Origin of the sequence: Aquabacterium sp., from assembly GCF_036279675.1 — a bacterium.
Taxonomy (GTDB): domain Bacteria; phylum Pseudomonadota; class Gammaproteobacteria; order Burkholderiales; family Burkholderiaceae_C; genus Aquabacterium.
The window spans coordinates 1-41,919 of sequence record NZ_DASUIS010000046.1; the positions used below are offsets into that span (position 1 = coordinate 1).

Consider the following 41,919-nt stretch of genomic DNA (forward strand, 5'->3'; position numbering starts at 1 on the left):
CGCCAAGGCGCGACAATCCACTTGATCTCGTTCATGGCCGACATTCTGCCCGGGCTGGGCTTATCCTGTTCGGTATGTGTCCATTTGCTTTGCTCATGTCAAGGAGTCCAAGATGAAAGCGCTCAACATCCTCGAAACCATCGGCAAGACCCCGCACGTGCGCATGAACCGGCTTTTCGGCACCGGCCCGGAAGTCTGGATCAAGGCCGAACGCGCCAACCCGGGTGGTTCCATCAAGGACCGCATTGCCTTGGCCATGGTCGAAGACGCGGAACGCAGCGGCGCCCTCAAACCAGGCGGCACCATCATCGAGCCGACATCCGGCAACACGGGCGTAGGTCTGGCCATGGTGGCCGCCGTCAAGGGCTACCGCTTGATCCTGGTCATGCCCGACAGCATGTCCATCGAACGCCGCCGTCTGATGCTGGCCTATGGCGCCACCTTTGACCTGACGCCGCGCGAAAAGGGCATGAAGGGTGCCATCGCCCGCGCCCAGGAACTGGCAGCCGAAACCCCGCTGGCCTGGATTCCCCAGCAGTTCGAAAATCCGGCCAACATCACCATTCACGAGCAGACCACGGCCCAGGAGATCCTGGCCGATTTCCCCGAAGGCCTGGATGCGCTGATCACCGGTGTGGGTACCGGTGGCCACCTCAGCGGCTGCGCCAAGGTCCTCAAGGCGGCCTGGCCCAATCTGAAGGTGTTCGCCGTGGAGCCCAAGGCTTCCCCCGTGATCTCCGGCGGCCAACCCGCGCCCCACCCCATCCAGGGCATCGGCGCCGGCTTCATCCCTGCCAACCTGAAAACCGAATTGCTGGACGGCGTGATCCAGGTGGATGCGGAAGACGCCCGCGAATTCGGTCGTCGTGCCGCGCGTGAAGAAGGCCTGCTGGTAGGGATTTCCTCAGGCGCCACCCTGGCCGCCATCGCCCAGAAGCTGCCAGACTTGCCATATGGCGCCCGCGTGATGGGTTTCTGCTACGACACGGGCGAGCGCTACCTGTCGGTTGAAGGATTCCTGCCCGCCTGACCGCTTCCCCGCCCTGCTTCACCTGCCCCATGCCCAACAGACGTCGCCACTTCCTGGACTCGTCCTCGTCGCCCTGGCCCATGCTGATCGCCTTGATCGCCAGCGTGCCGGCTTTTTATGACTCGATGATGCCGACACCGGCCACCTGGGCAACCTGGATGTACGTGGTCAGCGGGGCGGTGGTGCTGGTGTCGGCGTGGCGCGTGCAGCGGCTGGTGGAGGGGCGGACACGGTCCGCGCACAGTGGCAAGACCCGGCCCTGGGGACACCACCCGCTGGAGCTCAAGCTGGACTGGTTCCTGGGCGTGGCCCTGCTGCTCAACGCGGTGCTGCCCCAGAGCAATGAATCGGAACCCTCCTTGATCTGGCGCCTGATCATCGCGGTGTTGATGCTCTATCGCCTGCTCAAGATCAGCCTGCCCCTGTTCACCGAAACCGGCCTGGCCAGGCTGCTGGCCATGGGTGCCACGGTGCTGGCCTTGTGCGGCATCGGCTTTTACTGGCTGGATCCGGAGGTCAACTCCCTGCACGACGGCCTGTGGCTGGCCTTCTCGACGGCTGCCACGGTGGGCTATGGCGACATCGTGCCCAGCAGCACGGCTTCTCGCATCTTCTCGGTGTTCGTGGTCTTGCTGGGCTATGGGCTGCTCTCGTTGGTCACGGCCAGCATCGCGGCGATGTTCGTGGGTTCGCAGGAGCGCAAGGTAGAGCGCGAGATCCTGCACGACATGCACATGCAGCTCAAGGAAGTGCGGCATGAAATCGCCGAGTTGCGCCTGACCATTGAAGCCGCGAAGCGCGAGCAACAGCAGGCCTCGGCCTCCGCATCGACCACGCCCGCCAGCCGCCCGAAGCAGCCCGACACCGAGCATCACTAGCCTCATGGGCCAGGCCCCGTCAGGGTTTCGCCCGTCCATCCGCGACACAGGCTGCGTTCTCGACGGCCTGCACGCCAGGCTCCGGCAGAATCGATTCATGCCTCTGCGCCGGATTCGCTGAACCCATGTCTGATCGCCCACCAGCCAAGAAAAAGAGAGCCGCCACCGTCACACGCCGCTACGGTGGCGTCGATGCCGCCGAGCGACGTCGGGAGCGCCTGCGCAAGTTGATCGAAGCGGGGCTGGAGGTGTTCGGCACGCGCGGCTACCACCTGTCAACCGTGCGGGACATCTGCACCCAGGCCGGCCTGACCGAACGCTACTTCTACGAATCGTTCAAGACCCTGGGCGAGTTGTTCGACGCGGTCTACGGCGAATTGCGTGCTCAGGTCCAGCAAAAGGTGATGGGGGCCATCATTGCCAGCGGGCTGGCCCAACCCGACCCGATGGCCATGGGCGAAGGCTCCTTGCGCGCCTGGTACGCCTTCCTGCATGAAGACCCTCGCCGAGCCCGCATCATGCTGATCGATGCAGTGAGTGTGAGCGAAAGTGGCATGCGAGGCGCAGAGGCCGCCATCAACGAATTCAAAGGCATGCTGCGCACCTTCGTGAGCATGCTCTACCCCGATCTGTGCAAGTACGGCATCGACCTGGACGTCATCGTCTCCGGGCTGGCCGGCGCCACGATCTACATCGCCAAGAACTGGACGCAGTCGGGCTTCAAGTATTCGCTCGACGACATCCTGGTGCACAACATGCTGATCTTCCGCAGCCTGGATGGCGTCTACCAGCAGATGCGTGAGCAGCATGCGGCCGCACAGGCATCAGGCCAGCGCATGGCCGCACCCCGCCCCCGCAAGGGGCGGCGCGCCAGTGACGCCTGAGATCAGGCCAGGCGCCAGTGCAGGGTCTCGCCACCGCGCAGTGGCTTGATCTCGGCCTCGCCGAAAGGCAGCACCTCGGGCACCACCCAGTCTTCGCGCTTCAAGGTGATCTGGTCGGTGTTGCGCGGCAGGCCATAGTAATCGGGGCCATGGAAGCTGGCAAAGGCCTCCAGCTTGTCGAGGGCACCCGCAGCCTCGAATGCCTCGGCATACAACTCGATGGCGCACGGCGCGGTGTAGCAGCCGGCGCAGCCTGATGCGTGCTCCTTCAGATGCGAGGCATGCGGCGCGCTGTCCGTCCCCAGGAAGAACTTGGGGCTGCCGCTGGTGGCGGCTTGCACCAGCGCCACACGGTGCTCTTCACGCTTGAGGATGGGTAGGCAGTAGTAGTGCGGACGCACGCCACCCATGAAGATGGCATTGCGGTTGTACAGCAGATGCTGTGGCGTGATGGTTGCGCCCACGAAGCGGTCGGCCTCGGTCACGTATTGCGCCGCTTCCTTGGTCGTGATGTGCTCGAACACCACTTTCAGTTCAGGGAAGTCACGGCGCAGCGGAATCAGCTTGTCGTCGATGAAGGCTTTCTCGCGATCGAACACGTCCACATCACCGTCGGTCACTTCACCGTGCACGCACAGCACCAGGCCTTCGCGCTGCATGGCCTCCAGCACCTTGTAGGTCTTGCGCAGATCGGTCACGCCCGCATCGCTGTTGGTGGTAGCGCCAGCAGGGTAGAGCTTGAAAGCCACCGCGCCCATGGCCTTGGCCTTGGCGGCCTCTTCTGCAGGCGTGTTGTCGGTGAGGTAAAGCACCATCAAGGGCTCGAACTTCAGGCCAGCCGGCACCGCTGCCAGGATGCGCTCACGGTAGCCCTGGGCCTGCTCGGCCGTGATCACAGGCGGGCGCAGATTGGGCATGACGATCGCCCGGGCAAATTGCCGCGCCGTGGCGGGTACCACCGCAGCCATGGCCGCGCCATCACGCACGTGCAGGTGCCAGTCATCAGGGCGGGTCAGAACCAGGGTTTGAGGCGTGGAGGCGGTCATGGCGATCGTGCAGTGAGAGAAGCCCGAAAGGGCGAAAACAGGAATTTTCTCATTTCCGACATGACCTTTGGCTTTTTCCCTAAGGGTGGGGGTGCGGCTCATGAAGTTAGGGCCCCTGTTCTAGGTCTGCCGCACAACTCAGGCCCCCACCCTTAGGGAAGCACGCGCTGCATGGTCTTGTGGCGCCCACGTCCCCTGCCTAGTCTTCGCTCCCATACCGAGCCAGTCCGGGTTCGGTGTTGTTGTGAGACCGCTTTTGGAGGCGACCATGAACTTGATGAACCCCAGGCTTCGGGCCTGTGCACAAGGTGGCTTAGCGCTGCTGGCACAGTTGGCGCTGAGCCAGACCTCGCTGGCGCAAACCGCACCGGGCGTGCGCGTTGACACCGTGTCGATGAGCGCAGACCAGACCGTGCTGCGCGTGACCGTACCCACCCCCATGCTGGCCAACGTGGAGACCAGCAGCGGCCTGTTCCAGCGCTTTGCGCAAAAGGGCGGTACCGGCGCCGTGAGCAGCGACAGCAGCGATGTCGGGCTGCCTGAAGTACCCGTCGCCGGCTTCTCGCTGGCCCTGCCCGTGGATGGCAAAGGGGGCACGGTCGACATCGTGCCCGAAGGTGGCCTCCAGCGCCTGCCCGCCCGCCTCTACCCCATCCAGCCCCCCATCTCGTCTCGCACAGGTGAAGACGGAGGCAGCAAGTTCCAGTTCAACGCCGACATCTGGGCCAAGGGCTACAAAACGCCCGGGCAGAAGCAAGGCGAAAGCAGCGTTTTCCATGGGGACGCCAATGTGCAGGGCTACCAGCTCAGCCCCTATGGCTATGACCCCGCCCAGCAGCTGATCACCTACTACCCAAGCTACCTGGTCACGATCAAGCACCCGGGCACCTGCTTCCGCTATGACCGACTCAAGCTCAAGGGCGTCACCGGCACCACGCAAAGTGCCGGCTTCGACGGCATTGATCAACGCATCGAAAAACTGGCCCTGCCGGCCGTGCAGTTCGCGCTTAACAAAGGCCTGGTGGCCGAGCTGACATGCGCGCCTCCCATCATCCTGAACCCGGCCTTCCTGGGGGCGCGTTACCTGATCGTCACGCACCCGAACTTCAAGGCTGCTGCCGACGCCCTCAAGGCGCACAAGGAAGCGCTGGGCATCTCGACCCGCGTGGTGACCACCGCCGAGATCACGGGGGCAGGTGCCAACGCCACCGAAACCCAGATCCGCAACTGGATCAGCAACTACTACAGCTCGCACCTGGTGCGCCCGAAGTGGGTGCTGTTCATGGGTGATGCCGAGTACGTGCCCACGCACTACGACGCCAACAAGAACATCTGGGACATGGCGCGCAACGCCGGTGACATGTGGTACGGCCAGTTCCAGCCGGGTGATGGCCCCACCACCATCCCGCCATTCGGCATCGGCCGCTTCCCCGTCGACACGCTGGCTCAAGCCAACACCATCGTCTCGAAGGTGATCGCGTTCGAGAACTCACCGCCGCTCAACTCGTTCTTTGGCCAGGACTTCTACAGCCGGTTGACCTTCGGATCTTTCTACCAGGTGCGGGACAACAGTGGCACCAGTCTGACGAGAGACCGCCGCTGGTTCGTGCAGACCTCGGAGATCGTGCGTGACCACGCCATCGGCCTGGGTTACGACGTGAGCCGCTTCTACACGGCAGATGCAGACGCCAACCCGCAGTTCTATACCAACGGCGACCCCATCCCCGCCGAGCTGACCAAGCCCACCTTTGCGTGGAACGGCTCCAAGGCCGGCATGGCTGCTGCCATCAACAAGGGCTCCGCGCTGGTCTATCACCGTGACCACGGCTGGTGGGATGGCTGGGGAGACCCATCGTTCCTGACCAGCGACCTGTCTCTCGTGTCGGTTACCAACAACCAGTTCCCGGTTGTCTTCAGCATCAACTGCGCCAGCGGTGTGTTTGACAACGAAACGGTGGACTTGCCCGGCAACATCTGGAGCACGGGTTACGGCATGTCTGCCAGCGGCACCTACTGGGCGGAAAGCTTCCTGCGCAAGGCCGACGGTGCCCTGGCCGTCATCGGCGATACACGTCAGAGCAGCACCACCGACAACAATCAGCTGACGCTGGGGTTGTTCGATGGTGTCTTCCCTGGTCTGATCAACAGCTTCGGCACCAGCAGCCCCGTGCAGCGCCTGGGCGACCTGTTGAACTACGCCAAGACCTATGTGCATGACGTGGCAAACGGCTCCCAAACCAACCGCCACCCGCTGGATGCCAACCAGGTCCGCCCCGGCATCGTCAACCTGCGGCAGGAGCTCAACATCTACAACCTGCTGGGCGACCCCACCGTCAAGTTGCGCGTCTCGCCGCCCTGGAAGTTCAGCATCCCGATCATCACGCTGGAATCGAACCTGGCCAGGATCAAGGTGCCCTTCCAGCCTGGTTGCCTGACCTGCCCGCCCAACATGCCCAAGCCTGAGTGGATCACCGCCATCGCCATTGACCCGCTCACAGGCGGCACGGTGGGACGAGGCCTGATCGACGACAACGGCAACGGTTCGATCGACCTGGGTGACTTCAAGGGCAACAACGTGTGGATCCGTGTGGGCTCGCCAGATGGCGCCACCACACAGGCTGCATCGACCGAAACGGACAGCGACGGCGATGGCATCCCTGACAGCCGCGACAACTGCATCTACGTGCCCAACAAGTCGCAGCTTGACACCGATGGCGACGGCTATGGCAACGCCTGCGATGCCGACCTGAACAACGACGGGTTCGTCAACTCGCTGGACCTGTCCGCGATGCGCAACCAGTTCGGCAAGCGCAGCGTGCCCGGCGACCTCAACGGTGACGGCATCGTCAACTCGCTGGACATCAGCCTGTTCGCCAAGTTGTTCGGCAAGGCGCCAGGCCCCTCTGCCTTCCACCTCGAAACCATCACCCGCAAGTAAACCCCTCATTCTCTACAGGAGTTCAACATCATGAAACTGCATCACACCCTGCTGGCGTCCATCGCCCTGCTCACCGCCTTGGCCACCCAGGCCCAGACCGTGTCCGTGAGCCCGATCCACACGGACGTCAACCTGGGAGACACCTTCTCCGTGGACATCCAGGCCACCGGCTTTCCCGACAAGATCTTTGGCGGCGGCTACAACCTGGCGTTCGATCCCAGCATCCTGCAAGTCGATGCCATCACCATCCCCGCAGCCTGGGAGTTCGCCAAATCGACCGGCCTGCTCGATCCTGCATCGGGCACGGTCAGCGACATCTACTTCAACACCTTCGTGGCCCCTGTCTCGGGTGACTTCCTGACCGCCAGCGTGACCTTCAAGGCCATTGGCGCAGGCACCTCGGCCATCACGCTGAGCGAGTCGCCATCCTTCCCGTTCGGCAACGAGTTTGGCGATCCGGTGGCCATCAACTATGTAAGCGGCAGTGCCACGGTGGCAGCGGTGCCTGAGCCATCGAGCCTGGCCTTGTTGATGACGGGCCTCGCGGGGATGACACTGGTCGCACGCCGCCGTCGACACTGATGGTGCCTTGAGGCTTGGCAGCATGCGACGCCAGAAGGCGACATCTGGCGCCGCATGGGAGGGCTTTCGCGACGCGAGAGCCCTTTTTGTCGCTTGGCGCTCGACCTGTCATCGTGCTTCCATTAGGGTGGCAACATGACTGCCATCACCCCATCATCTTTGCGCCAGACCACCTCATGCCTCGCCCTGATTGCGGGCCTGTACGCGCACGCAGCGTGGGCCGCGCCGGTCGCAGAGCCCAAACTCTGTGTGTTTGATCTGCAAGGCGCCAGTGGCGACATGTTCAATGCCACCAAGGACTATGCCCTGGCCATGCAGGCCAAGGGCACGCCCCTGGTGTTGAAATCGTATGTGGACGAGCGCGTGGCAGCCGACGACTTCCGCACCGGCCAGTGCGACGCCTTGCTCGCCACGGCTTTTCGCACGCGAGCCTTCAACCCGGTAACAGCCGCCACCGATTCCTTTGGTGCGGCACTGATCCTGCGTCAAGGCAAGGTCGACCATGCGGCCGGCCACGAGGTGATCCGCACCGCCAGCCAGATCTTCAACTCGCCAGGTGCGGCCAGCTATGTGGTGCAGGGCAAATATGAACTGGCCGGGCTCATCGATGTGGGCGCGGTGTATGCCGTGGTGCGAGACAAGCGCATGAACACGCCCGAGGCCATGGCCGGCAAGAAGATCCTCGCCTTTGACCACGACAAGGCTCAGGCCGCCTTGATCCAGAAAGCTGGCGCCCAACCCGTCAATGCCGACATCACCAACTTCGCCAACAAGTTCAACAACGGCATGGCCGACATGGCGGCCGCCCCGGCCATCGCCTTCAAACCGCTGGAGCTGCTCAAAGGCATGGGGCCCAACGGGGCCGTCAGCCACTTCCCCTACATGATCGTGAGCTACCAGCTCATCATCGACCGCACGCGCTTTGCGCCAGGTTTCGCCGAGGCGTCCCGCCAGTACTGGCTGAGCCATTTCGACGAGGTGCTGGCACGCGTCAACAAGGCCGAAGCCGAGCTGCCCGCCTCCGTGTGGATGGAGCTGTCAGCCGAGAACACGCCCAAATACGCCGAGTTCCTCAGGCAGACACGTGTCGAGCTGATCGAGCAGGGCATCTACAACAAGCAGGGCCTCAAGCTGCTCAAGCGCATCCGCTGCAAGATCAACCCGGCTGACTCGGAATGCACCATGCCGACAGAGGTCAACTGAGACCGCATCGGCCCGCCACACCACCCTTTCGGTCTATATCGCTACCCCCAGCAGGAGATACCCGCGCTTGGCGTGCAGAGACAAGCCAGCCGCGCTCAAAGTAAAGAATCATTTGTTGTCCTTCAGAACAATGCGGTCACACGTTCAGCCCGCCTGGGCATGAGCGACGCCTCGACTGACCTCGATTGATCACTGAAAGGAAGACAAGATGATGGACATGAAACACACGCTCGGCGCCATCAGCCTGAGCCTGTTCGCACTGACAGCCCATGCCGTGCAGAACGGCCCCGCTCCCACCCTGGATGCCCTGAAGGCCGATGGCCCTTACGCCGTGACGTCTCAAACGATCAAGGGCAATGGCTTTGGTGCCGGCACCGTCTACTCGCCCAACACACCGGGCAAGTACGCCGTGGTGGCTGTGTGCCCGGGCTTCGTCTCGGCTGAAAGCTCGATGACGGCCATCAGCAAGCGCCTGGCCACGCATGGCTTCGTGGTGGTGACCATTGCCACCAACACCCTGTTCGACTTCCCGTCCAGCCGCGCCACGCAGTTGCTGGCCGCACTCAAGACCACGACGGCGCTGACCACAGGCCCTGTGGCCGGCAAGATGGACACCTCGCGCCAAGGCGTGTCGGGTTGGTCCATGGGCGGCGGCGGCACGCTGGAAGCCGCGGGCTCGACCCCTGGCCTCGTGTCGGCCGTGGCCTACGCCCCGTGGGACACCTCCACCACCAAGATGAAGGTCAACAAGGTGCCTGCGGCCATCATTGGCGGCTCATCCGATGTGGTTGCCCCCGTCGCCAGCCACTCGCAGAAGTTCTACGACGCCATTCCGGCCACCACACCCAAGATGCTGCCGGTGATCAATGGCGCGGATCACTTCTTCCCCACCAAGGCCAGTGAACCCGCCAGCTACAGCAACATCGCCTGGACCAAGCGCTTTGCCGATGGCGACACCCGCTACAGCCCGTTCCTCAATGGTCAGGATGCGGCCCTGTCGAGCTTCACGTCGAACGGCCCGTTCTGATCCATTTGACGGACGCGAGTTGGGGGGACCGCCTGAACGGGCGGCGCCCCGGAGACCGGCGCTCGGCCGCTCCGGTCTCTTTTTTTCATGGCGCAGGACCAAGGAGATGCGCAAGGTGACTCGGAAGAAATGGTGGATCCTGTCCGCCTTGACGGCGACGTTGATGGCCACAGGCCTGTGGGGCCTGCGCCCGACCACGTCAGACCCCACCGCATCCAGTGCCCAGGAGGGCTTCGCATCGTGGTTCAAGCCTCACAGCGCCACGCCAGGCCCCCCAGCAGACATGACCGACACCAAGGCCACTGCCCATGCGCAGACGGCCAGCAGCAAGCCTGCCTCACCACTGGACACCATGATCCTGCCGACCTTCAGGGCCACCAGCCATGGCGACCTGGCCATGGACCAGCAAACCCGCCTGGATGTAGAACGCATCTACGCCTTGTTCCCTCGGGACGAGGCCCGAGCCAAACTGGAGAGCCAGTCTGCCGACCTGCCTGCGCAGGCACAACGCGAACTCAAGGACCTGTTCCAGAAGTACGCCCAGTACGCCCAGGCCGTGGCGCAGACCTTCCCGCCCGAACAGAACAGTGGCTCACTGGAAGAAGCCGCAAGGCAGTTCAACGAACTCAAGGCCTTGAGGCGCCAGTACTTCGGCGATGAGCAGGCACAATCCTTGTTCGGGGAAGAAGAGAAGACCGCGCAGGAACTGCTGGCGTTGATGCGCAAGCAGACCGACCCCAAACTCTCGCTGGAAGAAAAAGCCGAGCAGGCGCAGGCCGAATGGAAAAGGCGTCAGGGATCAGGCCAGCCCTGAGGACTCATCCGGCGACACGGCTTGACGCCGGAAGGCGCCAGGCGAGACGCCCGTCCAGCGCTTGAAGGCCCGGTTGAAGCTGGCGTGATCGGCGAAACCCAGCATCACAGCCAGTTCGGACAAGGGCACCGTGGTAGCGCGCAGGTGGTGCTCGGCCTGGGTGCGGCGAACCTCATCGACCATCAACCTGAAGTTGGCACCCGCCTCTTCGAGCCGACGCTGCAAGGTCCGCGAAGGCATCTTCAAGGCAGCAGAGATGTCCTCCAGGCTGAGCTCGCCCGAATCCAGCCGACCACGGATCAGCGTCTGCACCTTGTCCACCAGCCGGTCATCCTGCCGCGACAGTTGCTCCAGCTGTTTGAGCGCCTGGCTCTGCAACAGGCTGTGGCTGGCGGTGTCACGCGACACGATGGGCAGGTCCACGCAAGACGCATCGCCCCACATGGTGTCCTGCGCCTGATCGAAGCGCACCGCGCCACCGAAGATGCGCCGATAGGGTTCGATATCCTGCGGCGCAGGCCCCTCGAAGCCAACATCCAGCTTCAGCTCGGGCTGGCCGGTGAGCCAACGCAAACGCAAGGCCCACACGGACAGCGAGAGGCGCGCCAGGCGCCTGGAGTGCTCGTCGGAGGTGGCCTGCAAGCGCAGATAGAAGCGCGCACCCTCCAGCCCACGCTCCACCCTGTACACATCATTGAGCAGGTGATGGAACCGTTGCAACAGGACCGCCATCTCGACCACCGTGCCGCTGGTCATCAAGGTAAAACCCAGCAGGCCCGCGTGCCAGGGCTTGAACTGCTCGGCCAGTTGCGGCACCAGATCAGGCATGCCCAACAAGCGCTCGACCTGATCCAGCAAGGCATGCCACTCCGTCAAGGTGCAGCGGGCCAGCGGGTCACTTTCATCCAGATGTCGCAGGCAATCCGGCGTCAGGTTCTTCAACAGATCAGGTCTGGCCTGCTGCAACTGCCCCAACAGCATGCGCGCATAGGTCACGTGCAGCGTGCGTGGCGCATGAAGTGGCGATGAGGTTCGGATCTGCATGAGCCTCATTCTCGATCGCGATTCATTTGACGCCAATCGGTAGGATCACGGGTTTCATCCGCGAACCTGCGCCGTGCCAGAATCATCTGCAAACAGCTTGAAGGAGGCCTCATGCCCGTCATTGACAACTTCCCCAGCCACAACCAGAGCCTGATCCGCAAGGTGGCGGCAGTCGGCTTCGTGTTGTTCGGCCTGTACCTGCTGAGCCCGGTTGTCGTGGTGACGGCGGGCGACCGCGGCGTGATGACCACTTTCGGCCGCGCCGATGATCAGGTCTATCCACCAGGCATCCACTTCCGCATACCGCTGGCGCAATCCATGCACATGATGGACGTGCGACTGCAAAAGGGCGAAGGTGAAGGTGATGCAGCCTCCAAGGACCTGCAGTCCGTGCATACGCGCATCGCCATCAACTACCACCTGGATCCCAAGGAAGTGGTCAACGTCTATCGCAACATCGGCCCCAGCACTGACATCGCGGCCGACCGCATCATCATTCCCGCAGCCCAGGAAGCCGTGAAGGCCGTGACGGCGCGCTTCACCGCGGAAGAGCTGGTATCGCGTCGCACGGAAGTGCGCGACGCCATCGGTGCCTTGCTGCGCGAAAAGATGCAACGCCATGGCCTGATGCTCGACGAGTTCGCCATCGTCAACTTCGCCTTCTCCAAATCTTTCGCGGAAGCCATTGAAGCCAAGGTGAAAGCCGAACAGGAAAAGCTCAAGGCCGAACGCGACCTGCAACGCATCGAGGTGGAAGCCAAGCAGAAGGTGGCCAGCGCGCGCGCCGAAGCCGATGCCCTGGCCCTGCAACGCCAGCAGATCACCACCGACCTGCTGGCGCTGCGCCGCATCGAGAACGAGCGTGAAGCCATCCGCAAGTGGGACGGCAAGCTGCCCAACGTGACGGGCGGCACGGTGCCCTTCATCCAGGTGGATGGCAAGCCCTGACGACTTCCCCTAGAATGCGCCGCATGGACACCCGCCTGAACGCCTCCAACCACCTTCGCGCCAGCGAAGGTGCAGGCGTGTCCAGCAAAGCCAAAAAACAGCCGCTCGTCTGACCGGAGCAGCTGCTTCCGTCAGATGAGCGACGGAAACAGCCTGTAAACGGTCAGGGCCCAAAGCGCCCACACCCCACCAGACATCTCCTTCGCCATCCGGACGGTTCTTCAAACCGGTCGTTTGTTTCGCGTGGGAATTTCATTCATGTCTGACCTTTCAGGGATCTGGGTGGCCATCGTCACCCCCTTTCACAACGATGCCACGCACAGCGTGGATCACGCGGCGCTGCGCCGTCTGGTTCAGCACCTGCGGCAGGCCGAAGTCACGGGCCTGGTTGCGCTTGGCAGCACGGGTGAAGCTGCCGCACTGGACGACGCCGAGCAGGACGCGGTGCTCGATACCGTGCTGGACGCCGCACAAGGCTTGCCCGTGATCGGCGGGTTGGCGGGCAACCATGTAGGCCATTTGCATGCACGGCTGGCCCATCTGAACACCCTGCCCTTGCATGCCGTGCTCAGTCCTGCACCGTATTACGTGCGCCCATCACAAGCGGCACTGGTTCACCACTTCCAGGATCTGGCGGAGCGATCCCATGCGCCCCTGGTGCTGTATGACATCCCCTATCGCACTGGTGTGGCCATGGACCTGCACACCATCCTGACCTTGGCCGAGCACCCACACATCACCGGCATCAAGGACTGTGGTGGTTCGCTGGACAAGACGCAGCAACTGATCGCCGATGGCCGCCTGCAAGTACTGGCTGGCGAGGATGCCCAGATCTTTCACAACCTCTGCCTGGGTGGCGCAGGTGCCATCACCGCTGCGGCACAAACCTGTCCCGAGGGGTTCATGAAGATGTACGGGGCACTGCGTGAAGGGCAACTCAAGGAGGCTCGCCAATGGCAGCACCTGTTGAGCCCCTTGATCCGGGCCTTGTACGCAGAGCCCAATCCGTCGGTGGTCAAGGCCGTCCTCGCGAACCAGGGCCTGGTGACGACCATCTCCCGTGCGCCGCATCTGGCTGCTTCTGAAGAGGCCCGTCGGGCTGCCACACAGGTGCTCGACCGCGTCCTGCGCGAAGCGAGGCACATCGGCCCGGAAAGTAACAGATAGAAACGGGTGCACGGTGTCCCGTTCGAGTGGGGTGTGAACGCATAAAGTGTGTGCGCATTCGTTCAATGGATGCCAGACAAAACAACCCAGGGAAGGGACAGGTCCAGCTGACAGAGCTGGCAGACGGTTCGCACGTCCTTCGTCGCGTCCTGTCGGGTTGCGGGCGTCTGCGTCACTCAACATGGAGGACCACATGAAACCCATCAGCAAACCGTATCTCATCGCACCTGGCCTGCTGGCAGCTGCCATTCAAACGGCGTTCGCTGCCAGCACGATTGCGCTGCCGGATACCGCACCAAACTACAACACCGGCACCATCAAGAGCAGCTCGGACAACTACGTCAGATCGTTCAACGACTGCGCGGACATCTACGGCACCCCTCAGGCCGTCTGCCCGGATGGCGAGTACATCGATTACAACGTGCTGAAGAAGTGGTACGCCATTGACTACGGCGCCACCGCCAAGGCGGGCGACATCACCCGCGTCACACCACCATGGTCCAGCGACCCTGCCAACAGGGCCATCAGGTTCGCGCCCTTGAGTCTCAATGCCGATGGCGGCGGTGTTCAGTACATCCTGCCGCTCAATCTCAAGCTCAATACGCGCTACCGCATCCGCCTCGTGATGGGCACCGACGGCGCACCAGGCACCACCACGCAGGTAGACATCCGCTCGATTGTCGTCAGTCATCTCCACTACTTCGATGAGAACGGGGCAGAGGTCAATACCGATATTCAGCCATCCAGCATCACACGCACCGTGGACCTGCAAGCCGGCGCGACCACCGACGTCATCATCGAAGGCATTGTGACCACGCCAGATGGGGTCGTCGCACCTGGTGACCGGTCTTTGCGCCTGTTCCCCAGAAAGGCAGGTGTGCCCTTCTACGTCGACAGCATGTCCGTCGAGGAGGTGAACACCAACCCCCTGAACATGGCAGAAGACAAGGCCTTCGGCAAGCCGACCGCCGCCACGCCCTTGCTGATGGACCGCAAGATGTTCGGCCTGCACATCAATGAACTGGGCTCACACAATGGCTGGACCAACCTGGGGCAGGAGGTGCTGCGCCTGTGGGGCACCGATGAATCCTATTGGTTTGCCATCCAGCCCACAGCGGATAGCAACACGAACAACTGGAACTGGCGCGGACTGAACTACCGTGTGGGCTTCTTCCTGCAGGGATCGACGACCGATCCGAAGCTGAACCATGCGCCCAACGGCGACATCATCTACACCCTGGGTCAAACACCTCGCTGGGCATCCGACTACGCCAACATCGACGGCAGCCCCGCGGGATGCAGTTACCACTACGCCACAGCCAACGCCAGTGGCAAGACCATCGAATTTGGTGCCTGCTCAGCCCCCAGCACACTGGCAGCCTTCAAGGCCTACGTGACAGCCGTGGCCACCAAATACAAAGACCAGATCAAGTACTTTGAAATCTGGAACGAGCCAGCGACGGGCAACTTCTACCAAGGCAGCCCTGAATGGATGGCCCAGTTGACGGAGCAAGCCAAGCAGGCCCTGACCGCCGTCAACGCAGGCCAGAAGTTGGTCGGGCCTGCAGCGGACGGCGAATGGATGGACCGCTATCTGAAAGCCGGCGCGGGCAAGCACATCGACATCTACAACTTCCATGGCTACATCACACCCTACCGGGTTGAAAGCGACCTGGTTGCAGTCGTTGCCAACGTCAAACTGAAAATGGCTGAATACGGCCTGGGCGCCAAACCCATCTGGAACACGGAAAGCGGTGCCAGTTGTGGACAGGATGGCACCAGCTGCGTCGGCATACGCCCTGCCTTGAATTCCACGCAATGGCTGCTGGACCAGCAAGGGTTGATCCCTCGCTCGCTGGCCGTGCAATGGGCCAACGGCGTCAGCAACATGGACTACTTCTTCCTGGAAGGTTGGAATGAGGGCTGGTCCGCTTTGGTCTCGCGTCCACCCAATGGCGTGAAGAATGCGGACGGTGCCATTTCCTATCCGTGCAACCAGCAACCTCAGGGTGCGCCGTACTACTGCACGGGCCTGATGCCGGCCACGCCATTGGGCAAGGGCTACGCCAAGGCCGCCGAATGGCTCAAGGGCACCAAGCTGTACAGCGCCTACAAGATGGCCGATCAGGACATCTACATCTTCAAACTGCGCACGGCCTCAGGCGCTCAACGCTATCTGGTCTGGAACGCCTCGACCACGAGCAAACAAGTGAGTGCCCCCTTGCCCTGGAACATCAAGACGGTGTCCTACATTGACTCCGGCATGATCACCAGGAAGCTCAGCTACTCCATCCAGCCCTTCACGCTGGAGCCTCGCTACCCCGTGCTGCTGGCGCCTTGAGTGAGCTCGGTGACGTTGACCGGCTCAGCTGGCCGGTCATCCACGAGCCGCCTTAGGGCGGCTTTTTTCATGCGGGCACGTGCTCGCCACCGGCCTGCTGCAGGCGCCACATCTGCGCGTATTTGCCATTGGCGATCATCAGTTGCGGGTGCGTGCCCCGCTCTACGATGCGGCCATGCTCCATCACCAGGATCTCGTGCGCATGCACGATGGTGGACAGACGGTGTGCGATCACCAGCACGGTCTTGCCCTGCGCCACCGCGGACAGCTCGGCCTGAATGGCCCGCTCGTTGGCGGAATCCAGCGCCGATGTGGCCTCGTCAAACACCAGGATGGGCGGGTTCTTGAGCAAGGTGCGGGCGATGGCCACGCGCTGCTTTTCGCCGCCCGAGAGCTTCAGCCCTCGCTCGCCCACCATGGTGTCGTAGCCCTTGGGCGTGTGGCTGATGAAATCGTGGATGCGCGCCGATTGCGCTGCGGCGACCACCTCATCGTGCGTGGCCTCCGGGCGGCCATAGGCGATGTTGTAGGCCACCGTGTCATTGAACAGCACGGTGTCCTGCGGCACGATGCCGATGTTGCGGCGCAGGCTGTCTTGCGTGAGGTGCTGGATGTCATGGCCGTTGACCGTGATGCGCCCCCCCTGCACGTCATAGAAGCGATAGAGCAAACGTGCCAGGGTGGACTTGCCAGAGCCCGAGGGTCCCACCACCGCCACCGTCTGACCGGCCGGGATCTCGAAGCTCACGTCATGCAGGATGGGGCGAGCCGGGTCATAGGCAAAGTCGACATGGTCAAAGCGCACCGAAGGCGGATGATGCGGGCCATCCTTGAGCAGCAGGGGCTTCGCATCAGGTGCATCGGCCACTTCGCGATCGCGCTCCATCAGGGTGAACATCTTGTCCAGGTCGGTCAGGGCCTGCTTGATCTCGCGGTAGATCACCCCCAGGAAGTTCAAAGGAATGTAGAGCTGGATCATGAAGGCATTGACCATGACCAGGTCACCCACCGTCATGCGGCCCTCTACCACGCCACCGGTTGCACGCCACAGCATGGCAATCAGGCCGACGGCGATGATGGTCTGCTGACCGGTATTGAGCAGCGACAAGGTCTGCTGCGTCTTCACGCCAGCCTGGCGCAGGCGTTCCAGCGCTTCGTCGTAACGACGGGTCTCGAAGGCTTCGTTGTTGAAGTACTTGACGGTCTCGTAATTGAGCAGCGAATCAATCGCGCGGGAATGCGCCTTGGAATCCAGCTCGTTCATTTCGCGCCGAAAGCGCGTGCGCCATTGCGTGACGGACACGGTGAAGGTGATGTAGACCACCAGGGCCGCCAGCGTGATCCACGCAAACATCATGTCGAACTTCGTGGCCAGCAGCGTCAGCACGAGGGTGACCTCGATCAGGGTGGGCACGATGCTGTAGAGCGAGTAAGAGATCAAGGAGTGCACGGCGCGCGTGCCGCGCTCGATGTCCCGGGTCATGCCGCCGGTCTGGCGCTCCAGGTGAAAGCGCAGGCTCAGGGCATGCAGATGCGCAAACACCTGCAGGGAAATGCTGCGCGCCGCGCCTTCGGTGGCCTTGGCAAACACCAGTTCCCGCAACTCGGTGAACAGCGAGGTCGACAGCCTCAACAGCCCGTAGGCCACCAGCAGGCCGACCGGCACGGCCAGCATGGCCTGGGCAGCGCTGGGATGCGGGGCCAGCTTGTCCACCAGGTTCTTGAGCAGCAGGGGCACACCCACATTGGCCACCTTGGCGCCAATCATGAAGGCCAGCGCCAGCACCACGCGGCCCTTGTAGGCCCACAGATAAGGCCACAGGCGAGCCAGGGTGTCACGGTCCGAACGGGGGCTATTCGTGCCGGAGTTCGGGTTTTCAGAAACGGGAGCGTGTGCGAAGCGGCGCATTCTGGAACAATGCTTTGTCTGATGTTGTAGAGGTCGATTGTCGACCGGATTGCCCATGACCGTATCCCCGCCCCCCAACACCCTGCTGACGCCCCCCGATTTGCACCCGGAAATGGAACTGGTCATGCGCGTCATGCCCATGCCGGCCGATGCCAATGGCAACGGCGATATCTTTGGCGGCTGGATCATGTCGCAGGTGGACCTGGCGGGTTGCGTGCTGCCTGGTCGCATCTCACGCGGCAAGGTGGCCACCATTGCCGTCAACGAGTTCGTTTTTCGCAATGCGATGTCGGTCGGCGATCTGCTGTCGCTGTATGCACGCGTCACCCGCATCGGCAACACGTCCATCACCGTCCACGTTGAAGCCTGGGCGGAGCGTCGCCCGTCGGACCCGATTCTGGTCAAGGTCACCGAGGCCAACCTGACTTACGTGGCCATCGATCAGAACGGCAAACCTCGCCCTGTACGTCCAACTTGACGCGCCTCAAGCCCTGCCGGCAGGCGGGGCTCCGCATTCGTGCGAGGATCGCGGGATGGATGCCTTGAACCCGAATTCGCTGGATCAGGTCCCTGCCACACTGCGCAAGCAGGGCTGGGCCGTGATCAACGCCCCTACCCTGCTGGCCGCCCTGCACACGGATCTGACCACAGCCAACGCCTTGCACGACAGCTGGAACGACCTCCCACCTGATCAACACCTGCGTGATGGCGGCCATTACCGCTTTCGCCGCCACAGCTGCTTCCGTCTGGACACCGCCACAGGCGAGCTGATCCAGACACCACACCGCGCGCACTGGCAGCCCGTGACGTACAACGCCCTGCACGGTGGCTTCGAGCGCCTGTTCCAGCCCATCGAGCCGGCCATCTGCACGCACCCTATGTGGCAGGCCTTGCTGCGCCACATCGGCGGCTTGCTGGCCGAAACCAAACCGGTGCCCGCCTGGTACATCGAAGCCCACCAGTTCCGCGTGGACACGACCGGCGGCATCGGTCGGCCCACGCCCGAAGGCGCCCACCGAGATGGCGTGGACTTCGTGGCCGTGTTGATGCTGGAGCGCCACGAGGTCAAGGGCGGTGAAACACGCGTGTTCGAAGCCGATGGCCCGCATGGCGTGCGCTTCACGCTGACAGAACCCTGGAGCACCCTGTTGCTTGATGACGAGCGCGTGATCCACGAATCCACGCCGATTCAGCCGATTGGCGAACACGGCTGGCGTGACACGCTGGTGCTGACCTTCCGTCAAGGCAGCTTCCAGGGACCGAACTGAGGCCTCGCCCCAAAGGCACGGCTCAGGCGGTGCCGTACTTGGTCTCCATGCGAATGCCGATGGCCTGCAACAAAGGCGTCGGCAGCACACCGCCTGCGCAAATGATCACGCCGTCATTGCGCAAGGTCTGCTCGCCATCCTGGGTGCTCAGCACCACGTGATCGTCTTCAATGCGCAGCACCTGTGATTGCAGCCACACCAGGATGCGGCCCTCGTCCTGCAGTTGCTTGAGCTGCTGGCGATTTTTCTCCTTCACGCGCGAAAACGCCTGACTGCGATAGGACAGTGTCACCTGCGTGCCAGGTTGTCGCGCCAGGTCGATGGCAGCCTCCAGGGCGCTATCACCCCCCCCCACCACCAACATGCGCTGGCCGCGGTATTGCTCGGCGTCGATCAGGCGGTACACCACCTTGCTGCGCTCCTCACCGGGCACGTCCAGCTTGCGGGGCGAACCACGCCTGCCAAGGGCGAGCAGCACAGCCTTGGTGTGGTGCGAACCTTTGCTGCTTCGCACGATGAAGCTGCCATCCGCTTGCGGGTCGATCCCTTCCAGGCGCTCGCCGAACTGGAAGCTCAGTCCCGTTTTGCCGACCACGTCGTGCCAGAAGCCCAGCAAGGCCTCCTTGGCCACCTCGGTGCCCAGGCTCATGCTGCCCACCAGATCCAGTTTGGCCGGCGCCGTCATCACCACCTTCTTGCGCGGGTAGTGGTACACCGTGCCCCCCAGCGAATCCTCCTGCTCCAGGATGCGGTAGCGCAGCTTGTGCTGCAAGGCGCTGAGCCCCGCCGAGATGCCAGCCGGGCCAGAGCCCACGATCACAACATCCAGCGGCGCATCGGAGCGGCTTTCTGCCACACGCTGGCGCACGCCGTTCATGGCCTGACGACCTTGCTCCGTGGTCTTGCGAATGAGACCCATGCCGCCCAGTTCGCCAGCAATGAAGATGCCGCGCACATTGGTCTCGAACTCCTTGCTCAGTACAGGAATCTCGACCCCGCGCTCCGAGGTGCCAAAGACCAGGGACAGGGCCTGACTCGGGCAGGCCGTGACGCAGGCCCCGTGCCCGATACACGCAGACGCATTCACCAGTGTGGCCTTGCCGTCCACGATGCCCAGGGCCTCCTCCGGGCAGGCCTTGACGCAGGCGCCAGAGCCAAAACACCGATTGGGATCGACCACCGGGTGCAGTGAGGCTGGCAGGTTCAAACCCGCCTGGCTGGCCTCGGCCAGCGCAGCGGCGTCCGCCTTGCGACGGCGCTGCCGGAGCACCAGGTGCACGGCCACGGCCACGGCCGCGACACCGCCATACAAAGTCAGATAAGCAGGAATCAACATGGGACGACAACGCAGGCTACAACACACCGAAGCAGACTCGATCCGGATGATGGCTTCAACCGGATTTCATGTAAGCGATGTTAAACGTGTGCAAATTGCACATTTTCAACCATACACTGTCGATAGAATTTTTTGCACCGCCCGAACGGGCCGTCAAGCAGCGAAATCGGGCCCCCATGAGTGCCACCACCTCCACCGTCACCCCTGGCGCCACACCACCTGGGCGCAGCACGCCTGAGCAACAGGCACCTCAGGTTCAGGCGCGCTTGCGCACCGACCTGCTCATCTACCTGGCCATCACGGCGCTGACGCTGGTGGCATGGTGGACCTCGGCCCAAGGCTGGTTCACTTCCTGGTCCCAAACGGGCTACTGGCTGGGCGTGGCGGGCGGTGTGTCGATGCTGCTGCTGTTCACCTACCCCCTGCGCAAGCGCTGGCGCGTCACCTACAGCTGGGGCGCCTCGAAGTACTGGTTTGCGGCCCACATGGTGCTGGGCATCCTGGGGCCCTGGCTGATCCTGCTGCACTCCACCTTCCACATCGGCTCCACCAACGCCGCCGTGGCGCTGTTCTCCATGGTCATCGTGGCACTCAGCGGGGTGATCGGGCGCTTCCTGTATGTGCGCCTGCACGCAGATCTGCGCGGCGAAAAAGCCACCCTGGCCAGCCTGCGCGGCGCCATGGGCCAGGAACAACAAGCGGCGGACACCCAGTTCCAGGCCATGCCCGGCGTGCTCCAGGCCATGCAAGCTTTCGAGCGGCAAACCCTGGCTGATGGCGCCAATCAGGGCGCCCGGCACCTGTGGCGTTTGTTCGTGCTGCCCATCCAGCGCAAACGCGTGGCCCAGCAATGCAAGGCCGACGTCAAGAAGCTGATCAAGCAGGCGGTGGCCGACAAGAAATGGAGCAAGCAGCAAGCCCTCACCCGCTACCGCAGCTGCTGTGAGCAGATCGACCGCTACGCCTTGTCGGTGCAGCGCGCCGCCCAGTTCCAGACCTTCGAGCGCCTGTTTTCCATGTGGCACGTGGCGCATGTGCCCTTTGTGTGGATCATGGTGCTGTGCGCGATCTTCCATGTCGTGGCGGTGCATGCGTATTGATCCGCTCGACCTGACCAGGCCTTGGTGATGCCCCGGAATCCAAAACGCTGGCTGCACCTGGGCCTGCTGCTTCTAGCCTTGCTCCTGCTGGTACTGGGCGGGCCCGCCCATGCGCAATCGATCGAATCGGTGCTGGCGCCGGGTGATGTCATCAGCGGCCACGCCAAGGTCGAACACGAATGCGCCAACTGCCATGTGCGTTTCAACCCCAAAGGGCAGGATGCCCAGTGCGTGGTCTGCCACAAGGAAGTCGGCCAGGACATGAAGGCCCGCACGGGCTTCCATGGTCGCCAGAAGCCCGATGCCACCTGCCGCAGCTGCCACACCGACCACAAGGGGCGCCAGGCACGCATCGTGGTGCTCGACACCAAACGCTTTGACCACAAACAGACGGATTACCTGCTCAAGGCCAAACACCTGGACGTGGCCTGCGACAAGTGCCACACCAGCGGCAAGAAGTACTGGCAAGCTGCCAGCGAATGCCTGAGCTGCCACAAGAAAGACGATGCACACAAGGGCGGCATTGGCGGCAAGTGCTCGGACTGCCACAGCGAAATCGGCTGGAAGACCACCGACTTCGATCATGGCAAGAAGACCCACTTCGCGCTGGAAGACAAGCACGCCACCAAGGCCAAGTGCGACGACTGCCACGCCAATGGCCGCTTCAAGGACACGCCCAAGACCTGCGTTGCTTGCCACAAGAAGGAAGACGAGCACAAAGGCCAGTTCGGCGGCAAGTGCGAGACCTGCCACGGCGCCAAGTCATGGAAGGCCATCGACTTCAACCACGACACCGACACCTCTTACGCCTTGCGCGGCAAGCACCGCAAGACCGCCTGCACCGATTGCCACACCGGCCCCTTGTACAAGCAGAAGCTGCCCGAGCAATGCTGGGACTGCCACAAGAAAGACGACAAGCACAAGGAAACACTGGGCAAGGACTGCGCCTCCTGCCACAGCGAGAGTGGCTGGAAGGACCCGCCTCGCTTCGACCATGACAAGACCCGCTTCCCCCTGCTGGGCAAACACGGCAAGGTGAGCTGCTCGGACTGCCACAAGAGCGCCATGTACAAGGAGGCGCCCATGGACTGCTTCTCGTGCCACAAAAAGGATGACAAGCACGAGGGCACACTGGGCAAGACCTGCGTGGATTGCCACTCCGAACGCGACTGGCGCGCCACGGCGGGCCGCTTCGACCACGACAAGACCCGCTTTGCCCTGCGCAATGCCCACGCTCGCAGCCAGATCAAGTGCAGCGACTGCCACAAGGGCGGCATGAAAGCCTTCCGCAACACCGCCATGACCTGCTTCGCCTGCCACAAGAAGGACGACAAGCACGAAGGCACTCAGGGCCAGCAATGTGAGCAATGCCATGGCGACAAGGACTGGAAGGCGACCGTGTTCGACCATGGCAAGACACGCTTCCCGTTAACCGGCAGCCACGGAAGGGTCGAATGCAGCGCCTGTCATGTAACCAAACGTTTCAAGGATGCGCAGCGTGACTGCTTCGCCTGCCATCGAAAAGACGACCAGCACAAGGCACGCTTCGGCACCCGTTGCGAGTCCTGCCACAACACGCGCCACTGGAAATCCTGGGACTTCAACCACGACCGGAAAACGACCTACCCGCTAACCGGCGCCCACAGCACGGTGAAGTGTGAAGCGTGTCACACCCAGGCGGCCCCCGCTGGCAAGGCGGTTGCCGAAACCGGTCAGCGCTGCATCGACTGCCACCAGAAGGACGACACCCATGACGGCCAGTTCGGCGGGCGCTGCGAGCAGTGCCATTCGACAAAAGGCTGGAAACAACTTGAAAAACACTCGGCGCTTTGGCTGGACGAATCCCGTACAATAAATGTGCAGTTTTCACATTTTGCAGTTAGCAGTAGAAGTTGGTCGTACCCGCCCCTGACTCATGACACCCTCCCCGCACGCTCACACCTGGACCCGCGCGGCAGCGTTCTTGCTGCTGTTGGTCATGTGCGTGATGCTGGGTGTGGTGCCGGGACGGGCTGAAGCGCAGAGCGCCACGAACAGCAAGTTCGAGCACTTCAAAACAGGCTTTCCGCTGAATGGGGCTCATGCCACCCAGCGCTGTGAAAGCTGCCACAGCAACGGTATCTTCAAGGGCACACCCAAGGATTGCCAGACCTGCCACACTCAGGGCTCGCGTCTGGCCAGATCCAATGTGGTGATGCCGCCCACCCACATTCCAACGAACTCGTCGACGCAGGGCTGCGACAGTTGCCACGGCACACAGTCCTTCAGCAATCCGCGCTTCAGTCACACCACGGGCATCCCGCCCGGCACGGCGTGCCAGACCTGTCACGATGGGGTCCGCGCCCAAGGCAAGTCCGGCAACCACATCGCCACACGAGCCACTTGCGATTCCTGCCACACCACCCGCAACTGGAACGGTGCCAAGCCGGATCACAGCGGATTCCACAGTGGCACCAACTGTGCGTCCTGCCACAACGGCGCGACCGCCAGCGGCAAGACGTCCAACCACATCCCTGTCACGGCCAACTGCTTCAGCTGCCACAGTGTCAACAGCTGGAAGCCAAGCAGCTGGAATCACACCCAGGCTCAGGTCGCAGGGGCCTGCTCGACCTGCCACTCGGGCTCCTTTGCCCCCGCCGACGGCAAACCCGCGAACCACATCCCCTACCAATCGCTGGCTGGCGTGTCGATCAGCAATTGCGACAGCTGCCACAAGAACGGCTTCAGCAGCTGGAACCCGGGGCGCTTCCACGCCAACGTGAACATCGTCGGGCAATGTGCTTCGTGCCACCTCACCTCGGCCTTTGGTCTGACCAGCAAGCCCAACAGCCCTGTTCACAGCGGCGTGACAGGCAGTTGCGAGTCCTGCCACTCAACCGCCGGATGGGCCGGCGCCAAGGTGGACCACAGCCTGTTCAACACCAGCACGCAGTGCGGCACCTGCCACAACGGCAGCACAGCCACAGGCAAGCCCGGCTCGCACATGCCAGTGACCGGCAACTGTGTCAGCTGCCACAGCGTGAAGGGCTGGAAACCCACCAGCTGGAATCACACACAAGCGCTGGTGGCCGGTGCCTGCTCGACCTGTCACTCGGGCTCTTTCCCGCCCGCCGACGGCAAGCCCGCCAACCACATTCCGTATCAATCGCTCGCGGGGGTGTCGATCAGCAACTGCGACAGCTGCCACAAAGGTGGCTACAGCAGCTGGAACCCAGGCCGCTTCCACGCCAACGTCAGCATCGTCGGTCAATGTGCCTCGTGCCACCTCACCTCGACCTATGGCCTGACCAGCAAACCCGCCACCACCACGCACAGCGGCGTCACAGGCAACTGTGAGTCCTGTCATGCCACCAGCGCCTGGTCCAACATCAAGGTGGACCACAACCAGTTCAATGCCGCCACGCAGTGCAGCAATTGCCACAACGGCAGCACGGCCACCGGCAAGTCGAGCTCGCACATTCCGGTAACGGCCAACTGCTACAGCTGCCACAGCACCACGGGCTGGACGCCCACCAAGTGGAACCACACGCAGGTGAACGTATCCAGCGCCTGCTCGACCTGCCACTCCGGCGCCTTCCCGCCTGCCGACGGTCGCCCGTCCAACCACATTCCTTATCAATCGCTGGCGGGTGCTGCCATCACCAACTGCGACACCTGCCACAAGAGCGGCTACAGCAGCTGGAACCCCGGCCGCTTCCACGCCAATGTCAGCATCGTCGGGCAATGTGCCTCCTGCCACCTGACATCGGCCTATGGTCTGACCAGCAAACCCAACACGGCCACGCACAGCACGGTCACCGGTGGTTGCGAGTCCTGCCACAACACCAGTGGCTGGGCTGGGGCCAAGGTCGATCACAGTCTGTTCAATGCGTCGACTCAGTGCAGCACCTGCCACAACGGTGGCACGGCAACGGGCAAGCCTGGCAGCCACATCCCGGTGACGGCCAACTGCTACAGCTGCCACAGCACCACGGGCTGGACGCCCACCAAGTGGAACCACACGCAGGTGAACGTCAGCAACACCTGCTCGACCTGCCACTCCGGTGCCTTTCCGCCTGCTGACGGTCGCCCGTCCAACCACATCCCTTATCAATCGCTGGCGGGTGCCGCCATCACCAACTGCGACACCTGCCACAAGAGCGGCTACAGCAGCTGGAACCCCGGCCGCTTCCACGCCAATGTCAGCATCGTCGGGCAATGTGCCTCCTGCCACCTGACATCGGCCTATGGTCTGACCAGCAAGCCCAACACGGCCACGCACAGCACGGTCACCGGTGGTTGCGAGTCCTGCCACAACACCAGCAGCTGGGCTGGTGCCAAAGTGAACCACAGTCTGTTCAATGCCACCACACAGTGCGCAAGCTGCCACAACGGCAGTTCGGCCACTGGCAAGCCTGGCAGTCACATCCCCGTGACCGCCAATTGCTACAGCTGCCACAACACCACGGGCTGGACGCCCACCAAGTGGAACCACACGCAGGTCACCGTCACCAATGCCTGCTCGACCTGCCACTCCGGCGCCTTCCCGCCTGCTGACGGCCGCCCCTCCAACCACATCCCCTATCAATCGCTGGCGGGTGCCGCCATCACCAACTGTGACACCTGCCACAAGAACGGGTTCAGCAGCTGGAGCCCCGGTCGCTTCCACGCCAACGTCAGCATCGTCGGGCAATGTGCCTCCTGCCACCTGACCTCGGTCTATGGCCTGACCAGCAAGCCAGCCAACGCCCTGCACAGCACGGTGACAGGCGGCTGCGAGTCCTGCCACAACACCAGTGGCTGGAACAACGCCAAGGTGAACCACAGCCTGTTCAATGCGACCACGCAATGTGGCAGTTGCCACAACGGCAGTGCCGCCACCGGCAAGCCTGGCAGCCACATCCCCGTGACCGCCAATTGCTACAGCTGCCACAACACCACGGGCTGGACGCCCACCAAGTGGAACCACACGCAGGTCACCGTCACCAATGCCTGCTCGACCTGCCACTCCGGCGCCTACCCACCTGCTGATGGCCGCCCGGCCAACCACATCCCCTATCAATCGCTGGCGGGCGCCGCCATCACCAATTGCGACAGCTGTCACAAGAGCGGCTACAGCAGCTGGAGCCCTGGTCGCTTCCACGCCAACGTCAGCATCGTTGGCCAATGCTCGACCTGTCACTTGAGTGCCGCCTATGGCCTCACCAGCAAGCCCAACAATGCCGTGCATGCAGGCATCAGCAGCGGCTGCGAGTCCTGTCACAAGTCCACCGCGTCATGGAGCAACGTGGTCTATACCCACGCACCGACCAATGCAGTGGGCACGGGCACCTGTGACAACTGCCACAACGGCAGCACGGCTACCGGCAAACCCGGCAACCACATCCCCATCCAGGTCGGGGGCGTGAAGTGCGACAGCTGCCACAAGTCCCAGCAAGCCTGGGCTACCACCGTGACCACCAATCACACGGCCATGAGCACCCAGGCATGCAAGAGCTGCCACACGCAAGCCTATGTGGGCTGGGGTGCCACCGCCAAGCCCAACAACCATATCCCTGAAGCACAGCTGCTCAATGGCGCCAGCCTGGACTGCAAGGCATGCCACACCAGCACCAATGCGGGCGGTTTCGGCACAGCCGTGATGAACCACAACAACAGCATGGGCAATGGCTCGGGCTGGTGCTATGCCTGCCACAACGCAGGGACCGCCTATCTGGGCTCCATGGAACGCAAGTCGCTGACTCATCGGCAAAGAACGGGCGTGACCGACTGCTCTCAATCCGGTTGCCATCGGCCTCTGGGCACCAAAGGCAACACCTACCGCAACTGGGACTGACGCCCTTATCCCACATGATCATGAAGTCCTCCCACCGTGCCAGATGGCTGGCCACCCTGCTCGCGCTGCCCGTCTGTTCTCTGCTGCACGCCGAAATGCTGGATGAAGTTGATTTGCGCCGTGAGGGCAACCATGCCGTCGTGCAGATCCGCCTGAGCACGCCAGTGAGCCTCCTGCGCACCACCGCGTCGCGAACCCGGGACCTGACCCAGGCCTACTACCAGCTGCGACTGACCGATATCGACCCGGGCTTCGTGGCCGGCGAGCGCCGTATCGTCAAGGTGGATGGTCTGCCCGTCATCACCATCTCCGACGAGCCCGTTCGCACGGACAAGCTCGACGACATCAACCGCCGCCTGGTGATCTCGTTCAGCCAGGCCAGCAACTTCAAGGTGCGCACAGGCAAGGGGGACCGCAGCATCGAGGTGGTACTCGAGGGCCTGGGCTCGGCGGTCAAGACCGTCACGGGCAAAACGCAGGACGAGCAGATGCACAGCCATCGCTACGTGATCGCGCTGGCTCGTTCGGCCGACCCCAAGCTGGAGATCGCAGCGCCCATTCCGCAATCACTGCAGAACTACCAGGTGTTCACGGCTCGACGGGTGGTGGATGGCAAACAGGTCCATGAAATGGATCTGGGCTACTTCAGCACCCTGGCCGAGGCCGAGGCCGCCATGAAACAACTGTCGCGCTTTCCCTCCGCTGTGATTGTCAAGCTGGGCGAGGCCACTGCCAGCAAAGCATCAGCGCCCTCCCCGGCACCAGGTCCGGCGACAGCGCCCGCTGCCACCGCCGATCAGCAAGCCCGCGACCTGTTGGACCAATCGCGCCAGGCCTACGAACAACAAAAGCCGGAAGAAGCCATCAGGTTGCTCAACCAGTTGCTCGATCTGCCGGCCACCGCCGTCACGCCGGATGCGCAGGAGTTGCTGGGCATGGTACGGCTGTCTCAGGGCGAACAGGCCAAGGCGCGAGCGGAGTTCGAGTCCTATCTCAAGCAATACCCCAGCGGGCCTGGCGCAGAGCGCGTCAAGGGCCTGTTGGCCGGCATGCAGCCCACCGATCTGAAGCTCGCGCCGACCATCGAGTCCATCAAGACACCGGAGGGCGCGATCACCACCACGGGCTCGATCTCTCAGTATTACTACGGCGGCAAGTCCACCACCGCCACACAAGCCGTGCGAGACACGGACGGCACACTGCTGTCAGCTGACGAGATCAACAACCGGAGCAAGGCCCCCATCAGCACGACGGATCAGCGCCTGCTGTCCACCAACGTCGACACCACCTGGCGCTCCCGCGACGCCGACCGTGACATCAAGCTGGTGTTCCGCGATCAGTTCGACTACAACATGCTCAGCGATGCCCAGCTCAAGGGCAAGTCCCGCTACCGCAACCGCCTGAACGCTGCCTACTTCGACTACCAGGGGCTCAAGAATGGCGTGCGCGGCAGACTGGGTCGCCAATCTGCCATGTGGGGCGGCGAAGGCCGCTATGACGGCGCCTCGGGCAGCTACGCCTTCAGGCCCAAGTGGAAGGTATCGGCCGCGGCAGGCCAACCAACGGACAAGCTGGGTGAAGCCAAACGCCAGTTCTTTGGCACCTCGATTGACGCCGATGCGCTCACGCCTAATATGGGTGCGTCCCTGTTCATCCTGCAGCGCAACATCGATGGCGAGGTGGACCGTCGCGCAACGGGCGCCGACCTGCGTTACTTCACGCAGAACTCGTCATTGATGGCCTCCACGGACTACGACGTCATCTTCAAGAAAATCAACGTGGTGAGCCTGCAGGGCACTTACACGGCGGAGGACAACACGACGGTCCTGGCGACCTATGAGCGCCGCAGCCTGGCGCCCGCATCGCTCAGCCAGACCTTGTTCTTCCAGTACCAGGAGTTCACGGACGCGGGCATCATCCCTCAAACCATCACCGATCTGAAGAACCGGGGCTACACCGTCGATCAGCTGAGGGAACTGGTGCGCGCCAACACGTCTTACTGGACACACTCGATGCTGTCCGTCACGACGCCGGTTTCACCGCAATGGCAGACGGGTGCCACGCTTGACTTCAACCGGACAGGCGCCATCGCACCCAACGCCGTCTTGCCGCAAGGACAGGCCGCCAGCGGTCTGTCCAAGACCCTGAGCCTGCTGGCCATCGGCTCCAATCTGTACTCGGCACGTGACACGAACGTGTTCACCGCATCCTTGATGCGCGGCAAGCAGATCAAGACCTACATGCTCAACTACAACAATCTGACACCGTTGACGGATACCTGGCAGCTTGAGCCCGGCCTGCGCTGGCAGCGCAACATCAGCCAGGACACGGCAACAGGTCTGAACATCACCACGGTAGCATGGGGCCCCGGTTTGAAGGCATCATTCAAGCCTCGGCCCACCGTCACGCTGGAATCCAACCTGAATGTGGATTACACGCGCACCGAAGGCGTGGCCAACAACGACAAGAGCACCCGCTACACCTACTTCCTTGGCTACCGCTACGACTACTGATCACGCTCCGGTGCACCTGCACGCCCAGGATCTGGCCTGTCGGCGTGGCGGGCGGCTGCTCTTTGCGCATCTGCACATGGCGGTGGCCCCAGGCCAGTTGGTGTGGGTGCGCGGGCCCAACGGGCAAGGCAAGACCAGCCTGCTGCGCCTGCTGGCGGGCTTGTCGCAAGCCGCAGAAGGGCACATCGAGCGCCCCGTGCCGCTGGCCTATATCGGCCACCAGCATGGCCTGAAGGATGACCTCAATGCCATGGAGGCACTGAGCTTCCTGCTGCGCCTGCACGAGTTGCCCTTTGACGATCGGACCTGCACCGAGGCGCTGGCCCACATGGGCGTGCACAGGCAACGGCTTTCACCTGTTCGCAACTTGTCACAGGGGCAGAAGCGGCGGGTGTCTCTGGCCCGGCTGTGCCAGTCTGCCTCCAGCAAGCTCTGGATCCTGGACGAACCTTTTGACGCGCTGGACGATCAAGGCATCACCACCCTCAACACGCTGATCCAGCAGCACTGCCAGAACGGGGGCGCCGTGATCCTGACCAGCCATCAGGCTCTGTCCCTTCCCGGGGCCATCGAACTGGACCTCAGTCTGGTGGGGAAGGATTGAACCGCATGTGGCCTTTGATCCTTCGAGACTGGAAGCTGGCCATGCGCCGCCGGGTGGAGGCCCTGCTGCCCCTGGTGTTCTTCATCGTGGCGGCCAGCCTGTTCCCCCTGGGTGTGGGCCCGGAACCCCAGACGCTGCGCACCATCGCCCCTGGCGTGGTGTGGGTGTGTGCCCTGCTGGCTTCGCTGCTGTCCCTGGGCAGCCTGTATGGATCGGACTTTGCCGACGGCAGCCTGGAGCAGATGCTGCTGTCTGGCCAGTCACTGGCAGGACTCACCCTGGCCAAGGCCGTGGCGCACTGGAGCATCAATGGCCTGCCCCTGGTGCTGGCATCGCCCGTACTGGGCCTCCTGTTCGACCTGCCTGGAGGACAATTGACCACCCTGGTGCTCAGCCTCCTGCTCGGCACGCCGGTCCTCAGCCTGCTGGGTGGCGTGGGCGCGGCCCTGACGCTGGGCCTGCGCAGCGGTGGCATGCTGATCGTGCTGCTGGTGCTGCCACTGGCCGTGCCCGTGCTGATTTTCGGGGCGGGGGCCGTGGTGGCGGTGTCTGCGGGGCTCTCGCCGGAAGGCCACTTGTCCCTGCTGGGCGCGCTGTTGCTGCTCACCCTGCTGGGCGCACCCTGGGCGACCGCTGCTGCGCTCAAGATTGCACTGGATTGATGGATGTCTAAGCTGAACTGGACCACTTTCGCCGCGCCCTCGAAGTTCGAGCGCCTGGCCGCGGCCCTCATGCCCTGGTTATGGGCCGTCTGCCTGTTGATGAGTGCGGCAGGCCTGTACACGGGCTTCATCGTCGCGCCCACGGATTTCCAGCAAGGGCAGTCCTACCGCATCATCTTCATCCATGTGCCGGCAGCCTGGATGTCCATGGTGCTGTACATGGCCATGGCCTTCTGGGCCGCGATAGGCTGGGCGTTCAAGGTCCGACTGGCCTCCATGCTGGCGCGCGCCATTGCCCCCACGGGCGCCCTGTTCACCTTCATCGCCTTGTGGACCGGCGCCTTCTGGGGCAAACCCACCTGGGGCGCCTGGTGGGTCTGGGATGCGCGGCTGACCTCCGAGCTGATCCTGCTCTTTCTGTACCTGGGCTACATGGCCCTGGTCGAAGCGATTGATGACCCGCGCCGAGCCGACGCCGCAGGCGCGTTGATTGCCCTGGTCGGGGCCATCAACGTGCCCATCATCTATTTCTCGGTGCGCTGGTGGAACACCCTGCACCAGGGCGCCTCCATCAGCATGACCGCCGCCCCCAAGATGGCCTCGACCATGCTCACCGCCATGCTGCTCATGACCATCGCCTTCTGGGCCTATGCCTTTGCCGTGGTCTTCACACGCACACGCGCCATCGTGCTGGAGCGCGAAAGCGAGACCCAGTGGGTGCGAGCGCTCGTCAATGGCCATCAGAACGGTCGCCAGGAGTGAACAAACCATGTCCCAGTGGCAGAGCTTTTCCGACTTCATCGCCATGGACGGCTACGGCCTGTACATCTGGGGCGCCTATGGCATCACCCTGCTGTGCATGCTGGTCGAGCCGTTGATGGCCGCACACCGCCGACGCCAGGCGTGGCGCCATGCCCAACTGGCCAGCCACTGCGAACAAGAGGATACGTAAGATGACACCCCGCAAGAAGCGCCTGATGCTCATCCTGGGTGGCCTGGCCATCCTGGGCGTTGCGGCCGCACTGGTTCTCAACGCCTTTCAGAAGAACCTGGTGTTCTTCTTCACGCCCTCGCAGATCGTGGCCAAGGAGGCCCCGCTGGACCGCACCTTCCGCCTTGGTGGTCTGGTTGAAAAAGGCTCGGTGACGCGTGACGGCGTGATGGTCAACTTCGTGGTGACCGACACCTTCCGCAAGGTGCCCGTGCGCTATCAGGGCATCCTGCCTGACCTATTCAAGGAGGGCAAAGGCGTGGTGGCACAGGGCAAGCTGGGTACCGATGGTGTGTTCGTTGCGCAAGAGGTGCTGGCCAAGCACGATGAAAACTACATGCCGCCCGAAGCCGCCGAAGCCCTCAAGCGCGCGGCCGACGCCAACGCCCGCATCGAAGCCGGCCAACACAAGGAGCCGAAATGATTCCCGAACTGGGCCAGATCGCGCTGGTGCTCGCGCTCGCCGTCTCCATGCTGTTGTCGGCCATGCCCTTGTGGGGCGCCTATAAAAACGATGCCGCATTGATGGGCCTGGCCCGTCCTCTGGCTCGCGTGCTCTTCGTGCTGATCGGTGGCGCCTTCATCGCCCTGATGGCCTGCTTCATCCGCAATGACTTCTCGGTGCTGTATGTGGCGTCCAACTCCAACAGCGCCCTGCCACTGCCCTATCGCATCGCCGGTGTGTGGGGTGGCCATGAAGGCTCGCTGCTGCTGTGGGTGATGATGCTGGCCTTCTGGATGCTGGCCGTGGCGCAATTCAGCCAACACCTGCCGCAAGCCGTGCTGGCCCGCATCCTGGCCGTGATGGGCATGATCAGCTTCGGCTTCCTGCTGTTCATGCTGGCCACCTCCAACCCCTTCGAGCGCCTGCTGCCCATGGCGCTGGATGGAAGAGACCTCAATCCGCTGCTGCAGGATCCCGGCATGGTGGCGCACCCGCCCATGCTGTACATGGGCTATGTGGGCTTCTCGGTGGCCTTCGCCTTCTCGATTGCGGCCTTGCTGGGCGGTCAACTCGATGCCAACTGGGCCCGCTGGACGCGCCCCTGGACGATCGCCGCCTGGATCTGCCTCACGATCGGCATCATGCTGGGCAGCGTGTGGGCCTATTACGAACTGGGCTGGGGTGGCTGGTGGTTCTGGGATCCTGTCGAGAACGCCTCCTTCATGCCCTGGCTGGCTGGCACGGCCTTGATGCACTCGCTGGCCGTGACCGAGAAGCGCGGCAGCTTCAAGAACTGGACGGTGCTGCTGGCCATCACGGCGTTCTCGCTGTCGCTGCTGGGCACCTTCCTGGTTCGCTCGGGCGTGCTGTCGTCCGTGCATGCCTTTGCCACCGACCCGCGCCGAGGCCTGTTCATCCTCACCTTCCTGGTGCTGGTGATCGGCTCATCGCTCACCTTGTACGCCTGGCGCGCCCCCACGGTGGGCCTGGGCCAGCGCTTCGGCCTGGTGTCGAAAGAATCCATGCTGCTGGCCAACAACGTGCTGTTGATCGTGGCCATGGGCTCGGTGCTGCTGGGCACGCTCTACCCCCTGTTCCTGGATGCCATGGGCCTGGGCAAGATCTCGGTGGGCCCGCCCTACTTCGACACCGTGTTCGTCCCGCTGATGACGCCACTGGTCTTCCTGATGGGGGTGGGGCCGCTGGCACGCTGGAAGCAAGCCGAGCTGCCTGATCTGGCCGTGCGACTGCGCTGGGCACTGGCCGCATCCGTCGTCGCAGCCCTGGCCACACAGTGGCTGGCCGGCAAGATCTCGCTGGGCACCTCCATCGGCTTGTGGATGGCCTTCTGGATCGTGGGCTCGATCATCGTGGACCTGCACGAAAAGGGCTGGCGCAAGATCCCGCTCGCCATGGCCGGCATGATCGTGGCCCACCTGGGTGTGGCTGCCTTTGCCTTTGGCGTCAGCATGGTGCGCACCTACGAGACGGAACGCGACGTGAAGATGAAGCTGCACGACACCACCGAGGTGGGCGGCTACGTATTCCAGCTTCAGAATGTGCTTGAAGTGCAAGGCCCGAACTTCGTCGCTGCCCGCGGCGAGATGCTCATCACACGCGATGGCAAGACGGTGAGCACGCTCTACCCCGAAAAGCGCATCTACAAGATTCAGAGCAACCCCATGACCGAAGCCGCGATCGATGCAGGCATCACACGCGACTTGTACGTGTCCATGGGCGAGCAACTGGAGACGGGTGAGTGGATCATCCGCGTCTATCACAAGCCCTTTGTGGACTGGATCTGGGGCGGCTGCCTGATCATGGCCATCGGCGGCATGATGGCAGCCAGTGACCGGCGCTACCGTGCCCGCAAACCCGCTGAGCGCACCACACCCGCTGCAACAGGAGCCACTGTATGAAACGCTTCCTCTTGCCCCTGGGCATCTTCCTCGCGCTGGCCGTGTTCCTTGGCCTGGGCCTGAAACGTGACCCGCGTGAAGTACCCTCTCCCCTGATCGGCAAGCCCGCGCCCGCCTTCAACCTGCCCGCCTTGAGCGACGCCAGCCGCAGCCTGCGCAAGGAAGACCTGCTCGGCAAGGTCTGGATGCTCAATGTGTGGGCGTCCTGGTGCGGCGCCTGCAGGCAGGAGCACCCGGTACTGGTTGAATTCGCGCGCCGCAATGTGGTACCCATCTACGGCCTGAACTACAAGGACGAACGCCCGGATGGCCTGGCCTGGCTGCGTGAAGGCGGCAACCCTTACGTTGAGTCCCTGTTTGATCATGAAGGCCGCATCGGCATCGACTTCGGTGTCTATGGTGTCCCCGAGACCTTCATCATCGACAAGGCGGGCGTGATCCGCCACAAGCACATCGGCCCCATCACACCGGATGTACTGGCCAATGAAATCGAACCCATGCTGAGGCAACTCAATGGCTGATCTTCCTGCCCCACACGCACACTCATGGGTCCGACCGGCCCTGCGTTTGCTGGCCTGGTGTGGCCTTGTGCTGTGCCTGCACCTCACGGCTACATCACCGAACGCCTGGGCCGGTGAAGCCGCGCTGCTGGCCGAGAACCCGGAACAGGAAGCCCGCATGATGGCCATTGCCAGCGAACTGCGCTGCCTGGTCTGCCAGAACCAGACGGTGGCCGATTCGCACTCCGGCCTGGCCGTTGACCTGCGTCAGGAGATCCGCGAGCAACTGCAACGCGGGCACAACGAGCAGCAGATCCGTGACTACATGACGGCCCGCTACGGCAACTTCATCCTCTACCGCCCACCAGTGGACCGCAGCACGGCCCTGCTGTGGTTCGGCCCCGGCCTGCTGGCTGTGGGTGGCCTGGCCTTCCTGTGGTGGACGCTGCGCCGTCGCGCCCGCATGCAAGCCGACGCCTTCGACCCTGATACCCCTGATCTGCCCGAGCAGCCTTGAGACACCATGAGCCTGGACATCAACCAACTCAAGACCCAGCTGCGCCAGCTGGCCGATCTGCACGCCAGCGGCACCCTGCCCGAAGCCCCGTATCAGGAGGCCAAGGCCAAGCTGGAGCGTCAATTGCTCGATGCCGTGATGAGCGGCGCCGAGGTGCCCGCAAGCTCAACCAGTGCCACAGCACCGCTGGTGTCCTCGGCACCGGAAGCGCCCCCCCGCGTCTCTCGCAAGCTGATGTGGGGGATGGCCGTCTTTGTGGTGGCCACGGGCGCCATCGGCTACTACCTGGTCGGCACGCCTGGTGCTTGGCAGATTGGCCCCAGTGGCGCTGCCGTGAGCACGGCTGCCGCCGATGGTGAGGCCACCAGCGGCAATGGTGCTGCGCCGGGCAGCAGCGCGCCGCACGCCATGAACGAAGACCAGATCAAGGGCATGGTCGACGGACTGGCTGCCAAGCTCAAGGCCGAGCCCAACAACCCGGAAGGCTGGGCCATGCTGGCGCGCACCTATGCCGCGCTGCGCCGCTTTGACGAGTCACTGCCAGCCTACCGCAAGGCCATCGAGCAGCGCCCTGATGAGGCCCAGTTGTATGCCGACTACGCCGATGCTTTGGCGGTGACCCAAGGACGCAAGCTGGAAGGCGAGCCCATCAAGCTGATCGACAAGGCGCTGAGCCTGGACGCCAACAACTTCAAGGCCTTGTCGCTGTCGGGCACCATCGCCTATGACAAGCAGGACTACAAGACAGCGGCATCGCTGTGGGAGCGCGCCGTGCAGCATGCCCCTGCCGACAACCCGGAGCTCGCGCGGCAGATGAGAGCAGCCCTGGATGACGCACGACAGCGAGCCGGTCTGCCTGCACTGAAGCCGCAAGCGGCGCAAGGCGGTGTGAGCATCAATGCTGGCAACAGTCAGATCACCGGTACCGTGACGCTGTCCGCGCAACTGTCGGGCAAGGTGTCTCCCGATGACACCGTGTTCATATACGCCAAGGCCGCGCAAGGCCCCAAGATGCCACTGGCCATCATTCGCAAGCAGGTGCGCGACCTGCCCTACAAGTTCGAGTTGAACGATGCCATGGCCATGGCACCACAGTTCAAGCTCTCCGGCTTCAGCGAGGTGATCGTCAACGCCCGAGTGTCAAAGACCGGCGATGCCATGCCTCAGCCTGGCGACTGGATCGGCCAGTCGGGGACCATCAAAGTCGGCGCGCATGACGTCCACATCGACATCAAGGATGCTGCCCGCTAAGCCACGGCCACCCATCTGGTGACCGACGCTTCAATGGCATGAGTCACCGGCCTCAATCTCGGTGGCGATCAACTGGCCGTTGCTGTTGTAGCCCTGAGCGTGAACCTCCACGCAATCCCCGTCGCGCAGCGTCCTGTTCTCGTGCACGACACTCGGGGTGTAGGCCACCGTCACGCCACGAACCACAAATGTTTGCGCTGTGACCTGGCTGATCTGTCCATGCAGCTCTGTGCCGCTCTCCTCCTGCTCCAAAGCACTGCCCGCAGCGAGCTCCGTGGCGATCAACACACCCGATTGCATGCGCCCCTCCACACGGATGCGCTCTCCGGGCGTCAAGGACGTCGTCATGATGATGCCTCGCACATTCACAAGCTGACTGTCCACCTTCATCAGACCGGAGGCATCAGGCAACTGCGTCACCAGGCCTTCAACGCTGGCTTCGTCGATGTCTTCGACCAGAGGCTGATCCACCACGATGCGAGTCGCCACCCAGGCGCCGCCACTGAGAGTGGGGCTGAACCAGGCACGAATGCGTGCGGTCGCCCCCACGCCGGCAGGCAGCCCCCCTGGCAAGCTTGTGTAATCGATCGCCTGCAAGACGGTTGACTGTCCCACATAGATGACCCGATCGGTAACGGCGGATACATAGCCCACCATCTTGTAAGTCATCGGGGTGCTGCTCGACACTTCAACGCGAGTCGCCGTGTACACGCCAGAAGCGTCCAGCAGGCCATACACCTCGACATGATCACCAAAGGTCGGGATGCGTGTCACCACCGTCCTGGCGTTGGCATTGACACGCTGCTGGTGCACGGTCAGGGAAGCCAGCGAACCATCCAGATTGATCGTCACATTGGCCGCAGGCCCCACCAATACACTGCCATAACGCACGGTGCTGGCTGTCGCCACAGGCGTTGCACCCGCAGTCGAAGCCGGTGTCACGCCCGAACCCTGGACCTCGACCATCATGCCCAACTTCAATTCGGCAGGATCGCGGCTGGCGCTAGCCTCGCTGTCGTCATCGCGACGGATACGAGCGGTATCCACGTCATAGCGCACGTTGTTGACGATGATCGAACCCAGGCCAGACACTGGTCCGTTGGTGTACGAACCCGTGCCACCTGATCCCACACCACTGCCGTTGGCCTGGGTGTCGCCAGACTCGCCACCGCCACACCCGTTGAGAACCAGCACCAGACTCAACAGGAACAGGAAGGTCCATTTCAAGTGTCTCAGCATGTTATTTCCCGCTAGGCATGCGGCGCGGCACCACGCCGGCACTGCCTGTTTCTGGCTCGGTCTGCGCCGAGTCATGGTGATAAGTGAACAGCCCCAGACGCACGCGCTGCGTCGCGGCATCAGGCGTTTGAGCATCCACGTCCATGCGCTGCTCCAACAAGGGCACCGCCTCGGTGACCAGCGCCTTCCAGTGCTTGCGCGCCAGCTGGCGCACCTGCTCGACCGATTCCGCTGACAAGCCGTGCGCAAAGACAGCCTGCTCGAAATGCGCGGGCTCATCGCCCAACACGTTCTCGACTGCCGCGTGCAGGTGATCACCTACGTTATCGCCCAGGAACTCGACCATGCGCTGCATATCCCCGCGAGGGGTGAAGCCATCCTGGATCAGGCTGACGGTATCCGTCTCGGCATCCCATCTGGCGAGATCAAGGCGGCAAAGTTCATCGAGCAAGGTTCTGGGGTGCACGTCCTGCGTGATCGAGCGGGCCAAAGCTTCAAAGCTGGGGGCCTCACCTTGGCGAGGCAAAGAACGGGGTTTGCCTTTGACGCGCAACTTGCGATCTGAGATCCAGCGTGTGAACAACTGAGACACCAGCGACGCGCCGGCAGGGCTGGGCGCGCCTGGATCAGATTGCGTCAAACGCGTGACTTCACGGCGATTGATGCCCGTGGCAGCGCTGATCCGGCTGACCAGGCGATGAGCAGGCAACCCTTGCGCCAACTGGGCTTCCTGCGCGGCACGCACAAAGGCCTGCTTCAAGGACTCCTCAACGGTAGCGAAGGTGAGCCCCCTGGCCACGGCCAGATCTGCCAGAGGGGCCAGCACGGACTGGATGGCATCGGCCAGCGCGTCGTGATCAGAGGGTTGCGGGGAACCGGCAGAAGAAGGCATCAAGGAGGGCCAGAGCATTCCGCCCGGCGAAATGGGCGTCCAGCCCATTTTAGGCCATTCAACAATTTCTCGCCGCAAAAACCCCATCTCCAGCCAGTTCAATGACTGAAGGCCCCCGACAGGACTGCCGACGATGTCGGCACGCGCGCCAGCAACGCCGACCGCGCAAGAACGAAATGATGACGCTTGCCCATGGCGCTCAGCACCCGATCCACGCGCAAACGGGTCATCTCCCGGCAGATGGACTCCCCAGCCAGATCGGTCATGAGCGACATATCCTGCAGGGTGGGCAGAATCACAGCGTGATCAGGCGTTGAAGCACTCAACAACAGGATCAGACGGCACACCCGCTCCTGAGCAGAGCCACTGCGCAGTGCCATGAGTTCGGCCGTGCGCTGCCGAGCCGCGATCAGCGACCTTGCCACCACGTCGTGCGCTATCGGCACATCTGCAAGGGGCCAGGACGTGAGCTCACACGGCGTCAAGGGGCGCGCCGTGAAGGCATAAGAGCCCTGGTAAAGCGCCTCCGCCCCCAACAGATCGCCCGGCAAGGCCAGACCTGCGAATCGCGGGCCCTGGCTATCCCGATCCGTCAGAACGACCGCCCCATGCAGAACGCGCCACACACCGCCTGTGTCGCCCGCATGGTGAATGATGGTCCGCGCCTTGAAACGACTGGTTTCAGGCAAGGCCTGACGCAGCCGCCCTTGCAACTGTGTTCGCAGCAGTGTTTTGTTTGTCATGATTCAGGCACCCCTCAAGATGTGTCATCCAGATCTGACGCATCGGTTTCCAGTCATATGGCCGCGCATCACGCCGACGCGGTTGGCGCACAGCGGCGTCCGTTACCAGCGCAAATTGGCCTTCATGAGAGGAAGACGCTTCGTCCGATCTCACAGTGGTCAAGCGCCGTGTCGACCGACAGGCGGCGCGCATGTTCGACAGCCCTGGCTCGGGCCGTCAGAGCCTCAGACCAGGGGTAAGGGGGGCGCGCGAGAAAGCTGGTGTGCCCATGCCACAACTTGGTAAGGCAGGGCATGTACTGTCCAGCGACGCACTTGCACCAGGGGCAAGGGCACCATGATCTCGCCCGACACATCTGGCGGGGTGGTGCCGTGTTGTTGCTGCAAGCAGTATGGGCAGCGCTTGTGCTTCATGTCGGTAGCCGGTTCTTCGCGAGTGGAAGACGGCAGCACCATCATGCGGGCCCCCGAAACAGTACACACCTCGACAAGCACTTGCCCCCGCACCGCCAGCCACGCCGACACCGAAGGTGCCAGCGCCGCAAACCAGACCGCGAACAACACGATCCAGATCAGGTGACGAGGGGTTGTGGAGGGTCGAAACATACCTGTCAGGGGAACCGCGCAGTTCGCATCGTAACAAGGCATCAACGCTCAGGCGTGACCGCCATCAAGCCACCTTCCGAGCCGCTTCAATGGCCGCCAGACAGGCGTCGTGGCAGTTCTTGCATTCCACATGATGATCGACATGCGGTTTGCAGGCCTTCACACAGGCTTCCATCGCATCAACGGCGGTGCGCGCCAGAGCGGGCGTGAAGTCCGAGTTCAAGGTGGCAGCCTTCAACACGGCATTGCAGGTCACATCACAGTCCAGCGCAGACCGCAGGCACGCTGCCATGGCCTTGTCGCCTTGAGATAACAAGACCTGGCAGTGGTCAATGCACGCCGCGGCCGCAGCCGTGCAGGCCTGGAACGGTGCGATCAGGCCCGTGAAGCGCTTGGGCTTGCTGCCCTTCCGAGCGGCCAACATGGCGGCATGGTCATGGTGATGTGTCGCCGATTCTTGCGCAGACGTACGGGCAGGCAGCACCGCCGCAGCCAAAGCCAGCAGGCCAGTGGAGCGTTGCATGAGTTGTCGACGGTCCATGTGTGAACTCCTTGTGTATATGGGACATGGGGTGGCCGCAGGCCAGGATGTCATTTTGCACGTGCATGACATAGCAGGCGAACAGCGCCTCGCCATGGGCAGTGCACTGAGGCGGTGCACCTCCCTGGCCACAAAATGAGACACGCCCAAAGCCAAGGGATTGTGAACAATGTCACGAGCCCCTAGACTAACGGGCATGCTTCGGCCTTTCGTGTCAAATCGATTGCGTCGATGGGTGTGGTTTGCCTTGTGCGTCTTCACTTTGTCGGCTTGGATGCCTACCCTCTCATCCTGGGTAGCGTCTGCTCACGCCCGAACAAACTGGACTGAGATCTGCTCATCCAGCGGCGCCAGGCGAGTTGATGTCGCACCAGTACAGTCCCCCGATGATGCTGGCGGTCTCGCCCACCATCTCAATGGCAAAGGGCATTGCGCCTTCTGCTTGCTACAGGACCATGCACCTGTGTTACCCGCAAGCCCGGCTGCGACCGTGTCATTTGCGCCTGCGCGCATGACATTGGTTCCGCCCCTGCTGCTTCACGCGCCAAGACCATCACATGCATGGTCGCCCCTGGCTGCCCGTGCCCCGCCCCTGGCCGCCTGAGTCAGCCTGAGTCAGCCTGAGTCAGCCTGAGTCCGCCTGGAAGTAGCTTCCATCGGAAGCGACACCTTCTATTGCGCCACCATCGCTCGATACAGGCTCGCTGGCTTCAGGCCCACCTGCATCGCGCCCCCTGTTTACCCATGGGCTGAGCCTGATTGCGCCTTCGCGCGCATCCGGCCCATCATTGAAAGAACACCCCTTGAAAACAACACCTACCCCGTCCCTGACGGCCTACTCCTTCGTGGCTCTTGCGGTCACCCTGAGCCTGCCCGCACAAGCCCACATCAGTTACACCGGACGTGACTTCGGTACCGTGATAGACGGCAGCAACGTCAGCATCGCCACCCAGAAGGTCACCAGCAACTACGGCTGGGCAGACGCCTCAGACGATTCGCTGGTGTTCAACAGCACCCTGGCCACAACACCCCGCCTGGACGAAGCAGCTTTCGTCAGCGGCACCGGTACGGATGATCTCTATCTTGGCGACAGCCACAAGGGACGCGCCTTCAAGCTGCATCTCGACAGCACACTCAACGTCACCTTCACGGCATCGGCGCTCAAC

At 63.0% G+C, this 41,919-nt stretch carries 37 protein-coding genes; 28 read left to right on the forward strand and 9 right to left on the reverse strand.

The genetic code is table 11. From position 1 onward, the window contains the following. Positions 1–112 precede the first annotated feature (112 nt). The 3 genes from cysK to VFW93_RS05060 all read left to right on the forward strand — a co-directional run bounded on the left by cysK (position 113) and on the right by VFW93_RS05060 (position 2,792). Positions 113–1,030 carry a cysteine synthase A gene (gene cysK, locus VFW93_RS05050; protein ID WP_329692894.1) on the forward strand — a complete coding sequence of 306 codons (918 nt, stop codon included), beginning with the start codon at positions 113–115 and terminating at the stop codon, positions 1,028–1,030. A 29-nt stretch (positions 1,031–1,059) separates the two neighbouring features. Continuing rightward, the gene (locus VFW93_RS05055) at positions 1,060–1,908 is read left to right on the forward strand and encodes a potassium channel family protein (RefSeq protein ID WP_329692895.1); all 849 of its coding nucleotides are present in this window, start codon (positions 1,060–1,062) and stop codon (positions 1,906–1,908) included. Between the two features lie 125 nt (positions 1,909–2,033). After that, positions 2,034–2,792 carry a TetR/AcrR family transcriptional regulator gene (locus VFW93_RS05060; protein ID WP_329692896.1) on the forward strand — a complete coding sequence of 253 codons (759 nt, stop codon included), beginning with the start codon at positions 2,034–2,036 and terminating at the stop codon, positions 2,790–2,792. 2 nt (positions 2,793–2,794) lie between these two features. Here the strand turns inward: VFW93_RS05060 and pyrC are convergent, their stop codons facing one another. Further along, positions 2,795–3,838 (reverse strand): dihydroorotase, encoded by a 1,044-nt coding sequence (gene pyrC, locus VFW93_RS05065; RefSeq protein WP_329692897.1) that lies wholly within the window; start codon positions 3,836–3,838, stop codon positions 2,795–2,797. 268 nt (positions 3,839–4,106) lie between these two features. Here pyrC and VFW93_RS05070 point away from each other — a divergent pair, with 268 nt between their 5' ends. From VFW93_RS05070 to VFW93_RS05090, 5 genes are all read left to right on the forward strand, one after another. Next, positions 4,107–6,776, forward strand: coding sequence for a C25 family cysteine peptidase (locus VFW93_RS05070; protein WP_329692898.1), 2,670 nt, complete (start codon positions 4,107–4,109; stop codon positions 6,774–6,776). Between the two features lie 30 nt (positions 6,777–6,806). Then, entirely contained in the window at positions 6,807–7,358 is a 552-nt protein-coding gene (locus tag VFW93_RS05075; protein ID WP_329692899.1) for a PEP-CTERM sorting domain-containing protein, read from the forward strand. Between the two features lie 135 nt (positions 7,359–7,493). Next, positions 7,494–8,561 carry a putative solute-binding protein gene (locus tag VFW93_RS05080; protein WP_329692900.1) on the forward strand — a complete coding sequence of 356 codons (1,068 nt, stop codon included), beginning with the start codon at positions 7,494–7,496 and terminating at the stop codon, positions 8,559–8,561. 217 nt (positions 8,562–8,778) lie between these two features. Further along, positions 8,779–9,588, forward strand: coding sequence for a dienelactone hydrolase family protein (locus VFW93_RS05085; protein ID WP_329692901.1), 810 nt, complete (start codon positions 8,779–8,781; stop codon positions 9,586–9,588). A 115-nt stretch (positions 9,589–9,703) separates the two neighbouring features. Beyond that, entirely contained in the window at positions 9,704–10,402 is a 699-nt protein-coding gene (locus tag VFW93_RS05090; protein ID WP_329692902.1) for a lipase secretion chaperone, read from the forward strand. Here VFW93_RS05090 and VFW93_RS05095 read toward each other — a convergent pair. After that, on the reverse strand, positions 10,388–11,446 hold the full coding sequence (locus VFW93_RS05095; protein WP_329692903.1) for an AraC family transcriptional regulator: 1,059 nt from the start codon (positions 11,444–11,446) through the stop codon (positions 10,388–10,390). The two genes, VFW93_RS05090 and VFW93_RS05095, sit on opposite strands and share 15 nt — an antisense overlap. A 111-nt stretch (positions 11,447–11,557) precedes the next feature. Between VFW93_RS05095 and VFW93_RS05100 the strand changes: the two genes are divergently transcribed. The 3 genes from VFW93_RS05100 (at position 11,558) to VFW93_RS05110 (ending at position 15,902) form a co-directional block, all read left to right on the forward strand. After that, entirely contained in the window at positions 11,558–12,394 is an 837-nt protein-coding gene (locus tag VFW93_RS05100; RefSeq protein ID WP_329692904.1) for a prohibitin family protein, read from the forward strand. A gap of 258 nt (positions 12,395–12,652) precedes the next feature. Further along, positions 12,653–13,561, forward strand: coding sequence for a 4-hydroxy-tetrahydrodipicolinate synthase (dapA, locus tag VFW93_RS05105; protein WP_329692905.1), 909 nt, complete (start codon positions 12,653–12,655; stop codon positions 13,559–13,561). Positions 13,562–13,754: 193 nt separating this feature from the next. Then, positions 13,755–15,902 (forward strand): glycosyl hydrolase, encoded by a 2,148-nt coding sequence (locus VFW93_RS05110; protein WP_329692906.1) that lies wholly within the window; start codon positions 13,755–13,757, stop codon positions 15,900–15,902. 67 nt (positions 15,903–15,969) lie between these two features. Here the strand turns inward: VFW93_RS05110 and VFW93_RS05115 are convergent, their stop codons facing one another. Further along, positions 15,970–17,811: an ABC transporter ATP-binding protein/permease gene (locus VFW93_RS05115; RefSeq protein ID WP_329692907.1), complete on the reverse strand. Its 1,842-nt coding sequence runs from the start codon at positions 17,809–17,811 to the stop codon at positions 15,970–15,972. A 55-nt stretch (positions 17,812–17,866) separates the two neighbouring features. Between VFW93_RS05115 and VFW93_RS05120 the strand changes: the two genes are divergently transcribed. After that, positions 17,867–18,289 carry an acyl-CoA thioesterase gene (locus VFW93_RS05120; RefSeq protein WP_329692908.1) on the forward strand — a complete coding sequence of 141 codons (423 nt, stop codon included), beginning with the start codon at positions 17,867–17,869 and terminating at the stop codon, positions 18,287–18,289. A gap of 55 nt (positions 18,290–18,344) precedes the next feature. Next, positions 18,345–19,079, forward strand: coding sequence for a 2OG-Fe dioxygenase family protein (locus VFW93_RS05125; RefSeq protein ID WP_329692909.1), 735 nt, complete (start codon positions 18,345–18,347; stop codon positions 19,077–19,079). Positions 19,080–19,101: 22 nt separating this feature from the next. Here the strand turns inward: VFW93_RS05125 and VFW93_RS05130 are convergent, their stop codons facing one another. Further along, positions 19,102–20,415, reverse strand: a complete 1,314-nt coding sequence (locus VFW93_RS05130) for an NAD(P)-binding domain-containing protein (protein WP_329692910.1) — start codon at positions 20,413–20,415, stop codon at positions 19,102–19,104. 176 nt (positions 20,416–20,591) lie between these two features. On the opposite strand from VFW93_RS05130, the gene VFW93_RS05135 reads away from it, so the two are divergent. The 13 genes from VFW93_RS05135 to VFW93_RS05195 are packed head-to-tail and all read left to right on the forward strand — an operon-like array spanning position 20,592 to position 36,732. Beyond that, positions 20,592–21,515, forward strand: a complete 924-nt coding sequence (locus VFW93_RS05135) for a hypothetical protein (protein ID WP_329692911.1) — start codon at positions 20,592–20,594, stop codon at positions 21,513–21,515. 27 nt (positions 21,516–21,542) lie between these two features. Continuing rightward, the gene (locus VFW93_RS05140) at positions 21,543–23,531 is read left to right on the forward strand and encodes a cytochrome C (RefSeq protein WP_329692912.1); all 1,989 of its coding nucleotides are present in this window, start codon (positions 21,543–21,545) and stop codon (positions 23,529–23,531) included. Continuing rightward, a complete protein-coding gene (locus tag VFW93_RS05145; RefSeq protein WP_329692913.1) occupies positions 23,479–27,330 on the forward strand; it encodes a cytochrome c3 family protein in 3,852 nt (1,283 codons plus the stop codon). The genes VFW93_RS05140 and VFW93_RS05145 overlap by 53 nt, the downstream gene beginning before the upstream one ends. Positions 27,331–27,350: 20 nt before the next feature. Beyond that, entirely contained in the window at positions 27,351–29,843 is a 2,493-nt protein-coding gene (locus VFW93_RS05150) for a tetratricopeptide repeat protein (RefSeq protein WP_329692914.1), read from the forward strand. A 10-nt stretch (positions 29,844–29,853) separates the two neighbouring features. Continuing rightward, positions 29,854–30,447, forward strand: a complete 594-nt coding sequence (ccmA, locus tag VFW93_RS05155) for a cytochrome c biogenesis heme-transporting ATPase CcmA (RefSeq protein ID WP_329692915.1) — start codon at positions 29,854–29,856, stop codon at positions 30,445–30,447. Positions 30,448–30,452: 5 nt separating this feature from the next. Then, entirely contained in the window at positions 30,453–31,109 is a 657-nt protein-coding gene (ccmB, locus tag VFW93_RS05160) for a heme exporter protein CcmB (protein WP_329692916.1), read from the forward strand. A gap of 3 nt (positions 31,110–31,112) precedes the next feature. Continuing rightward, positions 31,113–31,871 carry a heme ABC transporter permease CcmC gene (gene ccmC / locus VFW93_RS05165; protein ID WP_329692917.1) on the forward strand — a complete coding sequence of 253 codons (759 nt, stop codon included), beginning with the start codon at positions 31,113–31,115 and terminating at the stop codon, positions 31,869–31,871. A gap of 7 nt (positions 31,872–31,878) precedes the next feature. Beyond that, positions 31,879–32,061, forward strand: a complete 183-nt coding sequence (ccmD, locus tag VFW93_RS05170; RefSeq protein ID WP_329692918.1) for a heme exporter protein CcmD — start codon at positions 31,879–31,881, stop codon at positions 32,059–32,061. Position 32,062: 1 nt separating this feature from the next. Then, complete coding sequence (gene ccmE, locus VFW93_RS05175) at positions 32,063–32,524, forward strand: cytochrome c maturation protein CcmE (RefSeq protein ID WP_329692919.1); 462 nt, start codon at positions 32,063–32,065, stop codon at positions 32,522–32,524. Further along, complete coding sequence (locus VFW93_RS05180) at positions 32,521–34,464, forward strand: heme lyase CcmF/NrfE family subunit (RefSeq protein WP_329692920.1); 1,944 nt, start codon at positions 32,521–32,523, stop codon at positions 34,462–34,464. Before ccmE ends, VFW93_RS05180 begins: the two co-directional genes overlap by 4 nt. Then, complete coding sequence (locus tag VFW93_RS05185) at positions 34,461–34,985, forward strand: DsbE family thiol:disulfide interchange protein (RefSeq protein ID WP_329692921.1); 525 nt, start codon at positions 34,461–34,463, stop codon at positions 34,983–34,985. The genes VFW93_RS05180 and VFW93_RS05185 overlap by 4 nt, the downstream gene beginning before the upstream one ends. Then, the gene (locus VFW93_RS05190; RefSeq protein ID WP_329692922.1) at positions 34,978–35,481 is read left to right on the forward strand and encodes a cytochrome c-type biogenesis protein; all 504 of its coding nucleotides are present in this window, start codon (positions 34,978–34,980) and stop codon (positions 35,479–35,481) included. The genes VFW93_RS05185 and VFW93_RS05190 overlap by 8 nt, the downstream gene beginning before the upstream one ends. 6 nt (positions 35,482–35,487) lie before the next feature. Continuing rightward, the gene (locus VFW93_RS05195) at positions 35,488–36,732 is read left to right on the forward strand and encodes a c-type cytochrome biogenesis protein CcmI/CycH (protein WP_329692923.1); all 1,245 of its coding nucleotides are present in this window, start codon (positions 35,488–35,490) and stop codon (positions 36,730–36,732) included. A 30-nt stretch (positions 36,733–36,762) separates the two neighbouring features. Here VFW93_RS05195 and VFW93_RS05200 read toward each other — a convergent pair whose 3' ends face one another. The 5 genes from VFW93_RS05200 to VFW93_RS05220 form a co-directional block, all read right to left on the reverse strand. Then, positions 36,763–37,971 carry a DUF5666 domain-containing protein gene (locus tag VFW93_RS05200; RefSeq protein ID WP_329692924.1) on the reverse strand — a complete coding sequence of 403 codons (1,209 nt, stop codon included), beginning with the start codon at positions 37,969–37,971 and terminating at the stop codon, positions 36,763–36,765. A gap of 1 nt (position 37,972) precedes the next feature. Next, entirely contained in the window at positions 37,973–38,863 is an 891-nt protein-coding gene (locus VFW93_RS05205; RefSeq protein WP_329692925.1) for a DUF6502 family protein, read from the reverse strand. Between the two features lie 98 nt (positions 38,864–38,961). Continuing rightward, on the reverse strand, positions 38,962–39,606 hold the full coding sequence (locus tag VFW93_RS05210; RefSeq protein WP_329692926.1) for a Crp/Fnr family transcriptional regulator: 645 nt from the start codon (positions 39,604–39,606) through the stop codon (positions 38,962–38,964). A 225-nt stretch (positions 39,607–39,831) separates the two neighbouring features. After that, entirely contained in the window at positions 39,832–40,212 is a 381-nt protein-coding gene (locus tag VFW93_RS05215; protein ID WP_329692927.1) for a DUF2946 domain-containing protein, read from the reverse strand. A gap of 64 nt (positions 40,213–40,276) precedes the next feature. Beyond that, positions 40,277–40,753, reverse strand: a complete 477-nt coding sequence (locus tag VFW93_RS05220) for a Csp1 family four helix bundle copper storage protein (protein ID WP_329692928.1) — start codon at positions 40,751–40,753, stop codon at positions 40,277–40,279. 274 nt (positions 40,754–41,027) lie between these two features. Here VFW93_RS05220 and VFW93_RS18905 point away from each other — a divergent pair, with 274 nt between their 5' ends. Further along, entirely contained in the window at positions 41,028–41,357 is a 330-nt protein-coding gene (locus VFW93_RS18905) for a DUF2946 family protein (protein WP_414639588.1), read from the forward strand. Positions 41,358–41,556: 199 nt separating this feature from the next. Continuing rightward, a partial coding sequence (locus VFW93_RS05225) for a hypothetical protein (RefSeq protein ID WP_329692929.1) occupies positions 41,557–41,919 on the forward strand: 363 nt, incomplete at its 3' end.

Excerpts from the sequence above, each read along its gene's own strand:
- VFW93_RS05130 (WP_329692910.1), bottom strand. The coding sequence starts at position 20,415 with ATGTTGATTCCTGCTTATCTGACTTTGTATGGCGGTGTCGCGGCCGTG.
- VFW93_RS05205 (WP_329692925.1), bottom strand. The coding sequence starts at position 38,863 with ATGCCTTCTTCTGCCGGTTCCCCGCAACCCTCTGATCACGACGCGCTG.
- ccmB (WP_329692916.1), top strand. The coding sequence starts at position 30,453 with ATGTGGCCTTTGATCCTTCGAGACTGGAAGCTGGCCATGCGCCGCCGG.
- VFW93_RS05080 (WP_329692900.1), top strand. The coding sequence starts at position 7,494 with ATGACTGCCATCACCCCATCATCTTTGCGCCAGACCACCTCATGCCTC.
- ccmE (WP_329692919.1), top strand. The coding sequence starts at position 32,063 with ATGACACCCCGCAAGAAGCGCCTGATGCTCATCCTGGGTGGCCTGGCC.
- VFW93_RS05085 (WP_329692901.1), top strand. The coding sequence starts at position 8,779 with ATGAAACACACGCTCGGCGCCATCAGCCTGAGCCTGTTCGCACTGACA.
- VFW93_RS05180 (WP_329692920.1), top strand. The coding sequence starts at position 32,521 with ATGATTCCCGAACTGGGCCAGATCGCGCTGGTGCTCGCGCTCGCCGTC.
- dapA (WP_329692905.1), top strand. The coding sequence starts at position 12,653 with ATGTCTGACCTTTCAGGGATCTGGGTGGCCATCGTCACCCCCTTTCAC.
- VFW93_RS05195 (WP_329692923.1), top strand. The coding sequence starts at position 35,488 with ATGAGCCTGGACATCAACCAACTCAAGACCCAGCTGCGCCAGCTGGCC.
- VFW93_RS05140 (WP_329692912.1), top strand. The coding sequence starts at position 21,543 with ATGCCCCGGAATCCAAAACGCTGGCTGCACCTGGGCCTGCTGCTTCTA.
- pyrC (WP_329692897.1), bottom strand. The coding sequence starts at position 3,838 with ATGACCGCCTCCACGCCTCAAACCCTGGTTCTGACCCGCCCTGATGAC.
- VFW93_RS05190 (WP_329692922.1), top strand. The coding sequence starts at position 34,978 with ATGGCTGATCTTCCTGCCCCACACGCACACTCATGGGTCCGACCGGCC.
- VFW93_RS05215 (WP_329692927.1), bottom strand. The coding sequence starts at position 40,212 with ATGTTTCGACCCTCCACAACCCCTCGTCACCTGATCTGGATCGTGTTG.
- VFW93_RS05135 (WP_329692911.1), top strand. The coding sequence starts at position 20,592 with ATGAGTGCCACCACCTCCACCGTCACCCCTGGCGCCACACCACCTGGG.
- VFW93_RS05200 (WP_329692924.1), bottom strand. The coding sequence starts at position 37,971 with ATGCTGAGACACTTGAAATGGACCTTCCTGTTCCTGTTGAGTCTGGTG.
- ccmD (WP_329692918.1), top strand. The coding sequence starts at position 31,879 with ATGTCCCAGTGGCAGAGCTTTTCCGACTTCATCGCCATGGACGGCTAC.
- VFW93_RS05125 (WP_329692909.1), top strand. The coding sequence starts at position 18,345 with ATGGATGCCTTGAACCCGAATTCGCTGGATCAGGTCCCTGCCACACTG.
- VFW93_RS05055 (WP_329692895.1), top strand. The coding sequence starts at position 1,060 with ATGCCCAACAGACGTCGCCACTTCCTGGACTCGTCCTCGTCGCCCTGG.
- VFW93_RS05115 (WP_329692907.1), bottom strand. The coding sequence starts at position 17,811 with ATGCGCCGCTTCGCACACGCTCCCGTTTCTGAAAACCCGAACTCCGGC.
- VFW93_RS05075 (WP_329692899.1), top strand. The coding sequence starts at position 6,807 with ATGAAACTGCATCACACCCTGCTGGCGTCCATCGCCCTGCTCACCGCC.
- VFW93_RS05100 (WP_329692904.1), top strand. The coding sequence starts at position 11,558 with ATGCCCGTCATTGACAACTTCCCCAGCCACAACCAGAGCCTGATCCGC.
- VFW93_RS05220 (WP_329692928.1), bottom strand. The coding sequence starts at position 40,753 with ATGGACCGTCGACAACTCATGCAACGCTCCACTGGCCTGCTGGCTTTG.
- VFW93_RS05185 (WP_329692921.1), top strand. The coding sequence starts at position 34,461 with ATGAAACGCTTCCTCTTGCCCCTGGGCATCTTCCTCGCGCTGGCCGTG.
- VFW93_RS05070 (WP_329692898.1), top strand. The coding sequence starts at position 4,107 with ATGAACTTGATGAACCCCAGGCTTCGGGCCTGTGCACAAGGTGGCTTA.
- ccmC (WP_329692917.1), top strand. The coding sequence starts at position 31,113 with ATGTCTAAGCTGAACTGGACCACTTTCGCCGCGCCCTCGAAGTTCGAG.
- VFW93_RS05150 (WP_329692914.1), top strand. The coding sequence starts at position 27,351 with ATGAAGTCCTCCCACCGTGCCAGATGGCTGGCCACCCTGCTCGCGCTG.
- VFW93_RS05120 (WP_329692908.1), top strand. The coding sequence starts at position 17,867 with ATGACCGTATCCCCGCCCCCCAACACCCTGCTGACGCCCCCCGATTTG.
- VFW93_RS05060 (WP_329692896.1), top strand. The coding sequence starts at position 2,034 with ATGTCTGATCGCCCACCAGCCAAGAAAAAGAGAGCCGCCACCGTCACA.
- VFW93_RS05210 (WP_329692926.1), bottom strand. The coding sequence starts at position 39,606 with ATGACAAACAAAACACTGCTGCGAACACAGTTGCAAGGGCGGCTGCGT.
- cysK (WP_329692894.1), top strand. The coding sequence starts at position 113 with ATGAAAGCGCTCAACATCCTCGAAACCATCGGCAAGACCCCGCACGTG.
- VFW93_RS05095 (WP_329692903.1), bottom strand. The coding sequence starts at position 11,446 with ATGCAGATCCGAACCTCATCGCCACTTCATGCGCCACGCACGCTGCAC.
- VFW93_RS05110 (WP_329692906.1), top strand. The coding sequence starts at position 13,755 with ATGAAACCCATCAGCAAACCGTATCTCATCGCACCTGGCCTGCTGGCA.
- VFW93_RS18905 (WP_414639588.1), top strand. The coding sequence starts at position 41,028 with ATGCCTACCCTCTCATCCTGGGTAGCGTCTGCTCACGCCCGAACAAAC.